Source organism: Legionella sheltonii, from assembly GCF_026191355.1.
In the GTDB taxonomy this organism is placed as follows: domain Bacteria; phylum Pseudomonadota; class Gammaproteobacteria; order Legionellales; family Legionellaceae; genus Legionella; species Legionella sheltonii.
Window position 1 is genome coordinate 1 of record NZ_JAPHOQ010000004.1, and the last position, 57,671, is coordinate 57,671.

A 57,671-nucleotide genomic window follows, 5' to 3' on the forward strand; every position below is an offset into this window, starting at 1 on the left:
AAAGGTGACAAAAGAGATAGTAGTGCTGACAGTAAAACCTTTTTTATTTTTTGAAGCACTAACAAATGAATCAACATAGGCCTTTATGTATTATATTTATTCACATTTTTATCGCGCAAGAATTTTGAAAATGCCTTTTGGTTATTTTTACTCCAGTTGCTTGAAATAATAGAAGAGGCTTTACTTTTTGTATAATTTACAACCAAAACAACTTAAAAGCATTTAAGCAAAGCACCAAAAGGAATGTTTAGAGGAACGTTTTTAATATAAAGTTCTTGGGAATTTTGGTTTATTGTTGTAACTCATTGATTTTACAATGCCGCTGATGTGAATCGAACACACGACCTTTTGATTACGAATCAACTGCTCTACCGACTGAGCTACAGCGGCTCAAGGAAAAGTATACTTAAGTTAAATGATGATGCAACTGTGCGCATCGTTTGAGATTAATATTTTTATAAAAAAAAAGGAATTATATTCTTTTTTATTGAAATGCTCTTCTATTAATATTGAAACTCAGGATTGCCCTGTAATAATTTTTATTAATTTAGTTAAAAGATATTCAAACAGGTAAAAAATGATTTATAATATCGCCCTAATTATTTTTTTCTATCCATTTACTAAAAAATTTAGTGTAAATAGAAAAAATTTAGTTTTAAATTATTAAAGATGAATATAACATAGCGTCACCCAAAAATATGACAACCTGTGAGAAACAAACAGTCCGTGAAAAAGAGCAAGATAGCAATAGATAAACCCATTAAAGACAGTGGTTATAGCCGAAGATTGAAAGACCGTCATGTGCAACTTATAGCCTTGGGGGGAATTATCGGCTCGGGTTACTTTTTAGGCACAGGTGAAGTGATTAACCTGGTTGGCCCTGCTGTATTTTTAGCTTATATCCTGGGCGGATTGATTATTTTTCTAACCATGCTTTGCATGGGTGAGCTTGCGGTAGCAATTCCTATCTCAGGTTCCTTTGTTACCTATACTGCTGATTTTATTTCCCCATCAGTTGCTTGTGGCGTAGGATGGTCTTATTGGATCAGTTGGGTGGCGTACATCCCTGCCGAATGCGTTGCAGGGGGGATAATCATGGAGATGTTTACTGGGGTAAATGGTTATGTATGGGCTGTTTGCTTTGGTTTACTTATTACTTACATCAATCTTGCTAAAGTCGATACTTTTGGGGAGATCGAATTTTGGCTTGCTTTAATCAAAATCTTAGCTTTATTTGGCTTTGTTATATTAGCTATCCTAATTTTCTTTGGTCTCATCAATGGCTCAGAATCGGGTGGATTTATTGGATCCAAGTACATCTTTGGTGATGGTGGGCTTCTTCCTAATGGCACCATGTCCTTATTGACCGCTATGGTTCTTTTATTGGTTAACTACCAAGGCTCCGAAATCATTGGCCTTGCTGCTGGAGAATCAGAAAATCCTGCGCGCATGATCCCTCATGCCATTCGAAATGTAACGTTAAGAATTCTTTTTATCTATATCATCCCCGTATTTTGTTTGGTATTAATTTTTCCCTGGCAAAAAGCAGGCTTATCCAATTCCGTGTTTGCTGATGCACTAAACTTTTACAATCTAAAATGGGCTGGGGCTGTGACCAGCTTTGTGACCCTAAGTGCGACTTTATCTTGTGCTAATTCCGGATTTTATGGCACGGTGCGGGCATTAAATGCCTTGGCACGTGATGGCATGGCACCGCACACTTTTGCTAAATTCAATCATAATTCAGTACCTCAAAATGCGGTTATCGCAACCTTAATTTTCATCTGGATTCTTTTAGGTGTAGGTTACTTTTTTGGACAAACAAAACTTTATATCGCCCTACTTCTAGTATCCGGATTTACCGGCACATTGGCATGGATTTCTTTATGCACATCACAAATTCGCTTTAGAAATCGACTATACCAAGCGGGATACACTACCGAAAATCTGCGCTATGTGACTCCCTATTCACCCTATACCGGCATTTTGGCCATTATACTCATGCTCATTGCTTTGTTTTTCTTGGTATTGAATAAAGATCCCACCTATAAACTTGCTTTCTATATAGGCATGGTGAGCTTTGTAGTTCCCATCATAATCTATAAGATTTTTGATTTATCGAAGAAAAGGAAAAAAGCGCTTCACGTTAAAACTCGTGTTAAGTTTCAGGATCTTTTTCCCCCAGTTTAATATGTGGCGTGTTGTGGTGAAGCGCCTGTCTCTTACTCACCTCTCTGTCCACGCCCGACAACGACTTGTTCCCAGTTAGCCCCGGGACTCCTGTTTTAGGGTACGCTATTGAATATCGAGGACAAGCTGCGCAACTTCGGAGAGCCAGGCTCGACTCGCTTTTCAGGGATGTATAGAAGCTTCAAATGAAGGATGTCATAAGCCAGGGCAGCGTGTTAGTTTATGGGGGTTTACCGCATATCCAGCCCAAACTGGCAATGAAATTTAAGAAGAAACCCCCTGCCCATAATTCAATACCTCTGAAGTAGGAATAGGCGTAATCACTGAATCAACTGGATAATTTGAAAAAAAGCTCATACCTTGAGCTGGCATCATACTGGATAAAAAATTCAAAATTTCCTCAGGATTGTCACGATGTTTTTTTATGGTTTGATAAATTTGATTTTCAAAATTGAGATTTTTTAAACCCGTTAAAGTATTAAGAATTTCTATTTTTTTAATAATTTTTTGTTCTTTCTTAGTATCAAAATGACATGTTTTAATAAATTCAATAGCATCACTTATACCAAATAAACTGCTTTCGAAGAGAAGTTTATTAACATAATGACCTTGGGGATGCTTGATGATTCCTGACAATTCTCCTTTAGCTTCGAAACCTGCCTGTTTGATTCCTTCGGTTGAATTACTATCTCCTTCTAAAAGTGCCACTTCTATCCGCTTAATACCTTTATCAACTTGTTCTATTTTAATACTCTTTAAAAAGCTAGACATAGCTTCTGGTTGACATAACGGTTCCATAATTAAGAAATCAATTTCTGCACTATGATGCAAACGTTTGTATTGACTGTAGGGAGCCAGGTGGCACATGCCGATTATTTCATCATTATGTTCATATACGTATAAATCACCACTACCCAGAAACTCGGAAAAATCAGAGAAAAAATCTTCATGGGATTTTGCTTTAAGCCCAAGACTTTGTTGTTTCTTCTGATATAAGTCATAGCTCTTTTGAAAATCAACGCTTTTCGCCTTACGTAAATTGCAGTGAACGCATTGATGTTGTGGTGAGTGAATTGAATCTAAGGGTTTTACTTGCGGTTTATTGATGAATTTTACCATGAAATTTTCTGGAACGAACCATTTCTCTTGATGAGTACCTTCATAACGTCGAAACCAATCATCATAAATGGCTTCTAACTCAAATCCTGCTTTTTGATAAATATGTTGTGCTGCGGGGTTATCTCCTTCGACACTCAATTGGATACGTATAATTTGGGGTTGTTTTTTAATTTCCTCTATAATAGCGCTTAGCATTACTTGCGCATGTCCTTTACCACGATACCCTTCACTGATCGCAAAGGAATTAATTTCCACCACATGCTGAGAATCGCCCGAAAAAGGGGTTAATCGACAAATACCAATAATATTTTGTTCATTATCCTCGTAAACATATAAAGTGCTTTTTTGTATCATATTTACAAAGTCGTCATCTAATTCATTCACAGAGCCATATGCCATAAATGGATTAACACTGGATTGCATGTAAATTGCTTTCCATGCAGCAAAATCTTTGGAGGTTGCTTTTCTTAACATATGAATTATCCAATTCAAAACTTGGAAAATATTTTAACACAAATTAACTTATGTGATCATTAATTGATCAATTGTGGTCAAAAAATGAAATCTTCTTGTTTTCTTTTAGACCAAAACAATAAGACCTATATAGGAAATGCTGAGAAAAAATAAGCACCCATAAAACACTATATCCTTTACGGAACAATCATAGTCCAAAAAGAATAGATACTTGCTAGTAACCTAATAATGATGGCCCTTTATGCTCAAAACTCAGGGCTCCGCATGCTTTACCAAGGCTTCACACTAATTTGTAACTAATGCAACTTTTCTCCATTAGGGACTTTGGGGTCGGTTGTTATGAGACATATCGCTCCATTAGCATCAGAGAATCCAACTAATAAAAATTGAGAAGTAAAGCCCGCTATATTTTTTTCACCTAAGTTGACGCATCCAACCACAGAGCGACCCAATAAAGTTTCTGGCGTATAGTGTACGGTAACCTGAGCAGAGGTTTGTAATATGCCGATATCCTTCCCAAAATCCACCCAAACCTTATAAGCAGGTTTCTTAGCGCGAGGAAACTCTTCAACCTTAACCACCGTACCAGAACGTAAATCTATTTTGGCAAAATCATCATAAGAAACAATCGTCATGAACACCTCTTCTCAATCAATGAATACAATAAAACAAACGATACTCATCAACCAATTAGGATATTGGCACTGCGCTGGTTGTATTTAATTCAGGAACTAAGCTTTTTAATAAAATAAATAACTCGTCATCCTGATTTTCTTCACATGCTGAATGCAACAGGCGCATTGTTTGGATTAGTTCGTCCCAATTTAGCTCTCGAAATTTTGCCTTGAATAATTTTTCATGTTCGGTTGGAGCCAATTGTTCTGATTCGTGGAACAACTCTTCAAATAACTTCTCTCCTGGACGCAATCCCGTGTATTCAATCATAATGTCTTTTCCAGGCTCCTTCCCTGCCAAACGAATCATTTGTTCTGCTAAGTAGCTGATTTTAACGGGTTCGCCCATATCCAAAACAAAAATTTCTCCACCTTTTCCGTTAACCATGGCTTGCAAAATTAACTGGCATGCTTCGGGTATTGTCATAAAATATCGTTGCATATCAGGATGAGTTACTTTGATCGGGCCCCCGCTTAGTAATTGTTTTTGAAATAATGGAACGACACTTCCAGCCGAGCCCAAAACGTTTCCAAAACGGACCGTAATGAATTGAGTCTTAGACCTACCATCTAAGTTCTGACAATAGATTTCAGCCACACGCTTGGTAGTTCCCATAATATTGGTCGGATTCACAGCTTTATCCGTAGAAATCAAAATAAATTTTCCAACATTTACCGATACACTAGCCCTAGCAACAACCTGGGTTCCGAGCACGTTATTCATCACCGCAACACGTATTTGATTTTGCAAAAGAGGTACATGCTTATAAGCCGCGGCATGAAATACAATTTCAGGTTGAAAATTCACAAAGAAATGATTTACTGCTACTTCATCAGTAACACTCATCAACATGAATTCTATAGAAATATCTGGAAAGTTTTGTTTTAATTCCAGTTCAATTTGATACAGATTAAATTCACAGTTTTCAATAATTGCTAAGCTCTTGGGCTTAAGCGCTAAAATTTGTCGGCATAACTCTGATCCTATGGAGCCTCCCCCGCCAGTAACTAATACTCGTTTTCCAGCAATGCCCGCAGTTAACTTATCCCATTGCAAGTTAACTTGTTCCCTGCCTAACAGATCTTCTATGTTAACCGGCCTTAGTGCATTAACCTCCACTCTTCCAGAAGCTAAAGCATTAAGACTTGGAAGTGTGCTAAAAGGTGTTTTACTTTCTTCACAACACGTTACAATACGTCGCATCACTGAAGAGCTTGCTGAGGGAATCGCAATAAAAATCAAATCAATTGCATGCTCATTGACGCGCTGAGTAATTTGACTCGTAGTTCCTAAAACAGGTACTCCATGAACTTCCAAACCCCGTTTTGCCAGGTTATCATCAATAAAACCGACAGGAATGTATTGCTTGGAGCGCTTTAAATCGCGAGCAAGACCTTCACCAGCCATCCCCGCACCAATAATAAGCACTCGTTTCAATTCAACTGATTTATTACTGCTGGCTTGCTTGTCCCAATAAATCCTCCGCAACATCCTGCAGCTGCACAGAATAGTAGTTAAAATCATGCAATATAAGGGAAATACGGAACGGGGAACTTCGTGAAGCATTGACACTAAATACAAAACAGGAATTCCCAAGATCGTAGCAGTCAACGTAGCCTTTAAAATTCTCACCACATCATTTAACGAAAAAAAGCGCCATAAACCACGATATGTTTTAAAATAAAAGAAACAGGCAACCTGGATTGCTGTCAATAATGTTAAACCAATAACTGAATGAGTCGAAGTCACTATTTTAGGAAACGGCTGCATGTTATAACGCAACCAATATGCAACATACCATGCTACCGGAATAGCGAGTAAATCACACAAAAGAACAGGTAATTTTTTATACAGTTTTTGTAAAAATACTGACATCTTTTGTATCATACGAGAATCCTTCACTCATTTTTATTACTAGCGAAATAGTACACTATATTTCTACATTTATCATGTCAAAAAATAGAAACCCCTGGAAAACCTTAGATAAAACTATTGCTTTTTAGATGGAAGAATAATTTCATATACTTCATAACGATATATCGAATCGGAACTACTACTCTCATAGGTTACACTGAGTTTATAGTGATATTTGTTCAACCGTGTTTTCAAACAAGCGTCACTCGGTGTATAGATAATTTTTCCGTGTTTGGTAAGTGAAGTTAAAATGATAATTTGGGGCTTTTTTTGCCAAATGCGATCACAAAAGTGCTGATACATATTCTGGGAAGTATGGTGGGTCATTTCTAAATTATTTAGACAATAGGAATCAATAAAATTGAGCGAACTGGCATAAGGAATTAATCCACTGTCCGCCAAAACAACCCAATCCCCAGTTGAAGCATGGTTATTTAACCAATCTACAATTTTATTGCGTAACAGCTCTCCTCGAACCGGATTTTGACTGAAGTAGCGATAATCTGCCAAACTCATTTTTGGAATTAAAAGGCCTAAAATGACCAAAGAACTTAAATAAAAAAGTAATCTGAAAGTAGAATCTCTTTTGCCTCGGTAAGCATATACGAGGGTGCTAATTCCTTGAACTACTAAAGGAAGGAGCAAAGCAAAAGCAGGTAAAAAAAGCCGATTTTCAAAAGCTACAACAGGATCTGAATTGGCCAACATAATGAGATAGGCAAGACTAGGTAACCATAAAAAATAATGGCGTTTATCTTTAGCCTTAATACAAGCTGGCATAGCTAAAAGAGCTAGAGGCCAAATCAATTTAAGGTAGTGAAGATCCAAAGCAAAGGTAAATGCTTTAGATAATCCCTTACAATACACTGAATTGGGGAATAGAAATCCAAAATAAATGAGACGCCAAACAAAATAAGAGCCATAGAATAAAACCAGCGTAATACAAAAAAGCAAAACCCCAACTTGGTAGTGTTTTATTTCCTCCCTTGGTCTATCCCAATACATTAAAATAAAAAATAAAACCATGAATGCAGGAGCTTCTGGTCGTGTCATTCCAGCAAGTGCAAGCAAAATCCCAGCACCTATGAAATAAGCATTTATTGCGACTCCGCGTGGGTTAGGCGCAAATCGATACCCCATGCCTTTGAAACAACAATAGACGGTTCCGCATAAGAGGGCTTCGTATACTGTGGTTTCCAAACCACTGGTAGCCCATATAATTTGCCCTTTATAGAGTAACAGCCCCATACAAGGCAAAAGTGATTCACGTTGTGAAAACCAAAATCGACTCATTAAATAAATGAAACAGCAGGTAATAAAAAGACCTATTAATCCTGCCATTTTTAAAACAACCACAGGATTACCTTTGAACAGAAGTGTTAAAGCCCCTAAAGCAACAAAGCTAAAATTGGAATAACCTTCTACTGGAGGAGCATGCAAATTCCATAAAAGCCCCTCTCCTGCTGCCCAATGCTTGGCGTAACGTAACGAGATAAACATATCGTCAATGGTAAACGGCCAGATTGCTTGTATTTGCAAAACAAATAGATAGAAAAACAATACAATAAGAATGCTGTCATACCATTGAAACCGAGGTTTCATTGAGCCAAAGCCATAAAGGTCAAGACGACAAAACACCAAAGATTGATTCGTGACAATCGATCACTTAAAAAAACAATAACGGGATCATCATTTTCAATATCTTGCGTTGCCAGCCAGGCAAAACGCCACAATGCAATTGCTGCAAAGGGTACTGTTAACATAAAATAAAATGACTCATCACGAGCATAGATAATATAGAAAACATAAGTAATAAAACTGCTAAATCCTATTGCTACAATCAGCCAATGAAGGACTAGAGGATTATATTTCTTCAACACTTTGCGAGTAGCATGCTTTAATCCTAACTGCATCTCCATTCGCCGTTTATTTAAAGCAATAAAGAGACTAAGTAAGGTTGCTGCTCCAATTAACCAAGTAGAAATAGGTAATCCAATACCCAAAGTTCCAGCTAATACGCGCAGCATAAATCCTGCGGCAATACAAAGCACGTCAATGATAGGAATGAGCTTGAATAGATGGTTATAGGCGACATTAATTACTAAATAAATGCAAAGAATAATAGCCAGTTTCTTCGAAATCAGCCATCCCAAAGTTAGTCCAGTCAGTAGCAATAAAAACAACATGAAAATCGCTTCAGATACAGAAACTTTCTCACTCGCTATAGGCCTATGTCGTTTGTGAGGATGCAAGCTGTCTTCGGTTCTGTCTTCAATATCATTATAAACATAAACAGCACTTGAAATTAGGCAAAAAGCTAAAGAAGCAAGTAACGCCGGAATAAAATATCCAGGAGTCGGTGTATAACAAAAACCAAGCATCACAAAGACTGCTTTAGCCCAGTGAGACACTCGAAGAAGCATAAACAAATGTTTCAGCCTTTCCGTGAAACTCACATTTTTCACATCATTCATCGATTCACTCACCTTATCTATTCCTGTAAAATGGAGCTAGGGCGGAGTAACGCATAAGCTACCCTCACCCTGAACATAACAAAGGATTTCCCATCGTCACACGATATTGCAGCGCGGAAAAACCTCGCTATGCGGGATGACGAGCCTATGTACTTCACACCACATACAATAACTATAGTCATTAAGCTTAAAAGTATCATAATCCTGAAAAAATGCATCATTTCAATAGGTTAATTGGTAAATAAAATAAAAACTTTCAACATATTGAAACAATTTAGTAAAAAATAGCCAAATAACATTGCAATTATACAATTACGAAGTAAGATAAAATATACAAAAAAGGAATTTACGCGTATCACGCAAAAAGAATGCCAATGGACGGGGGATATCATGCACTTTATTCTTGCACCTGGATGTATCGCTAAGTTTGACCATTTACGTAAGGATTATGAAGCAGAACGGCATGTTGATTTGAATGCAAAGCCTTCAATGATAGGCACACCCGTTTTTTTTGGTGGGACTGATGTTGTCAGCCGTAGTAAACAAGTTGCCTTTTTAGAAAAAGTAAAAGCGGTGCTTAAAGTTCACTTACTCCATGAGGAAGACATAAAAACACCTCTGCAACGACAAGCATACATCATTGCAGAACGCTTTATGATTGCAGCGTGTTTGTTTGTGCAATCTCAAATTGGCAGTTCCAAACGAAATTCTGCTTTGTACCGAATCATCGAAGACAATTTGGGAGTAACTACTGAAAACTTCCTGGATGATGAAGATAAAGAAACGTGTTATTTGACCGCAGAGCGGCTCCTTAAAACGCCAAGTGCCTTTGAGCATGCCAATATAGCATTAGGAAAAGATGGGCATAAGCCATTTACTGAAAAAGAATGGAATGATTTTGCTGAATTTTTGAAAGAGATGTGCCATAAAAAGGAAGTTCCGGATCAAGTCAGAAACTTTCCTGTTATTTCATTTACCCAACCCTTATTTGGAGCAGCTTTTTCTTATGTAGGAGCTACTGTAGGTGTCGTCCTGGCCGAGGGAGTAAGTAATTCTACCACCGCAATATCACCTAGAGTTCAATTAACCGCTCTCGTCGGGAGTACTTTATTAATTTTTAGTCCTGCCGGAACAACAGGTGTCGCTCTTTTTGCACCCGTAATTGCCACAAGGCTCCTCACTTCATTTTGTACTATCAGTTTGGCCCATTTAATGGGAACAGCAGCAGGATATTTAGGGCAAGGAGTAGGCATTGGTATAGGGTTTCCTTTTGATGCCGCATACAATTTACTTTGGTCCGTTTGCTCGCTAATAAGCAATTATTACAGCAAAATACCAGAGCTTGCTCCAATAGATGGAATACGTATTGCTGATGGTGCAACAATTATTGCGGGCATACCGGTTCAATTAGTTCCTGAAAATGCATTACCTGAAGGTTGTACTAAAAAAATCCTTGAAATAACTGAAAAGGGTGAAATTCGCATTGAAGGTGAAGAAGTAAAAGAATCACAAAAACCAATGCAAATTCCTCCTGAAGTTATCGAGGAGTTAAAGAAACAATTAGCAAGTCGTACGCAGACACAAGAAAAGCCAGAGATTAAACAAGAACCCGAGCAAGGAAGTAAAAGCGAGGAAGCGGAATCGGATACCTTTAGCTTGGTTTAAGTGGTTTAAATGGAAGTACGCATTGAACTGGGTGCATCTGCACCCAGCAAAGTAGTTTAAGGACGATTATCAATTTCTTTGCGTTGGCTAGGCATGAAGTCTTTTCTATCAAGCCCCATTGCTACAGCCAAAGCCCCAGCAACATAAATCGAAGAATAAGTACCGATAACAATACCAATGATCAACGCCAGAGAAAATCCATGGATTGCTTCACCTCCATAGATAAACAGGGCAAGCACAACAAAAAGCGTCAATGTTGAAGTCATAATGGTTCGTGATAGAGTTTGGTTTATCGAAATATTCATAATTTCGATTGATGTGGCACGACGTACCTTAACAAAATTCTCACGAACTCTATCGAAAACCACGATGGTATCATTTAGAGAATAACCTATTACCGCCAATAAGCCTGCCAGTGCTTTCAAATCAAATTCAATGCCAAAAAAAGCAAAGATACCTAATATCAATACTGGATCATGGATGAGTGCCACCGCAGAGCTCACTGCAAGTCGGTACTCAAAGCGCATGGCGATATAAATCATTGTTGCTAGTAAGGAGACAACAACCGCAAGGGCACCTTTAGTTGCTAATTCTTGCCCTACTTGTGGCCCGACAAAATCCACTCTTTGTTTTACAGCACCTGGAAGAGCACTCATAACTTGGTCTACTAGACGTGCTTGCTCTTTATCTTCCCGAGGGGCAATGCTGATTAGTACGTCTTTAGAGGTTCCATAGCTCACAACCTGAGCCTCTTTGAATCCTGCCTTACTCAGACTTTCTCTAATCGAGGGCAAGTCTGCCGCAGAAGAATAAGAAACTTCAATTTGGGTTCCACCTGTAAAATCAAGACCCCACTTTAAGCCATGAATTGCTAAAGCACCTATAGAAACCACAAAGATCAATATGGAGAATATCGCCGTCCAACGACGAGCACCCATAAAGTCCACATTTGAATTTGGATTAAAAAATTCCATCTGAGCCCCGCCTTAAATACCAATAGATAATTTCTTAACAGTTCTACCACCATAATACCAATTTACAATAGCCCGAGTATAAGTAATGCCTGTTAACATGGAGGTGATCAACCCTAAAGAAAGAGTTACAGCAAATCCGCGTACGGGTCCTGTACCCACAGCAAATAAAATGATGGCTACGATTAATGTAGTTACGTTCGCATCAAGAATGGTAGCAAATGCGCGCTCGTATCCTGCATAAATTGCAGCTTGCGGTGATAATCCATGACGCAGTTCTTCTCGAATGCGTTCGTAAATCAATACGTTCGCATCGACAGCCATCCCCACTGTCAATACAATTCCCGCGATACCAGGCAAAGTTAATGTGGCATCGATCACAGACAATAAAGCACAAAGCAATACCAGGTTAAGTAACAATGCAATATCAGCAATGAGACCAAAAAGTCGATAATAGACCAGCATCAAGATCAGAATTAAGCCCATTCCCACTTGTAAAGAAACAATACCTCTACGAATATTTTCTTTACCTAAAGTAGGACCTACAGTGCGCTCTTCAATAGGATAGATGGCAGCAGGTAAGGCTCCAGCTCTGAGCAATAAAGCCAAGTTACTTGCTTCTTTACTGTCGGCGAGTCCAGTAATCTGAAAATTGTTTCCTAAAGCATTTTGGATCACTGGAGCACTAATCACACGCTCCTCTCTATGGGTAATCCTTTTTTCCTCTCCATTGACAGTTTGTATGCTATTTTTTGTTTCAACATAAACAATAGCCATCCGTTTGCCAATGTTCTCGCGAGTCACTTTGGTAAACAGACTTTCACCACCCCCACCAAGTTGTATTTGTACTGCTGGAGTTGCTGTTTGCTGATCAAAGCTAGAAACTGCTGAAGTAATTGAATCACCACTCAATACCACTTGTCTCTTTAACAAAATAGGACGTCCATCCATCATGAGTAATTTATCATTGACAGGGATAGCTCCTGTTTGCTTGGCAATTTGTGGGTCATTATCCTGATCCACTAAGTAAAATTGTAGGGTTGCTGTTCCGCCAAGAATTTGTTTTGCACGGGCCGCATCTTGAATTCCAGGTAAGTCAACAGCGACACGGGTTGCTCCTTGTTGCTGAACGACCGCTTCACCAACACCTAACTCATTAACTCGGTTGCGTAAAATACTCATTGTTTGCTCAATTGTATTTTGACGCATGCTGTTCAATTCGACTGGTGTAATCGATGCCATAAATTCATTATCTGTTTTACTTTTTGCGAAAACAAGATCAGGAATTTTTTCCTTTAAACCTATATAGGCATTATTCATAGATTCACTATCACGGAAATGTAAACTAACGCCTTTATCTGCTATATAACGAATACCTGTATAACGAATACCAAGATCTCGCAATTCTTGGCTAATGTTTTTCATGATCCCTTCATAACGTCGGCTAATCACACTGTCCACATCAACTTCTAACAGAAAGTGCACCCCGCCTCGTAAATCCAAACCTTGCTTCATAGGTGCAGCACGAATAGAGTCCAACCAATTGGGTGTAGAAGGAGCCAAATTCAGGGCTACAGTATATTGGGAGCCTAAAGAATTTTTAATGGCGTCGCGAGCTAATAACTGGGAATCAGTAGATGAAAAAACGACTTCAACCGCTTCGCTTTGAGCGATGATTGATTGAAAAGGTAGTTTATCTTTTTGTAAGAGCGCTTCTACCTGATTCTTTAATTCATCATAATCTACAGGCGTTTCAGACGAAATTTGTACTACAGGATTTTCTGTATACAAATTGGGTATGGCGTAAATAAACCCAACGACTGCAATAACAATCAGCATTAGGTTTTTCCATAGAGGATATTTATTTTGCATTTCCGTGTGTCCCTATGACTTTATTTAAAGCGATTTTAAAGTGCCTTTGGGCAATACAGTGCTTACTGCGCCTCTTTGTATATTAATCTCAACACCTTCTGCAAGACTGATCTTGATGTATTGGTCATCCAGACTAACTACTTTAGCTAAAATACCACCTGAAGTAACGATTTCATCACCTTTCTTTAAACGGCTTATTAATTCACGATGTTCTTTTGCTCTTTTATTTTGAGGTCTTATAAGCATAAAGTAGAACAACACAAAAATAGCAGCGATCATAACGAGCGAAAAAGTTCCATCTGCTTGAGGCGCTGCTGTAGTCCCCGCTGCAGCCAGAGCATCGCTAATAAAAAAACTCATACTGTCTCCTTTAATCTACTATTGATAACCGCGTGACATCATATAGTGAATTGACCTTAAGGTAAATGAATCTATGTGGAAATTAAAAGAGTTTTTCATAATTTAAATGGGCGCTGCTTCATGCCCCAGATTATTATAGAAGTGATTTCTTGTGATACAAAAGAACAGGGGCAGTTAAGCGGCCCTCACCTTATGCCCAAGCTCCAATAACCTAGCCTAGCTGGTTTTTATCTAAATACTTGTAAAATATTAGATTCAATGATGTTGTGATTTTTGGAATCAACTTCAGGAACTACTACTGCTCTGCTAAAAAATCTTGCGAAAAGCTCTGTTTTTAGTTTTGTATCCTTCTTCAATGAATATTGACCCGTTTCACAGGAGTTATTTTGAATTTTTTCCCAGCCTCTTTCTTTTTCTCCTTCAAATGCATCTTCATTTTTCTTTGTTTTTTCTATATCTGTGATATTTATATGTTTAGTCGCATCAAGAAAAATCGACTCTGCTACTTCATAAGGTATTTCGATCCCATTTATTTCAATTAACCTATTGCTTATATAGAAAAGATAATGAGCATGTTTTTTTAATTCTAAACAGTATCTGATAAATGTCACATCCTCAGCTATTTTATGCTCTAGCCTAGTCATTACCTCTCTTGTTGTCATACTTTTTCTAATACAAATATGATCTTCCGCATAAAATTTAAGAAGAAAAAGAGTTCCATCACTCAAACATTGATCAAGTTGGAGGCTATGAATGTCTTGTCGACAGGATTTCAATAACTCATATAGGGCAAGCAATAGAAGATATAACAGGAAGAGAAAAATAATTCCGAGAAGTGTCACACCTATAGCTTCAGGAAGAGTATAGTAGAGCATCGCTTCTGAACAATATTCATTATGCAATTGTATGCACTCACCCGGTCTCAAATCATTGTGACGACTGCATTCATCAACAATCGAATAGTTGGGATCCATGAGGGTTCCATTGAGTGCATAACAGGTAGAATTTGTACCAGCATTGGTACTTACTACTAAATTTTTCCAAAGATCCTCAAGCTGTGATTTTTTTATGAATCGAGTAATAAAATCATATAATAAATAACTATAGCCTCCTCCCCAAGCCCCACTTAAAAGAGTAGTAGTTACTACCATTTTTATACTCGATTTTTGACCGCTCGTTAATTTAGGCCCCGCTTTAATAAGCTCAATACAACGGTTTAGATCTATTTGACGGAATTTAAGTTCAGTTAATAAAAGGTCATGTTCTCCAATAGGTTCTATTTCAGGATAATCAGGCTTACGCACCATTGAGGTTTCAATCTCCCCCTTCTCTTCCTTTTCTCTGGAGATTAGGGGTTGAGCTTCGAGATCAAATTTATCGTTAGCTTTTTTCTTTCCTTTAGAAAATAGTCCAAACATTTCTACCCTTATTTATATTTTTAAATATTAAAGTATCATCCAATCCATAAAAGCATTTGCTAGGTTTTTCAGCCCAGCTTACGCTGGCTTTCACGCTATAGTTTCAGTTCAGTATTTTCCACTTCCTTTGATGAGGATGCTTTTCTTTTTTCATCTTCATTAGCCAATATTGCCAGTACAGGAGCGCAGTCATATAACAAAACTCTTATGTGAGATAAAAGATGGGGGTCAGTATCCAATGTTAAAAATGACTCGTCAAGGTAAAATAGGATCAAGATATTTTATTTGAAAACAATAAGATACTTGATAAATAGTTTTCACTTTTACTCTTAAAAAGCCTTAAAATTATCTCTAATTTTAAGCTGCAGGAACTTAAACTTATTTTTTACTTAGAAAAATAAAGTCGCAGCTTCAATTCCAAATTTAAGCGATAACCTGTGCAGCAAGCGTAGACTGGGCTGGAAAGCTTGTCTCGGCAACAACAATCGATCAATGTTCCCATTAACATCATAATTTCGTATTATTGCATCCTATTTTTTCTAGAGAATAATGGTATGAAACTGAGTGATTTAAAAGCAATGGTGGAATTCTCAAAACTCATGTATAAGCAAGTTGATAAATCTTCATTTAAAGAATTAACAGAATTTATGGGAACTTTCAGTGAAATTTATTCTCTATTTCAAACTAGGGAACGCTATAAAGTGGATAATGCTGATATTCCATCTGAGCTCAAGGCTTTTTTTGATCAAAATGATTCTGAACTTGATCTATTAAGCCGACAGACTTTAGCTTTGGCGGATTCTATAGACGATGAGTTTAAAAAATTTCGTTCATCTGAGAACTCTTCTCTAGTTGGACAATTTTTTTCATTCTTTGTGCAATCGGATTCTGATCGCAAAGTATCGTCAAGCAGTATCTATAATACAGGAATGAGCCAAACAACGAGTAGCACTTCAGTTACCCTGGATAGCATTCTAAAGAGATACAAAACAAAGGATAAAAATGTCGCCCTCAGAAGAGCGGCTCACCAAGGAAGTGTTGCGGATGTTGAGTTGCTAATTAATAACTTCGGGGCCGATATTAACAACAAAAGTAGTAATGGTTTTACGGCTTTGGACTGGGCTTTTTATAATAATCAGATGGAGCCACAAGGTGTTTTTAATACATTATGCTGGCTAGGAGCAGATCAATCAACTCTTAGGCCTCTTCTTGAAAAATATGTAACCGATGATGAGTCTGAATTTCCTACAAAGGATATTGCCCTAGCAAGAGCCATGGAACAAGAAAATCAAAAAGATATCCGCGTATTAGTCGATAAGTACAAGGCAGACATTGAAAAAGCTCAAGAAATTTTGGATGCTAAAACATCATCTCTAAGCTTCTTCTGATAAAAGTACTCATTAAGGAACAAATCGCGGTGTCGTTGAAGTTTCATGATTACATTTAAATATTTAGGGCATACCAACTCAGTATTTGCCCGGAGTTTTGGTTAAATTTAGTTTTAGGAGAATAAGAAGTGAAAAGTAAGATTCCATCTGATTTTAAATGCGGGTTAAGCACTATTGCTTTACTTACATTACTAACATTAGTAAGCAACCATGCAGCTGCAAACACTGTAGTGTCTTTAGGGCAAATGGCCTCAAACATTACTGGATCATTTACTAGTCTGGCTAAATTAATTACTGCGGGTGCTTACTTGGCAGGCTTGGGATTCTCTATTGGAGCTATTATGAAGTTTAAACAGCACAAAGATAACCCGACTCAAATTCCAATTGGAACGCCAATTGCTATGGTCTTTATTTCTGCTGCTTTATTATTTCTCCCTTCCATTCTAGGTGTAACCGAAGTAACCATGTTTGGATCGAGTGGAGGTGAAACTGCAGGACCTAATGGAATCATTTTTGGTAGCCAATAAGTTGGGGGGCTGCGTCTACCTTTTGTGGAGATTGACTAAGGTAGATGTCCAATTTTAAAGAAAAATCCTTTTGTACAAAATTAGGGAAGTTCATTAAATGGATTAGCCATTCTAATAAACAGAACTTCCCATCTGAAGTAATCCACTGAAGAACTCAGGTCCTGCATTATGTTGCTTTCGAATAAGTTGTTTTGGCAAGCCGACTAAAAATTTAGGAAAAAATTTAAGGATACTATATTGGCTAAAAAATCTGGAACACCAAAACGTCGAATATACTGATTCATATAACCAATTTCAGTGTTTAACAATGGGTTTATTTTATAACCTAATCCAACAAAATATCGGTTTTGATCAAAACCACTGCTGTTTGTACCTACAAAATTATTCTTGTGAAAAAAAACTTCATCGCTTGTAACAAAACTCATTTTATTAAAATGCTTGAAAGGAACTGAAATTTTAATCAGTTGTCTCAAACGAAAGGCTGTCTTGGGATTATTTTCTAAAAAGCGCTGTTCTGTACGGGTTCTACTGGTAAACGTTAAATATTTATTCGTTTTAGTCCATAACAATTGTTGCCAAATACGATCCTCCTCAAAAGGATTAGGCGTGTTCGGTTTCCCTGTATAAATCCAGGCATATCCAATCCAGATGCTTAGATTATCTGTGAATGCATAGCCTAATCCTGGACGTAATAAAATCTGTGAAAAACGACTGCTATCATCCCCGAAACGCTCTTGATTTTCCAACCAATATCGTAGACGGCTTATAAATTTCTTGTTACTGTGAGTCTCACCAATTGCAGTAATATTGAACCAGGTTTGAAAATCACGTTCTAGAGCACAACTCCCCTTTGTAGACCATGAGAAAATAAACATTCCTGTTAAAAAACAGGATAAAATACCATTCCTTTGCATTGATGTTCTTAATATAAAAGAGGACTATTCTAATTGACGACACTCCATTTGGAAAGAGTTGTAGCTCTAGGCGATCGTTAGGCTAAAACCTCAGTTAATCCATGAGGTCTTTTTAAAGAATAATGCATCCGCTCCTGTGGTGCGCTTTTTTATCCTCCTGGGCAATAGCATTGGATTTATCAACTTTTTCGAGGCAATTCCTAAAGAAATCGATATGGGAAAGGTTTTGATAGGCAAGGTGCTGAACATCTTGTATTAACAAAGTTAATTTCTCATGAAGCAATCGTTTTGCTGCTTTAAGATCATCAATCCTTTCATCATATAAATCCATGAAGTCTTTTTTTACCTGTTCATTCTGCACATTAATTGATCTTGGAGATTTCTCCAAAAGATAGGTTTTTACTAATTTATTCATGCTTGCGGCAAATTTATAATTGCCCTCGATTTGGAGTAATCGATAGGCGTCTCGTAAAAAATCATAAAGCTCATCAATATAAGTCGTATCAAAAATTGCCTTTAACTCATTTTTATTATCTTGCTTAATGACTTTTTCCAAATGGTGGCATATACAGCGGTGAGATCTAATGCACATACGGATCCTTGTTATAGATATTCAGCAAATATATTAAAAATACCCATGCTGTGCAAATAATATTAGCGGCATCCTAAACGTTATACGCATGCTGAATTAAAACATGCGGGTCATAATCAGATCGCACTTCCAAAATAGATAATGAAATGTCAGAAGCTTGCGCCCTGACGCTCTGCAATCACAGGTTTAAATGGGTTAATTTCTGCCAATGGGATTGTAGCAACAGGTAAACTCAAACGGCTTAGGCTCGACCTGCCTACTTAAACGTAAGTAATAACCTTCATGTTTAAGTAATGAATGAATATTAAGTAAATGATCAACCTCATATAAATAATCGCGATGCGGGGACTGCCAGTCAGCAATTTGTATTAATGCTTTTTGTTTCGCCTCAAATTCATTAGCAGCAACTACAAAAATATTTTTATGTAATTCGGTAAATTGCTTCTTATCGTAACCGCCCAGGTTTACGAAAAATAATTTATTATCACTATCTTCTGACGGCTCCTGTGAAATTTGAATGCTATATCCATCTGCATACTTTAAAATACCCCAAGCATCTATATGCAAACTTTTGGGGATACCCCACCAACTTTTTTTAAGAGCATCATAGGTATCTTCAATAGAATTAGCGACTATAAAGCGGAGATCATGGAGTTCGATTAAAGAATTCGGGTGGGAACCACCAATATACACTACAAATAAATTCATTATTTAATTTATCCTATTTGAAGCAACAGATTTTAAAATTTTTGTCTGGATTTCAACATTAAAAATTACCTCGCCCCTGGTGCTCAATGTTCACCTCAAGGAACAAACCGCTGTAAAGTCCAGGTTTCATCGATGCGTTTTGCATTTATTGAATCCGACAACCGATGTTCATTTAATTGATAAAATTTTATCACCTCAGGAATAATGATATAACCCACGTATTCACGAGGCCTTTCTGGAAGATTTTTTTTATATTGCTCTTTTAAAGCAATCAACTCTTCATCTAACTCCTGTGGTTTATTGATCAATTGTCCGGACTTTGTCCCATAAACTAAAAAACGCAACCTTCGCTCTTGGTCATAAGTCTCCCAGTTTTTTAAATTTTCTTGTTCGCTAACTGGCCTTGCTTTTCCAAAAACAGTAACTTGTCTTTGCGTCTTCGGTAACATAAAAGTGAAAGAAACATAGGGATTAACTGAAATATGTGCTACTTTTGCACTACCCAGCTGGGTAAAAAAAAGCAACCCATGTTCGTTTATTTCACGAATAGCTACTGTACGGCTTCTAGGAAATCCATTTTCATCTACTGTCGCTAAAACACCCATATTAAATGGTAGATCTTCTGATTCGAGCCAGACCTTCATTAATCTTAACAACCAACTATAATCAACTTGTTCAGGTAACTCTTGCAGACACCAGTCTCTGTCCGTGAATTGCATTTTTTATATCACTTTATTCAACTCAGATGCGTTCGATTATATTACTAATTTTACTAATCATCATAATGGGATCTGTAACTAATTGTGATATTAATATAGTTCATGAATACCCTATATAAAGAAACACCCTTAAACTGTGCACGAACCTTAGTGTTCCTAATTTTTTAAACGAAGATAATTAGATATTTTTTCTTTTATCTCTTTGCTTGCTTACCCTTTGTACGTCGTTCATGAAAAACATAGTATAAGCCCGGTAAAACCAATAAGGTCAAAAAGGTAGAAGAGATAATTCCGCCAATGACCACCGTAGCAAGAGGCCTTTGGACCTCAGCCCCAGTTCCCGTCGCAAGCGCCATGGGCACAAAACCTAGTGAGGCGACCAAAGCCGTCATTAATACAGGTCTTAGACGCGCCAACGATCCTTGCAACACTGCATCTTTTAAATAGAATTTCTTCTCTTCATGGAGTTTATTGATAAAGGTAATCATGACTAAACCATTGAGTACAGCAACGCCGGATAAGGCAATGAACCCAACACCTGCAGAGATAGATAAGGGGATCCCGCGTAACCACAAAGCAAAAATACCACCAGTTAGTGCGAGAGGTATTCCTGTAAAAACCAAGAGTGCATCCATTACTCGCCCAAAACTCATAAAGAGCAATAAGAAAATACCTAATAACGTGATGGGGACTACGATTTGTAATCGCTGTGAGGCAGATTGAAGCTGTTCAAACTGACCACCCCAGGTTACCCAATAGCCGGAAGGTATTTTAACGTTTTCATCGATGCGCCGTTTAGCGTCGTTCACGAATGAACTTAAATCCCGATTTCTAACGTTTGAAGTAACCACCACGCGTCGTTTTCCGATCTCGCGACTGATTTGGTTTGGGCTTTCACTACGAACCAATGAGGCGACCTCACTTATAGGAATAAAGTGCTGCTCTCCATCCTTGGCAAGAGGTAGCGGTATAAATATTTGGCGCAACACGTTCGGATCAGTTCGCAACGATTCAGGCAGACGTACCACTATATCAAAACGCTTATCCCCCTCAAAAAGCTCCCCACCCTTCTTGCCCCCCGTGGCAATCACTATTGCATCTTGAACCGTACTTATTTGTAACCCATAGCGCGCCAAGGAGTCACGATTAATTTCAATGGTTAATAGAGGCAATCCACTGACTTGCTCGACCTTCACATCAGCCGCTCCTGGTATTTGTTTTAATTGAGCACTAATCGCTTCCGCTGTTTTTAACAAGGTATCCATATCATCACCGAAGACTTTTACCGCCACATCACTACGAACTCCTGAAATAAGTTCATTAAAGCGCATTTGAATAGGTTGGGTAAATTCATAATTATTCCCCGGAATTTGTTTTACAGCGTTTTCCATTTCTTGTACTAATTCCTGCTTCGTTTTTTTAGGATTAGGCCAGTCCTTACGCGGCTTTAAAATAATGAACGTATCAGCCACATTCGGAGGCATAGGATCAGTAGCCACCTCTGCTGTCCCTAACTTGGAAAAAACAGTTTTTACCTCAGGGAACTCCCTGACTCGTTTTTCGACCAAATCCTGCATCGTAATTGCCTGGGTCAAACTGGTGCCAGGAATTCGCATCGCATGCATGGCAATATCTCCTTCATCAAGGCTTGGAATAAACTCACCACCTAAACGAAAGGCAATTAATAACTCATGTTACGCACGATCTATTTTAAGCAGCCATATTTTTAAGCTCCCGCCATGCAAGCTGATTTGCTCTAAGGATCAATCTGTACTTAATGGCAAAATGATTTAATTGAGTTTTTATCTTCAACAATTCCAGCTTGCAGTATGCAATAATAGAAGCATAAATATGATTACACTGAGTTTTAACGGTTCGAGTGGGCGACTTGGTTAAGCTTGCATTTTGCTTAATTGATTTGTGATACTCTTCAATCCGCCACCGTTTCTGGTACACTTCATAAAGACGTTCGGCACTACTTGGCATGTCATTAGAAACAAGATAGAGAATTCCTGTTGAACCGTTTTCGTTTTTGAACACTTTTTTCAGGAGCCTCACGGGGAAGTCTAGGCCTTTAAGCCAGACTGTGTGGGCTACATCCTCTTCTAATTCTAAAGCTCTTACTTGTTGGTACCGTCCGTTTTTGGCCTCGTTTTCAGATAAAGCTAACGTGCGGTTAGATTTAATCCCAATGATAAACGATTTTTGAAGGTCTTTATGGATGTGAACCATATTGGCCTTCGAGCCAAACCAGTTGTCTGCAAGCACATAATCAAACATCACTTTATTGGTAATGGCCTGAGTAATCAGGTTTTGAAATAATTGATTTTTGGTAACCGATGATTTTCTTCTGGCTTGTTTGGTTTTAATATCACAATAGGCAACATCTTTTTTAATCACCTCATACCCTATGGGTACACTGAAGTCAGCATAGCGAACCATGCATGACAAGATGTTGATTCCTTTGAGCACGCTCCCTTTAGCATGAGAGTAATGCCAACAATTAATTTCATTCTCATCCGTGTAGGGTTTCTCTTCGATGGAGTCATCCAGTATTAAGACACCACCAACCGTTTCTTGCGACCTCACTGGCTTTTTTACATAGCGCCAAAGGGATTTTGAATCAAAAGACTCAAAACGAAGAAATCGAGTCACCTTGTCATGCGCAAATGCTCCATCAACCAAATCAGATAATCCGGTGGCTGTCGCATATTTGTTCTGACAAATTAAATAATCACTATAAAGATCAAGCATATCCATTTAACTTCCTCCCTAAAATAAGGACGAAATTCTAATGCTTTTTATTCAAACTACAAGGTCATGTGCGTAACATGAGTTAATAAACTGATCACCACTAAACCTAGAGCCACACCAATGATCGTTTTTCGCGCATGAAAACAACGGCGCAATACTTTGCTATAGCCCATAGAGAGATGATGCACTAAAGCATTTTCCTTTTCTTGCAGGTGTCCGCGTAAAAAAATAGCTATAGCAGCAGGCACAAAAGTTAATGCAAACAGCATCGAGGCTAATAGCGCAATAATGACGGTTTCTGCCATAGGTAAAAACATTTTTCCTTCAACACCAGTCAGGGTGAGTATCGGTAAATAAACCACCGTAATAATAAAAACACCAAAAATACTGGGTCTAATTACTTCCGTCGTGGCATACGAAATGACTTTTAACCGCTCTTCCAAATTTAAGATACGATGCAGTGCATGCTGTTGCTCACCCAGATGCTTAATACAATTTTCAACAATAATGACCGCGCCATCCACAATTAAACCAAAATCCAAGGCTCCCAAACTCATTAAATTCGCGCTGATTTGATTGCTCACCATGCCAGTAATAGTCAATAACATCGACAAGGGAATCACCATAGCAGTAATAAGCGCTGCTCGTATGTTTCCCAAAAATAGAAATAAGATGATGCAAACCAAGAGCGCACCTTCCAAAAGATTTTTTGTCACCGTATGAATGGTGGCATTAACCAATAGAGTGCGGTTATATACGGTAACCGCCTCAACCCCCTCGGGAAGGGATTTATTAATTTCCTTCATTTTGGCAGCAACGCGCTGAGAAACCGTTCGACTATTTTCCCCCATCAACATAAAGACCGTACCTAGTACTACTTCTTTACTGTTCTCAGTAGCAGCACCAGTTCGTAACTCCTTGCCTAAAGCGACATCAGCTACGTCATGAATTCGAACTGGGGTGCCTTCAAAACTAGCAATAACAATATTTTCAATATCGGAAATATTTTGTACCTGCCCCGGCACCCTGATTAAATATTGCTCGCCATTCGTTTCAATATAACCCGCACCGACGTTCGCATTATTACGTTTTAATGCTTCAACCACATTATCCAGACTTAAACGGTAACGCACTAACTTCATCGGGTCCGGTGTAATATGAAATTGTTTTTCATAGCCCCCAATGGTATTGACTTCGGCAACCCCCTCCACATTTCGTAATTGAGGTTTAATAATCCAATCTTGTATGGAACGAAGCTCGGTTGGATTATACTGCTGAGTTTTTAGCACATTAGGCTTATTGGTGACGATGTACATAAAAATTTCACCAAGACCTGTTGAGATGGGGCCTAAGGTGGTTTCGGCGTCTGGAGGCAATTTATCTTTTACTTCTTGCAAGCGCTCATTAATCAACTGGCGGGCAAAATAAATATTAGTTCCATCTTTAAACACCACTGTAACTTGTGATAATCCATAGCGCGACAAAGAACGGGTATAATCCAAATTGGGCAAACCACTCATGGCCAATTCAATTGGGAATGTAATACGTTGTTCCACCTCATACGGAGAATATCCAGAGGCTTGGGTATTAATCTGTACCTGAACGTTGGTAATATCAGGCACAGCATCAATAGGAAGACGTTGAAAGTTATAAATACCCAAAATGGCAATAATCAGGGTAAATAAAAGCACAAACCAGCGATGTTTTAAAGAAAAGCGAATAATGTGTTTCAGCATTTCTATTCCTTAGTCCTCATGGCTTGCACCTTCTTTACCAAGCTCTGCTTTCATAAAAAAGCTGTTTTTACTCACATAACGCTGTCCTGCATCAAGCCCTGAGATCACCTCGACCCATTGGTCATCTTTTTCTCCTAAAATAACCGGGGTTGCTTCAAAATAATCCCCTTCTTGAACAAAGACTACATCCACATTATTAAGCCTTTGTAGGGCAGAAATTAATACCGCCACTGGCGCTTTTTTTTCTTTGATAATTACAGAACCATTCACATACATACCGGGCAGCCAGATATGATTGTCATTCGATAAAACAGCTCGAGCCAGAGTAGTTTGACTGTCCTCTATTCCTAAAGGCGCTATATAAGAAATACTCGCTGTAGATTCAGGCGCTCCCCCATCTCCAGTCACAATGACTTCCATGCCTTGTTTGACAAGAGGCGCTTCTTTGCGATACAGGGTGAAGTCAGCCCAGACAGTAGCCAAGTTAGCCACCTCATAAATGGGTTTGGTATTTTGCGCAAGCTCTCCATTGGTCGCATATTTTTGTATAATGGTTCCGGTGATCGGGGCTGTGATGGTATAGTTTTGCAGACTTTCATTACTTTCAATAATCGCCAATACCTCTCCTTTAGTAACTTCTTCACCGAGGTTTTTGGTTAATGACTTGATAATGCCCGAATACCGAGCATAGATGGGCGCCAAAGTATCACGATTAGGGACGATTTTCCCAACCACTTTTAATTGAGTTTTTATGGTATGACTTTGCGCTGTTGCTATTTCAATATCAGCCGACTTCAGAATATCTGGCACAATTTTTACGCGCCCCTCATAAGTTGCGTAATGCCATTGATATTGCTTGCCGTCAAACACCAATTGAATACTGACATCAAAAGAATGAGGTTCTTGGACAATTTGATTGCTTTGCAAAAAATCCTCAATGTGCTTAAAGGTAATTTCTTCCTTTTTTCCATTAAATCGAGTCAGTTGAACGGTTAATCGGGCCGCCTCAGGCGAAATAAGTGCACCATCCTTGTAAAGAAAAGCTCGAAAATGGGGTGGCATTGCTCTTTCAAAAATTAATAACTCTAAAGCAATGCTGCTTTCTTTAAACAATCGACCACCCTGAGGGCCTTTAGCAATCTCTTCCTGATGCCCCTCTTTTTCTGCAACAGAGGATTCTTCTGAAGCCCAGAGAGAAAAGCAATTGAATCCTAATAGAAAAATAATCAGTGATAGGGTAGAAAAAACTGATTTTAGTGGTCTCATTTACTCTCCTTAGAAGGATGTAATCCTAATAGCGCTGTCAGTTGAATCAACGACTTATGATAATCGGCATGGGCCTGTTGGTAGTGCCGCTCTTCCTCATACAAGGTATTGAGTGCTGTGGATAATTCAATATAGCTGTAACGCCCCATCTGATAACCATCTTGGGCTAATTTGATGGATTTTTTCGCCAAAGGCAATAAAGAATCCGTAACTAAATTGGCCTCATAATTACTTTGTTTCGCTTGTAAAAAAACGGTATAGATATTTTGACGCACATCAAGACGAGTACCTTGTAGTTCGTGAGCAGTCTGCGTGTATTGCGCCTCTGCTGTCATGATTTTCCCTTGATTGCGGTTATAAACGGGAACCTCTGCAAATGCAGAGGCCACTACAGCATTACTACCATCATCAGAAAAATGACGTCCCCCCAATTGAATATTTAAATCGGGCCACACCGATTTTTTAGTTGCGGTGATTGTTGCTCGTTTGGCCTGTAATTGGAGTTGCATTTGGATCAGCTGCGGGCTTTGTGGTAGTTTTTTTAATAAATCAGACCATCTCAAGGTTAGTCCTGGCAAACCTTTATCAATCAAAGGGCGGTCCACTCTTAGACCGTCACCTAATAAACGAGCAAGTTTTGCTCGTTGCGCTAAAGCATCCCGCTCTGCTTTTCGTTCCTGAATTTTTGCATCGCCTAATCGGACTTGCGCTAGCCGTAAATCCAGTTCCGCGCCAGCACCGGCTTTAACTCGTCGCTGAATCGCTGAAACAATATTTTGATTTAAGCGAGTCAATTTTTTAGTAACCTGATACCATTGCCCAGCATAAAGAGCATCAACGTAAGTCACTCCAACTGTCATGTAAAGCATTGCTTTCTGAACATTAATCTGTGCTAAAGAGGCTAAATAGTCCGCGTAGGTTGCGGTTTTTAAATACTTAAGACGACCACCTAAAGGGATAGGTTGAGTTATTGAAGCAGTGGTTTCTGCAGCTTCATAACCTGAATAACTGCCCGAACCACCAAAGTTTTCACCCGTTAGAGTCAGTTGGGGATTAGGGTACAATCCACTTTGTATGAAAGCACCTCTCATGGCTTGCGCTTTATCTATTTCTGCCTGCAGTTCGGGATTATTACGATAAGCTATGGCCAGTGCCTGCTTAAAAGTAAGTGGGGTAGCAGCCTGTACTCCATTAAAAACGAATGGAATTAAGGCTGCTGTGATTAATCTTAAAAAATAATACATCCCTGCCCTTATAAAATTCTTTTTTCGTAACTATTTAAATCTACCTTAATTTTCATCAACAGAGAATTGATTTGGCTTAAATCCGTTATTTGATATGCTTAATTTATAGATGTTGTCCTCGTCAATCTAATCAACATAAACCATGGAGTGGCGTGAGCATTATCTAGACCTAAGTTCGATAAAGTCTGAGTTTTATCCTCGATGACATCAATCAAGCCTCCTACTCTTTAAGGGCTGTTCCCCAAGAAGCCTCATTCAATGAATTGATTCCCTGATCAAGATAATAAATCGAGCGAAATCCTGCCTGCTCTAATAACAGTACAGCCCTTTGGCTTCTTTGGCCTGACTGACAATAAACAAGAATGGGACCTGAGGGATCAAGCTCATCAAGGCGCGCAGAGAGCTCAGCCAAGGGAATTAATTTTCCACCTAGATTTTTATGATGGTGTTCCTCAGCAGTTCGTACATCCAACAAAAATATCCGCGGGTTTTCTTGCAGAAAATTGGACAAATTTTTACCGGAGATCGCAACAGCGTGGATCGCCTCTGAAGACAGACACAATCCAAAAGCGTTTTCGTCTAGAGTATGACCATAGACACAAAAGGGACATTCTTTATTTTTGCTCAGATGGATATTTTTTATTTCCATTGTCAGTAAGTTGATGCAAAGCAATCGATTTAATAATGAAGTACCACTGCCGGTAATCCATTTAATTATTTCAGTCGCTTGCACAATCCCTAACAATCCAGGCAACGTACCGATAACCCCACCATTTTGACAATTGGCGGTGGTATCAGGAATGACTGGAAACAAACAATGCAAACATGGATTTTGTTGTCCATAAAACAAAGAGCAATGTCCTTGGAATTGATAAGCACTGGCATACACATAGGGCTTTTCTAAACGATAACACATATCGTGAACAAGATAACGCGTATAAAAGTTATCGGAACAATCCGCCACAAGATCATACTGAGTAATGATTTCTTCTGCATTATGAGCCGTTAAACGAAAATCATGCGCTTGAACCTTGATCTCTGAATTGAGCGTATTTAATCTCATCTTTGCGACAACAGCTTTGGCCTGGCCAACCTCTTTTTCTTGGTAAAGAATTTGCCGATGTAGATTACTTTCGTCGATGAAATCACCATCGATTATTCCTATCGTTCCCACTCCTGCACCAGCTAGATAAGGAAGAAGTGTAGCCCCAATGCCTCCTGCACCAATACATAATACCCTTGCCGCATGCAGCTTTTTTTGTCCCTGCAAGCCAATTTCGTCTAATTTAATTTGCTGGGAATAACGTTCTAACTCAGATAAAACAGTCATGTTGGGTCCCTTAACCTAGCTTTGTGCCTTAACATGCTTCGCAATAATGTCTTTCAATCAACAAAACGCAAAAGTTGCTCCGTCGCTCTTTGGGGGTCATCCGCTTGAGTAATTGCAGAAATCAGAGCGATACCTTGAACTCCTGTTGCAGCCACATCTGGCATACGCTCAATATTGATCCCCCCTATTGCAACCAAAGGATAATTTAAAGTGCGTTGCCAACGATGTAAGCGTTCAATACCTTGTGCTAAAAAAGGCATTTCCTTGCTGGTCGTTGGATAAATGGGGCCGATCGCAATGTATGAAGGACAAATCGCATGGGCTCGTGCCACCTCATAATAACAATGAGTACTGACCCCAAGTAACAATCCATGACTTCTAATCGCATCAAGATCTGCAGTATCTAAATCCGATTGTCCTAAATGGACTGCTTCTGCATTCAACTTTAAAGCCATTTCCCAGTAGTCATTAATAAATAACGTAGCACCATACTTTTTAGCCAAAGCAATACTTTGCTTCATCTCCTCTTCCAGAGTCTTACTTTTTTCTTTAATTCGCAATTGAATGGTTTTTACCCCAAGCTTCAGAAGCATTTCGACCCATGAGAAGCAATCAACCACAGGATAAAGACCTAATCGATGAGATGGTTTAAATGGTTGGGGCACCTCATTCAGGGGTTTGGATGAAAGATAAGGCAGGTCCATCTCATTCTCTGGGAAACCGCCATAATATATACTGGTTCCTGCCAGGCGGGCTGCTTGGTGTGCATACATTTTTGCGATGATTAGTGCATCTTCGAGTGAATACTCCAGAGCTAATGCCCCAGTAATCGCCGCGGATAAAACCGATCGAAGCTCCGGATATTTTGCATCGGAGAAGCGATTTTGTGTCAGCCAAAATGAAGTAAGCCCATTTGTCCAATAATCATGTTCCCATGAATTTTCTTGCAGATGCTGCCCCAATAGAAAAATACTTTTAGCCCCCAGCGTTAATAATTCATGAGCCGCTTCCTGCATGGCTTGATGGGTCATGATCTTTCGCTTTAAAATCAATTCGGCCTCAAATGTATTCAAGACTAAAACATCTGCAAAAGAAAAGCCTGTAGTCAAATCATCCGCATTTTTATCAATATACTGAGAAGTTAAAGTAAAATCTAAAACTACAGGCCCAGAATAATTGTTTAAGAATTGTAAGTCTTCGCGAGAAATGCTTTCGTTTATTTTAATTGCCTTGGGATGATTTGATCCATTTAATTGCCGTTGTTGCATTTCAAGACCCAATCCACGTAGTGTTTGCCAATCGACTTCATTGCCAGTATTGCTCCACACCGTGCTCATCATAAAACCTCCTGATGCCAAAAAGGTGTATCGATCAAAGGGGTACATGATTGTGCGGTAATCCGCTCCGGCATAAGACCTGCCTCGAAAGCACCTCGTCCAGCAATAACTGCATGCGAAAAAGCTTCCGCCATTGCTACAGGATGAATCGCTGAAGCAACTGCGCTATTCAGTAAAACCCCATCAAAACCTAATTCCAAAATCCGTGCCGCATGAGATGGCTTACCAATCCCCGCATCGACAATTAAGGTTACATCCGTTAATCGATGGCGTAATGTCTCCAACGCAAAAGGATTGAGTAATCCTTTTCCTGAACCAATAGGCGCAGCCCATGGCATCAAAATCCTACAACCACAATCCATAAGACGCTGGCATAAAACCAAGTCATCAGTACAATATGGAAAAACCTCAAATCCTCGTTTTACCAATTCATTCGCTGCACGCAATAACTCAAAAGGATCCGGCTGCAAACTAAACTCATCACCAATCACCTCTAATTTAATCCATGACGTATTAAAAAGTTCACGCGCCATTTCGGCGGTAGTAATCGCAGTTTGTGCATCACGACAACCAGCAGTATTGGGCAGTAAACAACAATTCAAAGACTGAATGGTTTGCCAAAATAAATCGCTACCTGTACCACTGGCCATTTGTCGTTTCAGAGAAACGGTAATTACCTCCGCTTTCGAGGCCCGTACCGCATCGGTCATTACCTCAAGTGATGGATAACCCGCAGTCCCCAAAAGCAATCGACTTGTTAAAAGCTTATCTGCTAAATGCCACATGATTACCCTCCTTGCATCGGCACGATGAGATCAATACGGTCTCCCTCGCACAAGGTAGTCTCAGCAAACATCGATTTGGGGATAAACTGATTATTCATTGCGATTGCCAAATGTGCGGCTATACCGTTCTTCTGTTCAAGTATTGCCTGTAGCGTACTGGATGCATCTACAGTTAGTGGTTCATCATTTATATAAATGATCATCAATAAGCCTCCCAGAGCTCAGGATAATAAATGTCTTTTTGATTGCTCTTTAGTCCACGTAGAATTTCCTCTACCAATGCCGGCGCTATTAAAAATCCATGACGATAAAGTCCATTTACCGCAATCAGTTGCTTTGCATATTTTATACGCGGCTGATGATGCACTAAAGTGGGACGACAGTGCGTCACCGTTTTAATGATTCGTGCTTCAGCAAAACCTCGATGTACATAGTAAGCAGCTGTTAATAGTTCCAGTGTCGTTCGTACTGAAATTGGACTGGAGTCTTCTGTCTCCAATTCGCTGGCTCCGATAAGGTAATAAGAATTAGGACGAGGAGCAATATAAATAGTGTATCTTGGATGCAAAAAGCGTATGGGTCTTTGCAATTGAACTTCAGGTGCATGCAACCAGATAAGTTCCCCGCGAAGCCCACGTAAATTGGTAAACGTGTTTTTTGCTCCAAGTCCCCGGCAATCAAAAACAAAATCAAATAAATAGGACTCCTTTGCTGTTTCTACTTTGCCTGAATGGATGCAAGAAACATAAGTTTGGTCCCGCCAAACGACTCCTTGCTGGCAAAGATGTTTTTTGAGTGCCAACAATAAACTCTGATTATCGAGTTGCGCTTCTTTGGGGAAATAATACCCTGCATGGAAATGATTCAGCTCCGGTTCAAGCTGACCTAGAGAATCTTGAGTGAGCACTTGATAACATGAGTCACTTAATTTATTGACAATCCGTGTACTGAACTGCTGCCATTCTGCTTTGTCTTGAGGGTGGTGCACTACAAGAGAACCTTTTTGACGAAAATACACAGGTTCCGTTAATTGATGCAAAATAGATTTCCATAATCCATCAACTGACTCCATTCCCAACTTGAAAATTACATGCTCCGCTTTATCAAGCTCAGACCAAGGTGCCAATAAACCTGCAGCGGCGTAGCTGCAATTATTGAACGCGCTTTCTGCCTCAAATAGGGTTACCTGCCATCCATCATTGTGTAAGCGTAAAGCCAGCAAACACCCCATGACTCCAGCACCAACAACAGCAACATTTTTCATTTAATTAAAATCACTCAAAAATAACAGACCGTAGGTTGAGCCTTGCCCCAACAATAAACAATAAGATGAATAGCAAATACTGATTAAATTCTCTAAAGTTGGGCCAAGGCCTAACACACAATTATTCACCCACACAACATGCGATAGGCTCTAAATCAGAATGAGGCATCTTGGGCAGTAGCTCATTTGTATAACAGGAATGCAATGAGAAAGAGTCATCAATTACGCCTAAATGCTTGCCAAAACGTCCTACCTTATTCCAATCACGTTCTACATTCAAAAGCGTGCGCGAGAAAAAGGGCAAGCTACGAATAAAAATCGTATGATACATGGGCGTTCGTAACTGGGGCTTTGTTTTACATAAGAGTTCATAAGCTTCATCTGGATTTTCTGTAGTAAACGCTGCTCCCCGTTGTGTGGCTTTGAGAAAACCTTTAATGGTTTCAGGATTTTTTAACATCCTTTCTGGCACAATAAACTGAATGGAGCAAAAACAGCAGCAACCTAGACCGGCGAGCTGATCCAGGCGTAAAAATACTGTTTCACCACGCAGATGCTCCAATTCAACTTTTTGGAAATTAATAAAACCAATGCCAGTATCAATAATGTCACGACAAATTGCATCAGTAACATTCATGCCAATACGCACTGTTTCATAGCTTGCAGAATCAATACCCGCCAATTGTGCCAAATTATCAATAATGATTTTGCCGAACTCACCAATATACCCTACCCGTTTACCAACAATATCTTGAAATGAAGTAATGCCACTGGACTTAAGTGCGATAAGCCCAGTAGGGGGTTCATCCAATAGCGTTCCAATTGATGTCACAGGATAACCTTTTGCACGAGCGGCTAAAGTATGAATCATGGCTTTAACACCAAAATCAACATGCCCCATACCTACAATTTCAGTCACATCACTGGGATCACTAGGCTCCAAAATTGCAAGTTTTATGCCTTCCTGTTGGTAATAACCTAATGAATGAGCAACAAAAATTGGGGTATGGTATGGGTTTGCATACCAATTGAGTAATAAAGTTGTTCTTGTAGATAATGCGTTCATGCCATAGCTCCTTAGATTAATTAATAAAATAAAGGATGGCTACAGATATCGCGTAAAGACTAAATTGAAGAAGTTAACCTTCATTAGAACTGTTGGGAATCACTCGCAAATAAGAGCAAATGCACCATGACAGGCCATTCAAAAACTCAACTGTTCTAAAATGAAATTCAGTTTTAAGGCGTTCTTACGCTGGTATGAACCAGATCAAGTTCAACGGGTATTTCTCAGACGTTTATCACGACACCCCGCGCCATCAATTGTTGGTAATGCTAGCTGTAATGGAAAAAACTGTCAAACATTATAATAAGAACAACCCTCATCCGTCCTGCCGGGCACCTTCTCCCCATGGTGAGAAGGGATCTTTTGAGGCAAAATATAAAAAAATCCCCTCTCCCGCTATCGGGAGAGGGGCTGGGGTGAGGGTAAAAATCTATTTATCATTCTGCACATAAAACACATTATGCTGAATCAAAAATCGCTGACATAATAAAGGAGTATGTTGCAATAAATGATGCAGATAAGCGCGCGTAAATTGTTGCGAACAAGTAGGACACGCGCAATCAGCATCAATCAGTTCAAATTGCATTTGTGTTTTTGAATCCGTTAAATCCACATCCCCTGCACGGCTGTATACCTTTCCTTGCATCGCTGCTTGTGCAGGTTCATCGGTCTCAATAAATCCTATACCTTGATCACGCAAGCGCCATATTAATTCGGAGTCAAAACGACCCATAATATAGCGCGGTACATGCGACCACCGATTTAATTGTTCCCAATCCACCTCATTCAAAACATTAAAATAAACTCCATGCGGCTTAATTACTTCGTGTTTCTTTAAGTCATTAACATGCATAAATGGAACAATTGCATCATTCCAATTATCCCAAATTTGTGGAAAATCCTGCATGATGTTTTGGGGTAAAATGACTGCATTGGGCTTTAAGTGCTGAATAAGATGGAGCAACTCTCCCACAGTAAATTTTATTCTAGAACCATCATAAGGTGATTTAAGCGTAAAAATTCCCTCTTTATTTGCCACAAGCGATGCTGCATTCAGCACGATAACACCTGGCCAAACGAGATAATGGGATATATCAGATATTTTTTTGAGCGCATCCTGGCCAGGTTTATACAACAGGATCTCTAGAGAATAAGATGCTGCCATTACTTTTGCTTCGTGCCAATTTGCTGTTGTAAGACACGCACCCGCTTCTGAAGTTAAAACAGGTATAAAATTCTGTACTGCAGTCAACATTTCTAATCTCCTGATTTATTATCCATTCACCAAAATTTTGAGTGCTTTAGGGAAAAAGTCAGATTTGGGTGCAGGTTGGAAGAAGCTCGATTCAAAAAAGCGCAGCATACATCAATATGAGCATTTTTTTAATTGAGATCGTTTCAACCTGTGCCAAATATGGCTTTTGGTGAACGGTTATCTGATTTACAGCAACAAACTGGTATCCCCATAACTAAAGAACCGGTACTTCTTTTCAATTGCTTCTTGATAAAGCATCATCGCTTGTTTATGACCAATAAAAGCGGAAACCAGCATTAATAAAGTCGACTCAGGTAAGTGAAAATTGGTCATTAATCCATCACAAATCTTAAACTCATAGCCTGGGTAAATAAAGATGTCTGTATCCCTACTGCAGGGACTTAGTATTCCATTATGGACTGCACTCTCAAGACTTCGCATAGCAGTTGTACCGACAGCAATTACCCTATTTCCTGCAGCCTTTGTAGCATGTACCGCAGCACATAATTCAGGACTTATTGTAAATCGCTCGCTATGCATTTTATGATCTTTGATGTTATCGCAACGGACAGGCCTAAATGTCCCAGCTCCAACATGCAAAGTAAGATAAGCTACTGCAACACCTCGTGAATGTAAGCTGGCTAATACCGATTCATCAAAATGCAAACCCGCGGTGGGTGCCGCTACAGATCCTTCATATTTTGCATACACCGTTTGATAACGGTCTTGATCCAGATTTTCATCATTTCGGGTAATGTAAGGAGGTAAGGGAATGTGTCCTATCCCATTTAATAATTTCAAGACGTCCATATCCGCTTTGCAAGTGAATAAATCATCCTGCCTATCAAGAACTTCAATTTCTTTATTTTGTTCCAGCTTAATAATTGAGCCCGATTTTAATGACTTGCTGGCTTTAATATGAGCTAGAAAAGTGAACTCACCCGTAATTCGCTCGACTAATAACTCAACTTTGCCTCCAGTAGTTTTATGGCCATGAAGTCGGGCGGGAATAACTTTGGAATCATTCATTACCAATAAATCACCAGGGTTTAAAAAATCAGCGATTTCACGAAATTGGTAATGACCGTATTCACCTTTTTGACGATCATAAATTAAAAGGCGTGAATCACTACGATTTGCTAAGGGATACTGCGCAATTAATTCTGGAGGTAAATCGAAGTAAAAGTCCTGTTTATTCATAAAGCAACCTGAAAAATAAATTGTCGTTATTATACACGGAATACCCTCATTCATCATCCCTACTGAATGCAATTCCTAACAAAATTGCATTTGAATCTAAAAGTTTTGTTTGGCTTAATCTTTTTTGTGCAATGTCGGATCGACATTAGGAGTGGGTGATGTATCTTTTATTAATCGTCTGGCACTATAGAGCCATTGGAGCCTTTGCTGTGATTCCATAATTTTCTCTGGCGAAACTTGTTCGATTAATTTATTAAGCTCTCCTTTGTTTTTAGATGATATGGTTGAACTCTCGACAATATTCCGTGCTTTTTCTATATCGTCTTTTTTAGGTGCTTTTAATACCAAAGATTCAAATTTCTCTATCATTTGTGAATAACTTGCATGAGGATCTGTTTTCGGAGTATGTGACAAACTGGGATTCTTTCTTAGTAATACTTTTTGGGCACGCGTTTCTCTTAATGTTTCTCCCATTTCATTTCTGGCTCGTTGCATTTCTGATTTTTGGTTTTTTAATACTTCTCTTAAATTTAGATGTTGTTCGTAGCGATGTATATGCTTCTGCAAATTTTCTTGTATCTTTTCAAGACAATTATAGCGAGGGGTTTGAATGCGTTCTTTAGCTTGCTCAAAATCACGCTTAGCTTGTACCCAGTCCTCCTCAGTCAATTTATTAGGATCCTTATCTTTAGGAAGCAGAGCATATGAACCATCATCTGTTTGAACAAGAAATTTTGCATCCTCATGTTTGATACTAAAACGGGCCTGGGAATAATCAAAAACTTGTTCCAATTTATCATTAAGAAGTATTTTCTTGTTGTTCATTACTTTCAATGCGGAAACCAATCCTTGTTCACGTAATTTCAAGCCTTCCATTTCAGGGTCCAATTGCCCAGGAATACTCTGATGCTCTCGTATTTTGGCTCGGGTTTGTTCCAAAGCGAAGCGAAATAGTTCTTCATAGTTCGTTGTTGTTTGGCTGAGATGAACTTTATGAAAACTCAGTTCATGTTCAATCGTTCTAATGTGTCTGCTAAGACGTCTTTTTTCAACTTCATGTGCCTGGGTATCATCAGAAGCTGTGCTTTTATAGAGTTCTTCCTGCGCTTTATACCGTTTTAGATCATTCACCAAAACCGATATTCTTTGTGCAGAAAACGCGGTAGGGTTTCCTTGAGGATGCTTGAAAATAGGCAGTTGTAAATACGTATCGAGTATATCGATATGGGTATGAAGTACCTCATGGTAAGCTTCCATACGTTGCCCTTCCTCTTCGATAGCCACTAACTCTTCTTCAACCTGCTCTAATTGGTGTTCCAATTCATCCAGTTTTTCATCTAAAATTTTAATGGTCTCCACGTAATGAGCGATCATATCGTCTATAATTTGAATTGGAGAGCGATCTGAAATTGTTTCTTTACTCTGTTCCTGTTTATCCTTTAGAAGATGTTTGTCGATTTCAAGTCGAATCAGCTGATCTACATTTTTAGCCAGTTCTTCTCGCTCTGCAATAATTCCCATAAGAAGAAAAATCAAGTGTCGCTGTTGGCTGAGCATTTCTTCTGTATTACGTTCCCTGATTGACTCAATTCGTGCCTCTTCTTTCATTATTTCTCGAGCTATCATGGTTAATGTCACATTACCGCCAGTCGTTTTCAGAAAATCAAATACCTCTGAGGCATTTTTTAATCCAAAATGTGACAAAAATTGAGTCGCTAAATAAGAATTTGTTTCAGTATTATTAGGTTGGTTTTGTTTTTCTATATCTGCAAACCATTGCTCCATCCGGTCAGAAATATTTTTTTGATCTGTAAGGCTTAAATTTTGCCATATTGGAGTAGCTGCTTCTATTGCAGACATGACCGAACTCTTAGGAATCACTTTGATACCCCAATAAAGCATCTTTGTTTAAATTATAGGCTATTTATGGAGAAAAAAGACTGCTTACACACAGCCATCGCATTTGACGGTACGTATAATTTTTACTCACAGTATACTAATTAAAAGTTCTATCTCTCTATTTGGTTTTTGGGTTCAGCAACATCGAACCCAAAAACCTACCCCTACTTTGAATTAAATAGCTTCTAGTAACTAGGATGATATAAATTGGAAGGATATTGAGATGAAGGGAAAGATGTCGCAGAGTTAAACAGAGATTCTCCATCAGCAAACGTCTGTTCCGCAGAAAACACCGAACCAAAATTACCTGGTTCTCTTTCTTTCTCCGAACGAGAGCTGGATTGCTTGCTAAGCTCGTCGCTGCTTAGCATTGAATATGGAGATGCACTCATTTTCAAGGGGTCACTTTCTGTTGCAGTCGAAGATTTTGAAGAAAACAGCTTCGCAGCAAATTTACTGCCCATACCAGCCACACCGCCAACGAGTAAAAATGGAGACCAAAGCACAGCACCTACAGATTTTATGACACCCGTAAAACTCAGTCCATCTTCATTCACAACACGCGATTTAATCATCTCGAATACGTTTTTATCACTGCTATAGCATTCTTTAGCACTGGAACTTAAGTAAGCAAATCCCAAAATTGCATAAAAAGCGAGTGCACCAATGCCAATAGCCCCAAGAGTGCCGACACTCAATGCCATTGCACCTGCGGCACTTGCTCCAGTAACTCCAGCAGCTGTTAGTGATGTGGCAGCTAATCCAACCGCACCAAGAGTAAGTTTGAGAATTAAAGCAAGAACGAAAATTGGAGCAACGACAAAAGCAAGGATGAGAAATGCTCCAGTCCCCCAGCCTGTACCTGAGGAATAACTTTGACGATAACTATAAGCTCTTCCGCGGGGAATTACTTCAACCTGAGGAACCCTGGGATAAATAGGTCTATGAACTTGAACTTGGGGATTAAAGGGAGGGATATTATGGGTATGATGATGCGAATCTACAGTAACTTGAGAACCTACACCGCGAGAACCAGTATATTGATCATGAGCATGATGTTTACTGTGCACTTTAGTCTCCTTTATTGTTATTATTAAAATCCAGCCTAGCAGGGAGAAGTATAAAAAAGAAAACTTAAGGTTTTATTAAGAAAATGCAGGTTTCTTTACAAAATAATTACATTTCTTTACAAAAGATCAGAGAATGATTAGCAAGAAAACAGATAGTATCCAAATTATTCCACCTGTTACATATGGATGCTGATAGCTCTTAAAGTTTTTTCTTCGCGAGAGAAAATCAAGAATAAGTACTGGAACTACGGAAAGAAAAGTCAACATGAACACAAGTACCACTTGCAGTGCCCAGTTCTGAAAAGGCATCATTTGTACTAAATAATTCAGAACATCATGCAGTATTTCACGCAGATAAAAGATCGCCCATAAAACCCATAAATCAAAAGAAAAGATTAACCAAGAAGCAGCAAAGAGAGGTATTATTAATTTAGCTCCTCTTATGGCAAAAATTTTCTTAATGGTTTTGATGAATTCTTCTGAAAAAAACACCAAAATCGAACCAAAAAGTACAAGTAAAGCGAGCGTTAATAACATTTATTAGCTCCTTTTCTCAACATCTTCCAGTGCTTCCCATCGTGCATAAAATTGGGTTAATAATGCTTCATCTTCAGCCAAACCCTGATTTATCTTTGCAATCACCTGAGCTTCTTGTTGGTAAAATTTGGGATCAGCCATTTTTAACTGCAATTCAGCTATTTTTTCTTCCAGTTGCTCAATTTTCTGTGGCAACTGAGCTAGCTCACGTTGCTCATTAAAACTTAATTTATTGGTTGCTACATTGCGTTTCACAGCGGGTGCTTTGACTCCCTGTTCGCGCTGTTCCTGTTTCTTATGCATTTTATATTCATCATAACCACCAACAAATTCATTGAACTGCCCTGCTTCTTCATAAACTAAGACACTGGTCACCACCTCATTGATAAATGCCCTATCATGACTAATCAATATTAAAGTTCCCGGATAATCAACTAACATATCCTCAAGGAGCTCCAAAGTTTCAATATCCAAATCATTGGTAGGTTCATCCATCACCAACAAATTGACGGGTTTAGCAAACAGCTTGGCTAACAACAATCTGTTTCTTTCTCCACCAGAAAGCACAGAAACAGGCTGATTAAATCGTTCGGGTGAAAATAGAAATTCGCGCAAATAGCTGGCGACATGTTTTTGTTTGCCATTTATTGTTACATAATCTGCACCATCACCCACATTAAACATGACGGTTTGATCTTCACGCAAGTGCCGACGCAATTGATCAAAGTAGGCAACACTTAAAGAAGTACCCAACTTTATCTGTCCAGAGTCAGGCTGTAACTCCCCAAGCAATAGGCGTACTAAAGTCGTTTTACCACATCCATTAGGGCCAATTATTCCAAACTTATCCCCTCGAGTCAGCAATAAGGAGAAATCACGTAAAATTGTTTTATCCCCTAGTTTATAATTCACCTGATTCGCTTCGATCACTACCGAGCCGGAACGAGTTACATCAAGTGAAAATGACTTAACTTTACCTAACTGATTACGTCGTGCCTTATATTCTTCTCGTAAAGCCTTTAATGCGCGAACCCGACCTTCATTACGTGTTCTTCGCGCTTTGATACCTGTACGAATCCAGGCCTCTTCCTCAGCCAACTTTTTATCAAATAAATCATTTTGTTTTTGTTCGCTCAGACGAATCGACTCTCTTCTATCGAGATAGGTCTCATAATTACAATCATGCTGATAGAGCTTTCCTCTATCGATTTCTACAATTCGATTAGATACTTGGCTTAAAAACTCTCTATCATGGGTGACCAACAACACAGCCCCCTTGAAATTTTTCAAGTAAGACTCTAACCATTCGATTGCTTCAATATCCAAATGGTTTGTCGGTTCATCTAAAAGTAATAAATCTGGCGTTGCGATTAATGCAGCCCCCAGTAATACACGACGTTTCATACCACCTGATAAATTATTCATCCGTTCGTGGGTAGTAATACCTAAACGACTGGCCATGGTTTCGATTTGTGGCAACTTGTCCCACGCATGTAAATTATCCATCTGTTGCTGACATGCGGCCAATTTCTCCATATCACCCAATTGGGAAAGTTCATTAAAACGTGCTAAAACCTCGCCTACTTCACCAAGACTTTTCACTAGAAAATGATAGACAGACTCTTCTCCGGTAATTGGAACTTCCTGGGTCAAACCAGCAACGCGCAAACCAGAAAGTTGATTGATTTGACCACTATCTGGAGTCAATTCACCTTGCAAAAGTTTTAGAAGCGTGGATTTACCCGCTCCATTTCGCCCAACTAATGCGATGCGATCGAGGGGTTGGATCTGCCAATCGGCATTATCTAATAACTGATTACCCGCAATATTGAGGGACACTCCATGAAGGGAAATAATACTCATACACGAACTCTGACTATAAAGTTACAGCCTGAATAAAGGAAAGCGAAACCCGAGCTTTTCGCTATCATTGGATGACGAGGTTTTTTGCTTTCGCCTCACCCAGGCTACAATACTAATATTAGACTACTTTTTAAATGAATTTACTTCGAAGATAAAACCATTATACCATCCATCTCGACCTGAGCACCACGGGGTAATGCAGAGACGCCTATTGCCGCTCTTGCGGGGTAAGGTGCTGCAAAGTAACGACTCATTGCTTCATTAATTAAAGGGAAATGGCGTAAATCGGTAAGGTAAACATTCAATTTCGCTATATGTGCCAAACTACCACCAGCAGCTTCACAAACCGCCGACAAATTTTCTAAAACTTGAGTAATTTGCAGTTTAATGTCTTCACTGCAGAGTTGCATGGTTACAGGATCAAGTGGTATTTGTCCTGATAGATAGACTGTATCGCCACATTGAATGGCTTGTGAATAGGTTCCAATCGCTTCGGGAGCCAATTTTGTATTTATAGGTCGCATTAATTATCCCCTTGTTTTTTTCTATAAAGACGCATCACCACTTTATTCGCTCGCAACCTTCGCATTACCCGGGCCAGATGCGTTCTATCAACAACACTAATTGAGAAGGTAACCGCATTATGCCGACCATCACGTGGATCTACATTAATATTACCAATATTCGATCCTGACTCAGCAATAGCGGTTGCCAGCGCAGCTAAAACGCCACGCTCATTGATCACATCAACAGTAATATCAACCCAATATTCTCCTTCAACTTGTTCATCCCAACGTAAGGCAACAAATTGCTCTGGACTGGTTCGAGAATTTTTTAAAGTGGTGCAATCACTGCTATGAACAATAATTCCTCGGCCTTGTTGGAATTTTCCAACAATATTATCGCCAGGAATAGGTTGACAGCATTCGCCAAAATGAACCACCATTCCCTCAGTGCCTTTAATTGCCAAGGGTCGTGTTTTAATCCCTTTGTCTAACTCATTAGAGTCTTGAGTGACTACCAATCTTTTGGCAATTACCATCGCCATTTGATTGCCTATACCAATCGCATAGAGCAAATCATCGATTGTTTTATAATGCAAGTCACTTAATAGCGCTTGCAATGATTCTGGTGGTATTTTGGCATAATCGCTGGATAGTTCGTTTAATGATTGTTCCAGTAGACGTTTTCCTAAACTAATTGATTCGGTGTTTTGTTGGCTTTTCAGAAAATGGCGGATATTAGAACGCGCTTTACCGGTAACCACAAAATTTAACCATGCCGGGTTAGGATGTGCACCGGCCGCCGTCACTATCTCAACGGTCTGCCCATTGGATAAAGGAATGCTGAGGGGGACTAATTTTCTGTTGACTTTCGCTGCCACGCAACTATTACCTACCCCTGAATGAACTGAATAAGCAAAATCAACGGGTGTCGCCCCCTTAGGTAATTCCATAATATGGCCTTTAGGGGTAAAAACGTATACCTCATCCGGGAATAAATCAATTTTGACGTTTTCAATAAACTCCAATGAACTACCTGTGCTGCGTTGCATTTCCAAGAGGCTTTGTACCCATTCTCTTGCACGCAGTTGCGCTTCATTGACTTCAAGGCCAGATGATTTATAAATCCAATGTGCTGCCACCCCATTATCAGCAACTTTATCCATATCACGAGTACGAATTTGCACTTCCAGAGGAACTCCAAAAGGCCCAAATAAAGTGGTATGCAAGGATTGGTACCCATTTGCTTTAGGAATACCGATATAGTCTTTGAAACGTTGTGGAACAGGTTTGTAGGTACAATGTAAAGCACCTAAAATACGGTAACAGGAATCAATATCTTCAGTAATTACGCGGAAAGCAAAAACATCGGTAATCTCAGTAAATGAGGCTTTCTTCTGGCGCATTTTTTTATAAATGCTGTATAAGTGCTTTTGTCTACCGAATACTTGTTCATAAGGAATATTCAATTGTGCTAAAGCCAATTGCAAATCACGTTCAATCGTCTGGGTTAATTCACGCCGATTACCACGAGATTTTTCCACTGCAGATTTAATCGCTCGATAACGCATAGGATATAAAGCTTGAAATCCCAAATCCTCAAGACCAACATAAATCGAGTGCATTCCCAAACGGTTCGCGATGGGCGCGTAAATTTCCAGGGTTTCAATGGCAATTCGCCGACGTTTTGCATAAGGCATTGCACCAAGAGTTTTCATATTATGCAAACGATCAGCCAGCTTAACAATAATTACGCGGATGTCTTTGACCATAGCCAAGACCATCTTACGAAAATTTTCGGCCTGGGCCTCAGCTTTTGATTCAAATTTTATTTTGGTCAGCTTGGTAACACCATCAACAAGCGAGGTAATTTCTTCGCCGAACTGGTGTGTTAAATCTTCTTTACTCACGGAAGTATCTTCAACAACATCGTGGAGTAAAGTCGCCATGATTGTTTGATAATCCAGGCGCATTCGGGCAAGAATTAGGGCTGCTGCGACAGGATGAGTAATATAGGGCTCGCCGGAACGACGCATCTGACCTTGGTGTGCTTTTTCAGCGACCAAATAGGCTTGGTAACATTTTTCTATTTGCGACTGCTCAAGATAGCATTTCAGCTCTTCATCGAGCTCCTTAAAGTAGCTCACGCAGTACTCCCTAGTATCTAACATGACCGTACCCCTTTACCCCTAAATTCACACCATTTAAGACGCCTCGAATAAATCATGATCCTTCATGATTCATAACATAGGTGAAGTGAAACGGAACCCGGAACATTTTAGTCACCTAAAAGCCTGGGTTCCGTTTCACTTCACCCAAGCCAAATGATTGTGTTATCTAAAAATTATTCTTTATCCAAAATTTCAGGGGTTATCAAACCTTCAGCTATTTCACGCAAAGCCACAACGGTAGGTTTATCATTTTCCCATTCAACCATAGGTTGATCGCCTCGAACTGCAATTTGGCGCGCACGCTTAGTAGCCACCATAACCAGTTCAAATCGATTCGCAACATTTTTTAAACAATCTTCAACGGTAACTCGCGCCATAATTCATTCTCCAGTAGCAAAACATCGCATTTTACTGCGATGACATCAGGAAAGAAAGCAATTTTGATTGTTTATTTATCTGCCGCTCAATACGTAAGCGGTTTGCAATGACAATCGCCTCCAATTCCATAGCCGCCTTTTCAAAATTATCATTTACGATTAAGTAATCAAACTCAGGATAATGGCTCAATTCATCTTGCGCTTTTCTCATCCGATCGCTAATCACTTCATCCTTATCTTGCCGACGATCTAATAATCGTTGTTTTAATACATCTAAAGATGGCGGTACAATAAAAATACTCACCGCATCTGGAAAGGAACGTCTAATCTGTTCTGCCCCTTGCCAGTCTATATCCAAAACAACATCGATACCTTTTTGCAAACGCTCGTTAATTTGGTTGATCGACGTGCCATACAAATGATTAAAGACACGGGCGTGCTCTAAAAAAGCACTCTCATCAATCATACGTATAAATTCATTTTCATCAATAAAAAAGTAATTCACTCCATGCTGTTCACCAGGTCGCATGGCTCGCGTCGTATGCGAAATGGATACCTCAATATCCTCAAGGGACTCCACTAACTTTTTTACTAAACTTGTTTTGCCTCCCCCAGAAGGTGCTGCAACAATAAATAAATTACCGGAATAATCACCCACAATAATACTCACTCAATGTTTTGAATTTGCTCACGCATTTGTTCAATTAAAACTTTCATTTGCACCGCACTCTGAGTTAAATCCACAGAGTCAGACTTTGAACTTAGCGTATTCGCCTCCCTATTTAATTCTTGCATCAAAAAATCAAGACGTCTGCCTGCTATTTTATCGCAATTTAACGTCCGACTCACTTCATCAACGTGAGTCGTTAATCTATCGAGTTCCTCACTCACATCAATACGAGTCAAAATTAAAGCAATTTCCTGTTCTACTCGTGAATCCTGAACCTCAATCTTCACTGAGTGCAGCCGGGTCAATAACTTATCTTTAACTTGCTCTGCTTGTGTTGATACTATAGAGCGAGCATGCTTAATTTCCCGACCCAATTCACTTAAACGTGCCTCCACGTGCACTTTTAATGCAGCACCCTCAGTAGACCGCATCTGCTTTAATTGCTCGATCGCTTCATTAAATAAGGAAAGCGCGCTTTCACCTAACGCGTCCACATCAGGTACACTGGCTTGGACTACCCCAGGCCAAGAAAGAACACGACTAACCCCTAAATCGTTCGGCAAATGATGTGATATGGAAAGATTCTCCCCTAAATTCACTAATGCATTTACCATGCCTATATTTATAAGCATAGACTGATTATTAGAACTTGTATCTTGATATTTCAGCTGGCACTCCAATTTCCCTCGATTTATCTTATCTCGCAATAAAGCGCGTAATTGTGGTTCTATAAATCGGAACGATTCGGGCAAACGAAATGAAACATCAAGATAACGATGATTAACTGACTTGATTTCCCAACAAAAATGACCCTCTTCAATCTGCTTTTGCACTCGTGAGAAAGCCGTCATACTTTGAAGCATTGTAAATACCAATGAATAAACCTTGCGCGAATATACCCCAATTTAAAGCAATTGGAAAATAAAACATACTCCATAGAGGATGCCAATTTAACAAAATCGAATAAAATTTCTACCTAATTCAAAAATATAAGTTAAATTCTTCATCCGCTCTAAGTTGTTCGTGCAACTTTGCTGCACTCTTAACCTCAAAATGTGCTAAAGCTAAAACTCCCGGCCTTTTGGCATTCCCAAAGTCGGCCATAAAGATAATTTTTAGGAGAATGAGATGAATTTAAACAATGTTTTAACGATATGTGTTTTGTGCTTTTCATTCAGTGATATTGTGAAGGAAACGAAGTGGACCTTTCGGTACCTTTTTATAATGTTAAACTCTTTTATGGAGATAAAATTCACGCTAAATACAGTCTTAAAAACGATCAAGTAATGATTTGTAAAGATAAAAGTGGTTTTAGCTATTCCAATATTTACTGGTATTACAAAGGATCCCAATATTTTGCTAGTCTTCCTGTTGTATTAAAGAATAATGAACGAGTCTCTGGTAAGTGGGCCGATCCGGAGGGTACAGCAATTATTAGCAGTAATAATACTTATGACTCCGTAGCGATAACCTGTGAATATCAACAAATACCCCAAAGTAAGTACCCGAGTTAACGAATTGAACTCGGGACTAAAAATTATTTACTTGATGATGATGGTGTGACTGCTTCGGATGGCTGATTTTGAGACAACAACTCGCTCATTTTTTCATTCATCCAACTCATAAGTGTCACCGCAGACATCACACGCAAGCCTCGTGGCAAACCACCTTTGAAAAATATAGAAGCACCATGTGTTGCATAGAGATTTTGGGTGGTTTTGAAAAAACCAGCTGGGTTTGTAGCAACTGAGGACTGTTGGGCTGTTTTCACCACATCAAACTGTTGTGAAGCCAATGTTGCACCTACTCCTGCCACTATCCCAGCGAACAGCGATGCAAAGTAATCGTTTGAATAATGCCCTTTTATTTGGTTTTTCAATGCAGGAGTTACTGCCAGAAAAAAGGTAGAAAACATTCCTTCTCTCAGCATCGTTGCCAACATTCCTGTATAAAGACGAGACCAACCTCCTTGCTTCACCAAGTCGGTTCCTGCTGAGAAGAAACTCTTTTTTTGATGGGTCATCACCATTTCTGTAGGACAACTTATCAGCGCAGAGCCTACCCCGGCAGCAAAAGCACTAACCAATCTTTGGCGATCAGATAGCTCATATTCATTGCCAAAAAACCAATTCTGGAAAAAACGATTCAAACCCACTTGCACTGAAGTTATAGGGATCATACTGGCTGCATTTGGCAAAATACCTCGATACAATACTTGTGGATTTAGCGTGAACGGCTCTCCTCTTTGCATTCGCGTTTTTATCGACCACAACGGATGATCGACCAACACTTCAAAAGCACCTGTAACGCTTCCAGAGAAGATGCTTTGGAACACACTGAGATTGTTTTTCTTTTCTTTAGGGGGCATGTCTTCTTTATGGGACTCAAATTTAGCTTGGGTCATAATATTCTCCAATAGTTGATTCAAATGAATTCATTACCCGCTTGTCCCACCTCCCTAGGGAGGCGCGGATAATGAAAGACCGCCCTAGGGAAAGGAAGGCAAGAAAATCACTAAAGAAGAAATAATAGTTTGAGAAGCAACTAAATCGCAGACAAACAGCGTGCTTGCAGATAAATCTGCAAAAGGTACAACACTGATTTCATGACTACGATAGTTCATAATGGATTTTTATTTTAAAATTGGATCTCGAACATAGCACGATGAACCATTGTTATTCAATATGTATTTAAAGAATTTTTTGCAGCAAAATAACTCTATGTGTTTATAAATTTACTCACCGTTTAAACATGTATTTTTTATTTTTAGAAAACATGAAACATCTTAATAATAAAACAATAATCACTTCTTTATTTATATAACGCTACTTTAGGATGCAACTCAGGAAGTTAAGCGGTATAATTCTCAATTTTGCGAGGATTATCCAATGCGCCCAAGTAACCGTGAAGCCAATCAACTACGCCCTGTTAAATTAACTAGAAATTATACAAAGCACGCTGAAGGCTCTGTCCTTGTTGAATTTGGGCAAACCAAAGTATTGTGTAATGCCTCTGTAATCGATGGAGTTCCCCGTTTTATTAAAGGAAAAAACCAAGGTTGGGTTACCGCTGAATATGGCATGCTTCCACGCGCAACACACAGTCGTACAGAACGCGAAGCAAGTAAGGGGAAACAAGGCGGTAGAACTATGGAAATCCAGCGTCTTATTGGCCGCTCTTTGAGAGCTTGTGTTGATTTAAAATTTTTAGGTGAAAATACGATAACCTTAGATTGCGATGTGATTCAAGCAGATGGAGGGACAAGGACAGCGGCCATTACTGGCGCTTGTGTCGCAATGAGAGATGCAATCAATTGGATGGTTGAGCGAGAAAAAATACGTAAAATGCCTGCATTCCATTATATTGCCGCGGTTTCTGTAGGACTTTATCGAGGCCAAGCCGTACTCGACTTGGATTATGCAGAAGATGTCCTGGCTGAAACCGATATGAATATTGTGATGAACGAAGCAGGACATTTCATTGAAGTTCAAGGAACTGCGGAAGACAGACATTTTAATCGCGATGAATTAAACACTATGCTTGCACTTGCTGAACAGGGTATACCGCAATTAATTGACTTACAGAAAAATGCTTAGATAGTTAGCCCCCTTCTAGGAATAGGTAATCCCGAACATAGTGAGGGATCTCCAGTGTGTCCCAGAGCATGATGTTTAAGTGGGATGCTGCAACCAGGAGATCCTTCGCCGTAAACTCCTCAGGATGAGGGGCGTAAATCACTACCTCTCAAGAAGACCTATTCTTTAAAATAGGTTTTTATCAATAGCCACATCACGTGCCGTATGAGTGGAAATAATATTTTTTTTCACCAGCTCTGTTAAATGCTGATCCAAAGTTTGCATTCCTTTACCTTGGCCTGTTTGGATGGAAGAATACATTTGAGCCACTTTATCTTCGCGAATTAAGTTTCGTATTGCGCCAGTGCAAATCATGATTTCCAACGCAGCAACTCGCCCTCCCCCATTTTTTTTCAATAGCGTTTGTGCAACTACAGCTTGCAATGACTCGGACAACATCGAACGTACCATGGATTTTTCTTCGGCGGGAAACACATCGATAATCCGGTTAATGGTTTTAGTTGCCGAATTAGTATGCAAGGTGCCAAACACCAAGTGTCCGGTCTCAGCAGCAGTCATGGCTAAACGGATCGTTTCCAAATCACGCAATTCCCCCACCAGAATCACATCAGGATCTTCACGCAGTGCAGAACGCAAAGCAGCGTTAAAACTCAGTGTATCTCGATGAACCTCGCGCTGATTTAGCAAGCACTTTTTACTTTGATGTACAAATTCTATTGGATCCTCAACAGTTAAAATATGATCATAACGACTGGAATTAATGTAATCGATCATGGCGGCCAGGGTAGTACTTTTTCCTGACCCTGTTGGACCAGTAATAAGAACTAATCCTTTAGGGTAACTGGACATTTCCTCGAAAATAGAGGGTAAACCCAAATCGCTCATACTCAAAATTTCAGAAGGAATAGTACGAAAAACAGCTGCTGCACCACGTAACTGATGAAATACGTTCACCCTAAAGCGAGCCAAATTGGGTATTTCAAAAGAAAAATCGGTTTCCAAACTCTCTTCAAACTCCTTCCTTTGTCTATCATTCATCACATCATAGATAATTTTTATTACTTCCTTGTGTTCCATGGCTGGCAAATTAATTTTACGTAAATCCCCGTCCACGCGAATTAAGGGAGGCAATCCCGCAGAGATATGTAAGTCCGAAGATTTATTTTTTACTGAAAACGCTAATAATTCTGCTATATCCATTGTTTGGTTCATCCTGATTATTTAACAATAACAGATTGGGTCATAGTGCATTGATCGTTAAATCACTAACTGATCTTAATTAAATAATTCAACAAGTCAATTTTCTAAATTTTTTAATAAGAGCCATTTTTAAAAACACTCGCTAGGCTTGGGATGAATCTCCTAGCAAACCAAGTAACACTCGGCAAACAGTGTTTCTTTTGCTATTGTTGAGGTTTTCCAAATGTATTTAAAAGATCATGAGTCTTCAACAAAGTCTAAATCAAATAAAACAATTAATCATACAAACTGAACTGGAGTGTGGAAGAAAACCAGGAAGTGTTTTATTGCTCGCGGTGAGTAAACAACAAGGTATCGAGGCGATTCGCGGATTATTTCAGCTGGGGATCACTCATTTTGGAGAAAGTTATTTTCAAGAAGCCCAATCAAAAATCAATGCTTTAAATAATATACCCATATGTTGGCATTTTATTGGCCCTATTCAAAGTAATAAAACAAAAGGCATTGCCACTTTGTTTCATTGGGTCCACAGCATCAGTCGACTTAAAATTGCTAATTATCTCAATGAATATCGCCCTAGCAATTTAGCCCCACTCAATATTTGTTTACAAATTAATCTGGTAGATGAACAAACTAAATCTGGAATTCCTCCGGAACATGCTGCTGAACTCGCTTTGGCAGTAAGTCAACTTCCCCATCTCAAACTAAGAGGCTTGATGACTATTCCCCCACCGCAAAAAGAGATGCAAGCACAATATGATTTATTTATTCAGCTCAATCAACTCATGCATTCACTCAATCAAGAACTTGGTCTGGACATGGATACTTTATCCATGGGAATGAGTCATGATTTTGTCCCTGCAATCAAAGCAGGTGCTACCATAGTCCGAGTCGGCCAAGCATTATTTGGTGAGCGACAAAAATAAGGCAACACGATATAATCTTGCAAAATCAGTTGCTTCGGGAGAAAAATATGTCAGGTCTTATCGCAGTGACACTTTTTGTTGTTTCTTTATTTTTTTCACTGGTTATTTTCAGTTTATGGATTCGTATTGCCTTACGGTATTTGCGTGTTAGCGCACTTCATCCAGTAAACCAACTCATTTATAAAATGACAAATCCGATAGTCAATCCAATACAACTCCTGTCAAAGCAACCCTATAAACCAGGCCAAAAATATGATGTCCCCGCGTTTATTACCTTATTTTTGGTTGAATTATTAAAAATCATCTGCATTAGCCTTCTTGCCTTACAAGGGTTAATCCCGATTGGCTTCATACTGATTTATATTATCGCTGACTTAATCATTCAGCCTTGCGACATTCTATTTTTTGCCATACTCATTCGCGTCATCATGAGTTTTGTTAATCCCAATTGGCAAGGTCCAATTGCAGATCTCTTACGTTTGTTGACAGAACCTTTGTTAAAACTCGGTAGAAAGATTGTTCCTGACATTTCCGGTTTTGATTTTTCTCCTTTCATCATTATAGTCTTATTAAAAATTATCACCCTATTTATCAGGGCAAACCTACCCTGGAGATTATTATAAAAGCAACTATACTTATTTTTATGCAGAGGAATATCAGGAATAAATTATGAAATTGACGTACCTCAGTAGTACCGGCTTTGCATTAATCATTTTACCTCTTAGTTTATTTGCTGATACTCAATCCTATTATTGCCCCCAAAACCACGGATACATTAATATCGGTATGACACCCGATGAAGTCATTGCAGCCTGTGGTCAGCCAGTGAGCCAACAAGAATCAAATCAACCGGTACTCCAAAAAATTCCCGTGCAACAACTCATTTACAATAACATGGGAACGAGTACTGCTTTTTATGGAGTATGGAATGTACCTACAGGTAGTGGCGGGGTTCAACTTGAAATAGATATTGTGAACCAAAAAGTACGCTCCATTAAAATGAATGGTTCGGACAGTAATTCAGTTTCGGTCTGCAAAGGCGCGAACATTCAAGCCGGCGATCCCGTCCAAAAAGTATATTATGCGTGCGGCTCTCCTTCTATAGTAAATAATTCATTTATCAATGAAGTGGTACCCACAGCAGAAAAACCTCAAGTTTGGATCTATCAACCTGGGGAGTATCAACCTCCAGTAACCATGACTTTTGTTAATGGGAAACTGCAATCCATTCAATAACTCCATTATAACAAATCACAGTTCAATACTATGGTAAGTTAAAAAAATAAGATAAACTCTCAAGATTTTGGCGAAGAGATACATCCTTTTCGATGTACCTTTTTTTCTTGGATAATTATTGAGGCAAGACTCGACATGACTGCAAGCATAGATGAAATCACTATTGGATATAATGATAATGGAACAGAAACTGTTAAAGAGCTGGATAAGAAAGTATTAAGCAAAGGAGCCTGGACTACTATTATGTTTAAATACCAGGACTGGGATAACACGCAAAATGATTTTGGTCCAGTTAAATTTTCAATTCGCCGTTACCAAAAACGGAATAATCAATACTGGCAAAAATCTAAATTTAACATTTCCAGTGCGGAGCAAGCACAAAAAATCATCGATATTCTCAATGATTGGTTGAAATAGTTTGCCTGCTACACCATTTTTTTATGATTGGACTTAAAATAAATACTCTTCCAACCTCCTGATTATAGTTCATTACCTATCAGAAAAATTTCATTGTAAGTCATTATAAATACAATATTTTTTTAATTTAAATCTCAAATTAATCCTTGAATTAAGGGTATTTTTTACTCACCTCAACACCCGACATGCCCACAAAAAAAACCCAGAGATCTAATTTTGTTCGATTTATTCATATTTGTTAAGGTTGAGTTAATTTTTGAGCCGTATAATGGAGATTAAATTTAACAACTAAGACAAGATATAGCTATGCAGACTAAAACAGAAACTCCTAATATAAAAAGTGGGCAACCAACTGGAACTGCACCGGCAGTTACACCAAAAAGTTTATGGACTTTTCCAAACGTTCAAAATATGCCATGGATAGCACCAATGGATCTAATTAAGTCCAGTATGTCTAAAGATGGGACTCGCACTCCATCCTTTTGGCAAAATCCTGCGTTTACATCAATGATGAAAGGATTTTATAGTCCAGCAATTATGCAAAGTCCTATATTTACCCAAATGGTACAAGGTATGTGGGATGTAGCCACCAAAAGCGCAAGTACTCCTTGGTTTCCGCCAATGCAGGCAATGAAACAAAAATTACAAACACCGAAAATCGATACACCAGCAGTGCCGGTAGCAAAGCCTGTAGTACCAGTCACAAAACCTGTAGTACCAGTCACAAAACCAGCAGTTCCGGTTACGCCACCACCTGGGAAAAATGGCGGTTCCTTCCCTGCATGGATCCCTTCTTTAGACCAAGTACACCAAGGTTTATGGAGTGGAGTTAATTTCGCAACCGTTGCACTGTTCACAAGCGGTGCTATTGTATCCGTTCAAAGTCCGATAAAAACTGTTTTGGTTAATTTAACTAAGGACAAAACCATATTACCCCCATCTGCATGTCAAGCTGGGAAATTGGGTATGATTAGAGCACTGTATGCTGGAACTTCAGCTTCCATGTCAGGTTCTTTAATAAGAACAGGTTATGTTACTGGTGCTAAAGGCGGCAGCAAACCTGTAGAAGAAGCGCTTCTTAAAGATGAGGCAGGTAAAGAAGAAGGTAAAAAATACGCTACTGCGAGTGTAGGGTATGTTATGGCAATGGCACTAGGTGATATTCTGGTAACGCAAATACCTGAATCAATTTCTACGCTGCAAAAAGCAGGGACTCTTCCCAAAGATTTTAAATGGAAGACTGTTCCCAATGCCTGGAACTTGATGATGGGTGGCTTTGCCCCAAGATATGTTTCAGGAATGGTTAATTTTGGTGCGTTATGTGTTCTTGAAGAGGTAATAGCGAGAAATTTACCAGACCATAAAGGGAAGCATTTTACCGCTGGGATGTTGAGCGGTATGTCTGCTGCGTTTTTTGCTTATCCATTTACCGTATTCAAAGATTACACCTTGGTGAGATCTACAGTGACACCAGAGGGAAATCTAAAAAGTGCAAGCTCACTTAAATTAACAAAAGATTTATTTTTTGCCTTTATAAGTAGTCCAGGGGCTTCAGCTAAATCTTTCGGAGAAATGGCTCTAAAACAAGTTCCAATACGAATGGGCTTAACCGGCATCATATTTGCTCTAGTTGCTGGTGTTGGTGAGTCTATGGGTCAAGAACCCTTAAAGAAAGTAGTTCCAGAAGAATTTCAGCCTTCATCATCACCAGGCAAATCGAGACATAGCCTGTTTGCTACTAAGACTGAAACAACTCCTCGAATTGAAGAGATTCATGAGGATACTGATGAGCAGACAAAGACACAAACTACTGGGTCTAGTCCAGGTAATTCAACAAAAAATTAAGTAACAAATCCACAGAACAAACCATTTTATTTTTATAAAATGGTTTGTTCTGCAAGAAAATAGTGTATCATAGTATTGCGATGTGCAATTTTGAATCACATATTGCAATATTTACTTATTAAAGGATGAAATATGATGTCACGCAATTTTCTTGGATTTTTTGCTAAACCTGCCAAAGCCGTTTTTGAAACGACTCTTTATTCTGTTGGTGCAGCAGCAATCGGTACTGGTTTTTATCGTGCTGGAACTTATGTTAATGAGCAATTTAAGCCGCGACAAGACGATCTTAAACCTCAGACAATGAATCAATCTGAGTCTGAACGCCGAGATAATTCACATCAAGCTGGGATGAAAATGGGACTTTAAATATAATTGAGGGATGGTGTAGTCAAATTCAATTGACCAACACCACTCCAAAAAATTGTATGAAAAGCTAGCTTATTATACCCATTCAAGACCAGGATGAGAACGCTCAAAGTATTTTTGCACCATTGCGTCTGAAACCAAATCCAAACGTGCAGGATGCCATTGAGGATTTTTATCTTTATCAATCAATAAAGCCCTAACCCCTTCATAAAAATCATGATCATGCATAAAATGACTAACCATGTCATAGTCCATTTGTAAGCATTGCGCTAAAGATAACCCTTTTGCCTTTTGTAATTGGGCCAAAGTCACTTTAAGACTCAAAGGAGATTTTTGTGCCAAGGTATTATCAACCGCCTCAGCCCATACTGTATTAGCACTTTGTAACGATCCTCGAATCATTTCAATGGTGGGGTGCGCAAAACACACATCAATCAAAGGCTTAATTTGGCTGATCTCTTCAGTAGACGCCACAAAAGAAAAACGCTGTAAACATTGATTGACCTGCTCAAATGCATCCGCGGATAAATCTTCATTCATCAATGCGTCAAATAAAGCAGGCATTTGTTCTGATGATACTATTTTTTTAACCAGTCCGGTTTTTACCGCATCATGAGCACCTAAACGATTACCTGTTAAACCCAAATACGTACCTAAATAACCTGGGCATCGTGCTAATAAATAGCTGGCACCGATATCAGGAAAGAAACCGATGCCCGTCTCAGGCATAGCAAATACAAAGCGCTCACTGGCTATTGGATGACTGCCATGCATGGAAATGCCCACGCCGCCTCCCATGACAATCCCATCAATTAGAGAAATATAGGGTTTACCAAAATGGTGAATGAAATGATTTAAACGATATTCGTGCCAAAAAAATTGCATTTGTTCTGCATCATTGACTTGGCCAGAAAAATATAACGAACGTATATCCCCTCCAGCACAAAATGCATTCCCAGGTGCTGCCCGCACAATCACCGCATGAATCGACTCATCCTCTTTCCAAAGACTTAATTGTCTTTGCATATTCAGAATCATATTTAAAGTCAGCGCATTCAAAGCCTTGGGTCTATTTAATGTGATGACACCCAATGAACCTTCTTGGTTAAAAAGTACTTCGTCAGACATAATTATTTTCCTTTGAATTGGGCCGCTCGTTTATCTAGAAATGCTCTAACCCCCTCTTGTTTGTCTTCAGAAGCACAGACCTTGGCAAAGTGAATGGCTTCTAGATGCAACGCATCAGTCAAAGACAAATCAAAACCATGATCAATAACTTCCATAACCCCCGCTACAGCAAGTGGAGCCATACTCAAAATTCCCTGCAATAAATTTTTTCCCCGCTCTAATATCATTTCAGGTTCAACGACTTCGCTCACTAATCCCCAAAGTAATGCAGTTTCTGCGTTGATAAAGCGTCCAGTCAAGCACAAATCTAAAACCCGGCCTTTACCAATTAAACGCGCTAACCGTTGGGTGCCACCATAACCAGGGATAACACCCAGTTTCACTTCAGGTTGACCGAACTGTGCTTTTGTTGAGGCAATTCTTATTGTTGCGGAAATGGCTAATTCGCAGCCTCCGCCAAAAGCAAATCCGTTCACCGCAGCTAATGATGGCTTGCCTAGAGTTTCCAATAATCGAAATACTTCCTGTCCGCGACAAGCAAACTCATATCCTGTTTGCGCAGTACATTCTGCCAGTCGGTTAATATCCGCACCAGCGCAAAAAGCTTTACCATTCCCAGTGATCATTAATGCCTTAACTTTCGGGTTTGTTTTTGCATAATGAAATGATTCTTCTAATGCATCTAATACTTCTGAACTTAAAGCATTCAACTTTTCAGGTCTGTTTAAAGTCAAAGTTAAAATCCCTTGATTATCTAAATCTTGTTCGATTAAATTCATTCGTTAACTCCTTGTTCTATAGAAACATAGCGTACCTAATGCATTGTAGTCTGGGGGCGGTGAGACTTGCGTCATCCCAAGTTCGCGAGGGATCCCCATTGTCATCTTGTGCTACACTGAGAATTCCTTAGCGACGCTGGGGATGACGGCTTTTGCTTCACTGCATCCAGACTATCAACAGACAGATCAGCACAAAAAGTGTTCTTCGTCTAAAGTCGCTTTAGCAACAATTTCTCTCATGATTTCATTAGTGCCTTCAAGAATCTGATGGACTCTTAAATCCCTAAATATTCGCTCGATCTGATAATCACGTAAATATCCATAACCACCATGGATTTGCATCGCCTTATCGCAAATATGGAAAGCAACATCAGTAGCCAAACGTTTCGCCATGGCACAATATAAAGGGACATTAGGATCATTTTTATCCATAGCGCTTGCTGCCCGGTAAACCATTAAACGGGCTGCTTCATAATCAGTTAACATATCTGCAAAATAAAAACGTAATGCTTGCATTTCAGTAAGTGGTTTGCCAAATTGTTTCCGCTCATGCATGTAGCTTTGGGTCAAGCGCAAACAAGCAAGGGCCCCCCCCAATGAGCACGAAGCTATATTAATCCGCCCCCCATTCAATGCACTCAATGCAATTTTAAATCCCATCCCTTCATCACCCACGCGATTGGCGACAGGTACACGGCAATTTTCAAAAAAAACCATACTGGTAGGCTGACTATGCCAACCCATTTTTTTCTCCAATTTACCAAAATTCAACCCTGGAGTATTTTTTTCAATTAATAAACAGCTTATTCCATGATGGGATGAATCACCGGTACGAACCATACATAAGTAGACATCGCTCACCGAACCTCCTGAAATAAAGGCTTTAGAGCCATTCAGCACATAATAATCTCCATCTCTTACCGCCTTCGTTTTCAAAGACGCAGCATCAGAACCAGATTCCGGTTCAGTCAAACAATAACTGCCAATGAGTTCCATGGAGGTTAATTTAGGCCCCCACTTCATTCGCAACTCAGGATGAGCATAGCGATCAATTAAAGAGATCACCATGTTATGAATAGAGAGATAGGCGCTCGTACTGACACACCCTGTTGCCAGTTGCTCAAACAATGATGCAGAGTCCAAACGTGTTAATTGAGCTCCGCCAATATCCTCCCTGGCCATCATCCCAGCCATTCCTAATGCAGCAGCTTCACGTAAAACATCCACAGGGAAATAACTCTCATAATCCCAACTATCAGCCATGGGAGCCAATTTGGTACGTGCAAAATCAGCTGCCATCTCACGAATAGCTATATGTTCTTCGGTGAATTCAAAATCCATAAACTGTCCTTAGAAAATTCGTTTAAATGTATTATTATTGCCAATTTTTAACATCCATGAAAGAGATATGCTTCGAAAATTATCCAGAGCATTTTATGAACGTGATACCATTATGGTTGCCAAAGAGCTTTTAGGCAAATATCTTATTCATAAGCAATTTGGCGTGGAGTATGTAGGACGGATCGTCGAAGTTGAAGCGTACCTTGGACAGCATGATCTGGCATCCCATTCATCTAAAGGTCTGACCCAAAGAACAAAAGTCATGTTTGGACCCGCTGGTTACGCTTATATCTATCTAATCTATGGGATGTATTACTGTACTAATGTCGTTACAGAAACGGAAGGTAGCGGTTCTGCAATTTTGCTGCGTGCTATTGAACCTATTAAAAACATTCAAGGAAAAACGCAAGGACCTGGGTTGCTTTCAAAAGCGATGCATATCGATAAAGCACTAAACCAACATGATCTAACCAGCGATACTTTTTATATTGCTGAAGAAGAGCAAAAGCAAGAGTTTACTATTGTAGAAA

At 39.2% G+C, this 57,671-nt stretch carries 52 protein-coding genes, 1 tRNA gene, 2 pseudogenes and 1 riboswitch (1 of these 56 running past the window's edge); of the genes and pseudogenes, 13 read left to right on the forward strand and 42 right to left on the reverse strand.

Going from position 1 to position 57,671, the window contains the following annotated elements:
• Positions 1–317 precede the first annotated feature (317 nt).
• Positions 318–390: transfer RNA gene (locus OQJ26_RS05205), tRNA-Thr, on the reverse strand.
• Between the two features lie 336 nt (positions 391–726).
• Here OQJ26_RS05205 and OQJ26_RS05210 point away from each other — a divergent pair.
• On the forward strand, positions 727–2,190 hold the full coding sequence (locus OQJ26_RS05210; RefSeq protein ID WP_265702844.1) for an amino acid permease: 1,464 nt from the start codon (positions 727–729) through the stop codon (positions 2,188–2,190).
• 264 nt (positions 2,191–2,454) lie between these two features.
• Here the strand turns inward: OQJ26_RS05210 and OQJ26_RS05215 are convergent, their stop codons facing one another.
• The 5 genes from OQJ26_RS05215 to OQJ26_RS05235 form a co-directional block, all read right to left on the reverse strand.
• On the reverse strand, positions 2,455–3,783 hold the full coding sequence (locus OQJ26_RS05215) for a GNAT family N-acetyltransferase (protein WP_265702845.1): 1,329 nt from the start codon (positions 3,781–3,783) through the stop codon (positions 2,455–2,457).
• 296 nt (positions 3,784–4,079) lie between these two features.
• Positions 4,080–4,418 (reverse strand): tRNA-binding protein, encoded by a 339-nt coding sequence (locus OQJ26_RS05220; RefSeq protein WP_265702846.1) that lies wholly within the window; start codon positions 4,416–4,418, stop codon positions 4,080–4,082.
• Positions 4,419–4,473: 55 nt separating this feature from the next.
• Positions 4,474–6,345 (reverse strand): polysaccharide biosynthesis protein, encoded by a 1,872-nt coding sequence (locus OQJ26_RS05225; RefSeq protein WP_265702847.1) that lies wholly within the window; start codon positions 6,343–6,345, stop codon positions 4,474–4,476.
• Positions 6,346–6,447: 102 nt separating this feature from the next.
• The gene (locus OQJ26_RS05230) at positions 6,448–7,974 is read right to left on the reverse strand and encodes a protein LphB (RefSeq protein WP_265702848.1); all 1,527 of its coding nucleotides are present in this window, start codon (positions 7,972–7,974) and stop codon (positions 6,448–6,450) included.
• Entirely contained in the window at positions 7,971–8,846 is an 876-nt protein-coding gene (locus tag OQJ26_RS05235; RefSeq protein WP_265702849.1) for a decaprenyl-phosphate phosphoribosyltransferase, read from the reverse strand. Before OQJ26_RS05235 ends, OQJ26_RS05230 begins: the two co-directional genes overlap by 4 nt.
• 390 nt (positions 8,847–9,236) lie before the next feature.
• Here OQJ26_RS05235 and OQJ26_RS05240 point away from each other — a divergent pair, with 390 nt between their 5' ends.
• Positions 9,237–10,511, forward strand: a complete 1,275-nt coding sequence (locus OQJ26_RS05240; RefSeq protein ID WP_265702850.1) for a hypothetical protein — start codon at positions 9,237–9,239, stop codon at positions 10,509–10,511.
• Positions 10,512–10,567: 56 nt separating this feature from the next.
• Here the strand turns inward: OQJ26_RS05240 and secF are convergent, their stop codons facing one another.
• The 4 genes from secF to OQJ26_RS05260 all read right to left on the reverse strand — a co-directional run bounded on the left by secF (position 10,568) and on the right by OQJ26_RS05260 (position 15,132).
• A complete protein-coding gene (gene secF / locus OQJ26_RS05245; RefSeq protein WP_265702851.1) occupies positions 10,568–11,485 on the reverse strand; it encodes a protein translocase subunit SecF in 918 nt (305 codons plus the stop codon).
• A 12-nt stretch (positions 11,486–11,497) separates the two neighbouring features.
• Positions 11,498–13,354 carry a protein translocase subunit SecD gene (gene secD, locus OQJ26_RS05250; protein WP_265702852.1) on the reverse strand — a complete coding sequence of 619 codons (1,857 nt, stop codon included), beginning with the start codon at positions 13,352–13,354 and terminating at the stop codon, positions 11,498–11,500.
• 24 nt (positions 13,355–13,378) lie between these two features.
• Entirely contained in the window at positions 13,379–13,714 is a 336-nt protein-coding gene (gene yajC / locus OQJ26_RS05255; protein ID WP_058387535.1) for a preprotein translocase subunit YajC, read from the reverse strand.
• 227 nt (positions 13,715–13,941) lie between these two features.
• The gene (locus tag OQJ26_RS05260) at positions 13,942–15,132 is read right to left on the reverse strand and encodes a hypothetical protein (RefSeq protein ID WP_265702853.1); all 1,191 of its coding nucleotides are present in this window, start codon (positions 15,130–15,132) and stop codon (positions 13,942–13,944) included.
• Positions 15,133–15,686: 554 nt separating this feature from the next.
• Between OQJ26_RS05260 and OQJ26_RS05265 the strand changes: the two genes are divergently transcribed.
• Both OQJ26_RS05265 and OQJ26_RS05270 read left to right on the forward strand, forming a co-directional pair.
• Entirely contained in the window at positions 15,687–16,520 is an 834-nt protein-coding gene (locus OQJ26_RS05265) for an ankyrin repeat domain-containing protein (protein ID WP_265702854.1), read from the forward strand.
• A gap of 128 nt (positions 16,521–16,648) precedes the next feature.
• Positions 16,649–17,047, forward strand: a complete 399-nt coding sequence (locus tag OQJ26_RS05270; protein WP_265702855.1) for a type IV secretion protein IcmD — start codon at positions 16,649–16,651, stop codon at positions 17,045–17,047.
• A 203-nt stretch (positions 17,048–17,250) separates the two neighbouring features.
• Here OQJ26_RS05270 and OQJ26_RS05275 read toward each other — a convergent pair whose 3' ends face one another.
• From OQJ26_RS05275 to OQJ26_RS05400, 26 genes and pseudogenes are all read right to left on the reverse strand, one after another.
• Entirely contained in the window at positions 17,251–17,961 is a 711-nt protein-coding gene (locus OQJ26_RS05275) for a DUF2490 domain-containing protein (RefSeq protein WP_265702856.1), read from the reverse strand.
• Between the two features lie 112 nt (positions 17,962–18,073).
• Positions 18,074–18,553 (reverse strand): hypothetical protein, encoded by a 480-nt coding sequence (locus tag OQJ26_RS05280; protein WP_265702857.1) that lies wholly within the window; start codon positions 18,551–18,553, stop codon positions 18,074–18,076.
• Positions 18,554–18,748: 195 nt separating this feature from the next.
• Positions 18,749–19,261: a DUF1543 domain-containing protein gene (locus tag OQJ26_RS05285; protein ID WP_265702858.1), complete on the reverse strand. Its 513-nt coding sequence runs from the start codon at positions 19,259–19,261 to the stop codon at positions 18,749–18,751.
• A gap of 95 nt (positions 19,262–19,356) precedes the next feature.
• A complete protein-coding gene (locus tag OQJ26_RS05290; protein WP_265702859.1) occupies positions 19,357–19,980 on the reverse strand; it encodes a pyridoxamine 5'-phosphate oxidase family protein in 624 nt (207 codons plus the stop codon).
• Positions 19,981–20,174: 194 nt separating this feature from the next.
• A pseudogene (locus tag OQJ26_RS05295) lies at positions 20,175–21,668 on the reverse strand (CusA/CzcA family heavy metal efflux RND transporter); the annotation flags it as partial.
• Positions 21,669–21,690: 22 nt separating this feature from the next.
• Complete coding sequence (locus OQJ26_RS05300) at positions 21,691–22,740, reverse strand: IS701 family transposase (protein WP_265701959.1); 1,050 nt, start codon at positions 22,738–22,740, stop codon at positions 21,691–21,693.
• A gap of 77 nt (positions 22,741–22,817) precedes the next feature.
• A pseudogene (locus OQJ26_RS05305) lies at positions 22,818–24,470 on the reverse strand (CusA/CzcA family heavy metal efflux RND transporter); the annotation flags it as partial.
• A gap of 9 nt (positions 24,471–24,479) precedes the next feature.
• Complete coding sequence (locus OQJ26_RS05310; RefSeq protein ID WP_265702860.1) at positions 24,480–25,736, reverse strand: efflux RND transporter periplasmic adaptor subunit; 1,257 nt, start codon at positions 25,734–25,736, stop codon at positions 24,480–24,482.
• A complete protein-coding gene (locus tag OQJ26_RS05315; RefSeq protein WP_265702861.1) occupies positions 25,733–26,980 on the reverse strand; it encodes a TolC family protein in 1,248 nt (415 codons plus the stop codon). Before OQJ26_RS05315 ends, OQJ26_RS05310 begins: the two co-directional genes overlap by 4 nt.
• A gap of 220 nt (positions 26,981–27,200) precedes the next feature.
• Positions 27,201–28,310 (reverse strand): HesA/MoeB/ThiF family protein, encoded by a 1,110-nt coding sequence (locus OQJ26_RS05320; protein ID WP_265702862.1) that lies wholly within the window; start codon positions 28,308–28,310, stop codon positions 27,201–27,203.
• Between the two features lie 53 nt (positions 28,311–28,363).
• Positions 28,364–29,650 carry a thiamine phosphate synthase gene (thiE, locus tag OQJ26_RS05325; protein WP_265702863.1) on the reverse strand — a complete coding sequence of 429 codons (1,287 nt, stop codon included), beginning with the start codon at positions 29,648–29,650 and terminating at the stop codon, positions 28,364–28,366.
• Positions 29,647–30,432, reverse strand: a complete 786-nt coding sequence (locus OQJ26_RS05330; RefSeq protein WP_265702864.1) for a thiazole synthase — start codon at positions 30,430–30,432, stop codon at positions 29,647–29,649. The genes thiE and OQJ26_RS05330 overlap by 4 nt, the downstream gene beginning before the upstream one ends.
• 2 nt (positions 30,433–30,434) lie before the next feature.
• Positions 30,435–30,635 (reverse strand): sulfur carrier protein ThiS, encoded by a 201-nt coding sequence (thiS, locus tag OQJ26_RS05335; protein ID WP_265702865.1) that lies wholly within the window; start codon positions 30,633–30,635, stop codon positions 30,435–30,437.
• Positions 30,635–31,696, reverse strand: coding sequence for a glycine oxidase ThiO (thiO, locus tag OQJ26_RS05340; protein ID WP_265702866.1), 1,062 nt, complete (start codon positions 31,694–31,696; stop codon positions 30,635–30,637). The genes thiS and thiO overlap by 1 nt, the downstream gene beginning before the upstream one ends.
• 121 nt (positions 31,697–31,817) lie before the next feature.
• Positions 31,818–32,762: an ABC transporter substrate-binding protein gene (locus OQJ26_RS05345; RefSeq protein WP_265702867.1), complete on the reverse strand. Its 945-nt coding sequence runs from the start codon at positions 32,760–32,762 to the stop codon at positions 31,818–31,820.
• A gap of 164 nt (positions 32,763–32,926) precedes the next feature.
• A riboswitch (TPP riboswitch) is annotated at positions 32,927–33,020 on the reverse strand.
• 172 nt (positions 33,021–33,192) lie between these two features.
• The gene (locus OQJ26_RS05350) at positions 33,193–34,017 is read right to left on the reverse strand and encodes a tRNA-guanine transglycosylase (protein WP_265702868.1); all 825 of its coding nucleotides are present in this window, start codon (positions 34,015–34,017) and stop codon (positions 33,193–33,195) included.
• Between the two features lie 186 nt (positions 34,018–34,203).
• Positions 34,204–35,217: a tRNA preQ1(34) S-adenosylmethionine ribosyltransferase-isomerase QueA gene (gene queA, locus OQJ26_RS05355; RefSeq protein ID WP_265702869.1), complete on the reverse strand. Its 1,014-nt coding sequence runs from the start codon at positions 35,215–35,217 to the stop codon at positions 34,204–34,206.
• Between the two features lie 114 nt (positions 35,218–35,331).
• Positions 35,332–37,077 carry a hypothetical protein gene (locus tag OQJ26_RS05360; protein ID WP_265702870.1) on the reverse strand — a complete coding sequence of 582 codons (1,746 nt, stop codon included), beginning with the start codon at positions 37,075–37,077 and terminating at the stop codon, positions 35,332–35,334.
• A gap of 224 nt (positions 37,078–37,301) precedes the next feature.
• The gene (locus OQJ26_RS05365; protein WP_265702871.1) at positions 37,302–38,186 is read right to left on the reverse strand and encodes a hypothetical protein; all 885 of its coding nucleotides are present in this window, start codon (positions 38,184–38,186) and stop codon (positions 37,302–37,304) included.
• 126 nt (positions 38,187–38,312) lie between these two features.
• Complete coding sequence (locus OQJ26_RS05370; RefSeq protein ID WP_265702872.1) at positions 38,313–38,723, reverse strand: hypothetical protein; 411 nt, start codon at positions 38,721–38,723, stop codon at positions 38,313–38,315.
• Positions 38,724–38,726: 3 nt separating this feature from the next.
• Positions 38,727–40,586, reverse strand: coding sequence for an ATP-binding cassette domain-containing protein (locus OQJ26_RS05375; protein ID WP_265702873.1), 1,860 nt, complete (start codon positions 40,584–40,586; stop codon positions 38,727–38,729).
• 140 nt (positions 40,587–40,726) lie between these two features.
• The gene (locus tag OQJ26_RS05380) at positions 40,727–41,110 is read right to left on the reverse strand and encodes a RidA family protein (RefSeq protein WP_028382147.1); all 384 of its coding nucleotides are present in this window, start codon (positions 41,108–41,110) and stop codon (positions 40,727–40,729) included.
• Positions 41,110–43,236: a bifunctional GTP diphosphokinase/guanosine-3',5'-bis pyrophosphate 3'-pyrophosphohydrolase gene (gene spoT / locus OQJ26_RS05385; protein ID WP_265702874.1), complete on the reverse strand. Its 2,127-nt coding sequence runs from the start codon at positions 43,234–43,236 to the stop codon at positions 41,110–41,112. Before spoT ends, OQJ26_RS05380 begins: the two co-directional genes overlap by 1 nt.
• A gap of 197 nt (positions 43,237–43,433) precedes the next feature.
• A complete protein-coding gene (gene rpoZ, locus OQJ26_RS05390) occupies positions 43,434–43,637 on the reverse strand; it encodes a DNA-directed RNA polymerase subunit omega (RefSeq protein WP_010653170.1) in 204 nt (67 codons plus the stop codon).
• A gap of 31 nt (positions 43,638–43,668) precedes the next feature.
• Positions 43,669–44,298, reverse strand: a complete 630-nt coding sequence (gmk, locus tag OQJ26_RS05395) for a guanylate kinase (protein WP_265703059.1) — start codon at positions 44,296–44,298, stop codon at positions 43,669–43,671.
• A 5-nt stretch (positions 44,299–44,303) separates the two neighbouring features.
• The gene (locus OQJ26_RS05400; RefSeq protein WP_265702875.1) at positions 44,304–45,170 is read right to left on the reverse strand and encodes a YicC/YloC family endoribonuclease; all 867 of its coding nucleotides are present in this window, start codon (positions 45,168–45,170) and stop codon (positions 44,304–44,306) included.
• Positions 45,171–45,506: 336 nt separating this feature from the next.
• Between OQJ26_RS05400 and OQJ26_RS05405 the strand changes: the two genes are divergently transcribed.
• Entirely contained in the window at positions 45,507–45,821 is a 315-nt protein-coding gene (locus OQJ26_RS05405) for a hypothetical protein (protein ID WP_265702876.1), read from the forward strand.
• A gap of 23 nt (positions 45,822–45,844) precedes the next feature.
• Here the strand turns inward: OQJ26_RS05405 and OQJ26_RS05410 are convergent, their stop codons facing one another.
• Positions 45,845–46,711 carry an MC/SLC25 family protein gene (locus tag OQJ26_RS05410; protein ID WP_265702877.1) on the reverse strand — a complete coding sequence of 289 codons (867 nt, stop codon included), beginning with the start codon at positions 46,709–46,711 and terminating at the stop codon, positions 45,845–45,847.
• Positions 46,712–46,795: 84 nt separating this feature from the next.
• Positions 46,796–46,930, reverse strand: a complete 135-nt coding sequence (locus OQJ26_RS05415) for a hypothetical protein (protein WP_265702878.1) — start codon at positions 46,928–46,930, stop codon at positions 46,796–46,798.
• Positions 46,931–47,195: 265 nt separating this feature from the next.
• Between OQJ26_RS05415 and rph the strand changes: the two genes are divergently transcribed.
• Complete coding sequence (gene rph / locus OQJ26_RS05420) at positions 47,196–47,903, forward strand: ribonuclease PH (RefSeq protein ID WP_265702879.1); 708 nt, start codon at positions 47,196–47,198, stop codon at positions 47,901–47,903.
• 165 nt (positions 47,904–48,068) lie between these two features.
• Here the strand turns inward: rph and OQJ26_RS05425 are convergent, their stop codons facing one another.
• The gene (locus OQJ26_RS05425; RefSeq protein WP_265702880.1) at positions 48,069–49,103 is read right to left on the reverse strand and encodes a type IV pilus twitching motility protein PilT; all 1,035 of its coding nucleotides are present in this window, start codon (positions 49,101–49,103) and stop codon (positions 48,069–48,071) included.
• A 239-nt stretch (positions 49,104–49,342) separates the two neighbouring features.
• Here OQJ26_RS05425 and OQJ26_RS05430 point away from each other — a divergent pair, with 239 nt between their 5' ends.
• From OQJ26_RS05430 to OQJ26_RS05455, 6 genes are all read left to right on the forward strand, one after another.
• Positions 49,343–50,029 carry a YggS family pyridoxal phosphate-dependent enzyme gene (locus OQJ26_RS05430; RefSeq protein ID WP_265702881.1) on the forward strand — a complete coding sequence of 229 codons (687 nt, stop codon included), beginning with the start codon at positions 49,343–49,345 and terminating at the stop codon, positions 50,027–50,029.
• A gap of 47 nt (positions 50,030–50,076) precedes the next feature.
• Positions 50,077–50,652, forward strand: a complete 576-nt coding sequence (locus OQJ26_RS05435) for a YggT family protein (RefSeq protein WP_265702882.1) — start codon at positions 50,077–50,079, stop codon at positions 50,650–50,652.
• A gap of 46 nt (positions 50,653–50,698) precedes the next feature.
• Positions 50,699–51,265 (forward strand): DUF2845 domain-containing protein, encoded by a 567-nt coding sequence (locus OQJ26_RS05440; protein ID WP_265702883.1) that lies wholly within the window; start codon positions 50,699–50,701, stop codon positions 51,263–51,265.
• Between the two features lie 135 nt (positions 51,266–51,400).
• Positions 51,401–51,682, forward strand: a complete 282-nt coding sequence (locus tag OQJ26_RS05445; RefSeq protein ID WP_265702884.1) for a hypothetical protein — start codon at positions 51,401–51,403, stop codon at positions 51,680–51,682.
• Between the two features lie 306 nt (positions 51,683–51,988).
• Positions 51,989–53,527, forward strand: coding sequence for a hypothetical protein (locus OQJ26_RS05450; protein WP_265702885.1), 1,539 nt, complete (start codon positions 51,989–51,991; stop codon positions 53,525–53,527).
• Between the two features lie 132 nt (positions 53,528–53,659).
• The gene (locus tag OQJ26_RS05455; RefSeq protein WP_265702886.1) at positions 53,660–53,893 is read left to right on the forward strand and encodes a hypothetical protein; all 234 of its coding nucleotides are present in this window, start codon (positions 53,660–53,662) and stop codon (positions 53,891–53,893) included.
• Between the two features lie 75 nt (positions 53,894–53,968).
• Here the strand turns inward: OQJ26_RS05455 and OQJ26_RS05460 are convergent, their stop codons facing one another.
• From OQJ26_RS05460 to OQJ26_RS05470, 3 genes are all read right to left on the reverse strand, one after another.
• On the reverse strand, positions 53,969–55,021 hold the full coding sequence (locus OQJ26_RS05460; RefSeq protein WP_265702887.1) for an enoyl-CoA hydratase/isomerase family protein: 1,053 nt from the start codon (positions 55,019–55,021) through the stop codon (positions 53,969–53,971).
• A gap of 2 nt (positions 55,022–55,023) precedes the next feature.
• Positions 55,024–55,800, reverse strand: coding sequence for an enoyl-CoA hydratase/isomerase family protein (locus OQJ26_RS05465; RefSeq protein WP_265702888.1), 777 nt, complete (start codon positions 55,798–55,800; stop codon positions 55,024–55,026).
• A gap of 186 nt (positions 55,801–55,986) precedes the next feature.
• On the reverse strand, positions 55,987–57,141 hold the full coding sequence (locus OQJ26_RS05470) for an acyl-CoA dehydrogenase family protein (RefSeq protein WP_265702889.1): 1,155 nt from the start codon (positions 57,139–57,141) through the stop codon (positions 55,987–55,989).
• 67 nt (positions 57,142–57,208) lie between these two features.
• Here OQJ26_RS05470 and OQJ26_RS05475 point away from each other — a divergent pair, with 67 nt between their 5' ends.
• Positions 57,209–57,671, forward strand: partial view of a DNA-3-methyladenine glycosylase gene (locus OQJ26_RS05475; protein ID WP_265702890.1) — the 5' portion only. The gene runs 92 nt beyond the window's last position; 463 of the gene's 555 nt are visible here — the first part of the coding sequence; its start codon is at positions 57,209–57,211; its stop codon lies off the right edge, out of view.

Bases quoted from the DNA above. Each gene is read 5' to 3' on its own strand.
- OQJ26_RS05215 (WP_265702845.1), bottom strand. From the start codon at position 3,783: ATGTTAAGAAAAGCAACCTCCAAAGATTTTGCTGCATGGAAAGCAATT.
- OQJ26_RS05220 (WP_265702846.1), bottom strand. From the start codon at position 4,418: ATGACGATTGTTTCTTATGATGATTTTGCCAAAATAGATTTACGTTCT.
- OQJ26_RS05225 (WP_265702847.1), bottom strand. From the start codon at position 6,345: ATGATACAAAAGATGTCAGTATTTTTACAAAAACTGTATAAAAAATTA.
- OQJ26_RS05230 (WP_265702848.1), bottom strand. From the start codon at position 7,974: ATGAAACCTCGGTTTCAATGGTATGACAGCATTCTTATTGTATTGTTT.
- OQJ26_RS05235 (WP_265702849.1), bottom strand. From the start codon at position 8,846: ATGAATGATGTGAAAAATGTGAGTTTCACGGAAAGGCTGAAACATTTG.
- OQJ26_RS05240 (WP_265702850.1), top strand. From the start codon at position 9,237: ATGCACTTTATTCTTGCACCTGGATGTATCGCTAAGTTTGACCATTTA.
- secF (WP_265702851.1), bottom strand. From the start codon at position 11,485: ATGGAATTTTTTAATCCAAATTCAAATGTGGACTTTATGGGTGCTCGT.
- secD (WP_265702852.1), bottom strand. From the start codon at position 13,354: ATGCAAAATAAATATCCTCTATGGAAAAACCTAATGCTGATTGTTATT.
- yajC (WP_058387535.1), bottom strand. From the start codon at position 13,714: ATGAGTTTTTTTATTAGCGATGCTCTGGCTGCAGCGGGGACTACAGCA.
- OQJ26_RS05260 (WP_265702853.1), bottom strand. From the start codon at position 15,132: ATGTTTGGACTATTTTCTAAAGGAAAGAAAAAAGCTAACGATAAATTT.
- OQJ26_RS05265 (WP_265702854.1), top strand. From the start codon at position 15,687: ATGAAACTGAGTGATTTAAAAGCAATGGTGGAATTCTCAAAACTCATG.
- OQJ26_RS05275 (WP_265702856.1), bottom strand. From the start codon at position 17,961: ATGCAAAGGAATGGTATTTTATCCTGTTTTTTAACAGGAATGTTTATT.
- OQJ26_RS05280 (WP_265702857.1), bottom strand. From the start codon at position 18,553: ATGTGCATTAGATCTCACCGCTGTATATGCCACCATTTGGAAAAAGTC.
- OQJ26_RS05285 (WP_265702858.1), bottom strand. From the start codon at position 19,261: ATGAATTTATTTGTAGTGTATATTGGTGGTTCCCACCCGAATTCTTTA.
- OQJ26_RS05290 (WP_265702859.1), bottom strand. From the start codon at position 19,980: ATGCAATTCACGGACAGAGACTGGTGTCTGCAAGAGTTACCTGAACAA.
- OQJ26_RS05300 (WP_265701959.1), bottom strand. From the start codon at position 22,740: ATGGATATGCTTGATCTTTATAGTGATTATTTAATTTGTCAGAACAAA.
- OQJ26_RS05310 (WP_265702860.1), bottom strand. From the start codon at position 25,736: ATGAGACCACTAAAATCAGTTTTTTCTACCCTATCACTGATTATTTTT.
- OQJ26_RS05315 (WP_265702861.1), bottom strand. From the start codon at position 26,980: ATGTATTATTTTTTAAGATTAATCACAGCAGCCTTAATTCCATTCGTT.
- OQJ26_RS05320 (WP_265702862.1), bottom strand. From the start codon at position 28,310: ATGACTGTTTTATCTGAGTTAGAACGTTATTCCCAGCAAATTAAATTA.
- thiE (WP_265702863.1), bottom strand. From the start codon at position 29,650: ATGATGAGCACGGTGTGGAGCAATACTGGCAATGAAGTCGATTGGCAA.
- OQJ26_RS05330 (WP_265702864.1), bottom strand. From the start codon at position 30,432: ATGTGGCATTTAGCAGATAAGCTTTTAACAAGTCGATTGCTTTTGGGG.
- thiS (WP_265702865.1), bottom strand. From the start codon at position 30,635: ATGATCATTTATATAAATGATGAACCACTAACTGTAGATGCATCCAGT.
- thiO (WP_265702866.1), bottom strand. From the start codon at position 31,696: ATGAAAAATGTTGCTGTTGTTGGTGCTGGAGTCATGGGGTGTTTGCTG.
- OQJ26_RS05345 (WP_265702867.1), bottom strand. From the start codon at position 32,762: ATGAACGCATTATCTACAAGAACAACTTTATTACTCAATTGGTATGCA.
- OQJ26_RS05350 (WP_265702868.1), bottom strand. From the start codon at position 34,017: ATGTTGACTGCAGTACAGAATTTTATACCTGTTTTAACTTCAGAAGCG.
- queA (WP_265702869.1), bottom strand. From the start codon at position 35,217: ATGAATAAACAGGACTTTTACTTCGATTTACCTCCAGAATTAATTGCG.
- OQJ26_RS05360 (WP_265702870.1), bottom strand. From the start codon at position 37,077: ATGTCTGCAATAGAAGCAGCTACTCCAATATGGCAAAATTTAAGCCTT.
- OQJ26_RS05370 (WP_265702872.1), bottom strand. From the start codon at position 38,723: ATGTTATTAACGCTCGCTTTACTTGTACTTTTTGGTTCGATTTTGGTG.
- OQJ26_RS05375 (WP_265702873.1), bottom strand. From the start codon at position 40,586: ATGAGTATTATTTCCCTTCATGGAGTGTCCCTCAATATTGCGGGTAAT.
- OQJ26_RS05380 (WP_028382147.1), bottom strand. From the start codon at position 41,110: ATGCGACCTATAAATACAAAATTGGCTCCCGAAGCGATTGGAACCTAT.
- rpoZ (WP_010653170.1), bottom strand. From the start codon at position 43,637: ATGGCGCGAGTTACCGTTGAAGATTGTTTAAAAAATGTTGCGAATCGA.
- OQJ26_RS05400 (WP_265702875.1), bottom strand. From the start codon at position 45,170: ATGCTTCAAAGTATGACGGCTTTCTCACGAGTGCAAAAGCAGATTGAA.
- OQJ26_RS05410 (WP_265702877.1), bottom strand. From the start codon at position 46,711: ATGACCCAAGCTAAATTTGAGTCCCATAAAGAAGACATGCCCCCTAAA.
- OQJ26_RS05415 (WP_265702878.1), bottom strand. From the start codon at position 46,930: ATGAACTATCGTAGTCATGAAATCAGTGTTGTACCTTTTGCAGATTTA.
- rph (WP_265702879.1), top strand. From the start codon at position 47,196: ATGCGCCCAAGTAACCGTGAAGCCAATCAACTACGCCCTGTTAAATTA.
- OQJ26_RS05425 (WP_265702880.1), bottom strand. From the start codon at position 49,103: ATGGATATAGCAGAATTATTAGCGTTTTCAGTAAAAAATAAATCTTCG.
- OQJ26_RS05430 (WP_265702881.1), top strand. From the start codon at position 49,343: ATGAGTCTTCAACAAAGTCTAAATCAAATAAAACAATTAATCATACAA.
- OQJ26_RS05435 (WP_265702882.1), top strand. From the start codon at position 50,077: ATGTCAGGTCTTATCGCAGTGACACTTTTTGTTGTTTCTTTATTTTTT.
- OQJ26_RS05440 (WP_265702883.1), top strand. From the start codon at position 50,699: ATGAAATTGACGTACCTCAGTAGTACCGGCTTTGCATTAATCATTTTA.
- OQJ26_RS05445 (WP_265702884.1), top strand. From the start codon at position 51,401: ATGACTGCAAGCATAGATGAAATCACTATTGGATATAATGATAATGGA.
- OQJ26_RS05450 (WP_265702885.1), top strand. From the start codon at position 51,989: ATGCAGACTAAAACAGAAACTCCTAATATAAAAAGTGGGCAACCAACT.
- OQJ26_RS05455 (WP_265702886.1), top strand. From the start codon at position 53,660: ATGATGTCACGCAATTTTCTTGGATTTTTTGCTAAACCTGCCAAAGCC.
- OQJ26_RS05460 (WP_265702887.1), bottom strand. From the start codon at position 55,021: ATGTCTGACGAAGTACTTTTTAACCAAGAAGGTTCATTGGGTGTCATC.
- OQJ26_RS05465 (WP_265702888.1), bottom strand. From the start codon at position 55,800: ATGAATTTAATCGAACAAGATTTAGATAATCAAGGGATTTTAACTTTG.
- OQJ26_RS05470 (WP_265702889.1), bottom strand. From the start codon at position 57,141: ATGGATTTTGAATTCACCGAAGAACATATAGCTATTCGTGAGATGGCA.